This is a genomic window from Microbacterium halophytorum (assembly GCF_002970975.1).
Classification (GTDB): Bacteria; Actinomycetota; Actinomycetes; order Actinomycetales; family Microbacteriaceae; genus Microbacterium; species Microbacterium halophytorum.
Genome location: NZ_KZ672983.1, coordinates 1 through 55,890, shown reverse-complemented (window position 1 = coordinate 55,890; position 55,890 = coordinate 1). Strand labels below are relative to the sequence as shown.

The 55,890-nt window shown below is 72.3% G+C and carries 53 protein-coding genes and 1 tRNA gene (1 of these 54 only partly in view); 29 read left to right on the top strand and 25 right to left on the bottom strand.

Annotated features, from left to right (window positions below; all coding sequences use genetic code 11):
* Positions 1–180 carry the beginning of a carbohydrate ABC transporter permease gene (locus C0010_RS03260; RefSeq protein WP_105565636.1) on the bottom strand. The gene continues 726 nt to the left of window position 1, outside the view, so only the first 180 of its 906 coding nucleotides appear in the window; it begins with the start codon at positions 178–180; its stop codon lies beyond the left edge, outside the window.
* 93 nt (positions 181–273) lie between these two features.
* Here C0010_RS03260 and C0010_RS03255 point away from each other — a divergent pair, with 93 nt between their 5' ends.
* Entirely contained in the window at positions 274–1,284 is a 1,011-nt protein-coding gene (locus tag C0010_RS03255; protein WP_105565635.1) for a LacI family DNA-binding transcriptional regulator, read from the top strand.
* A gap of 265 nt (positions 1,285–1,549) precedes the next feature.
* Here the strand turns inward: C0010_RS03255 and C0010_RS03250 are convergent, their stop codons facing one another.
* Complete coding sequence (locus C0010_RS03250; protein ID WP_105565634.1) at positions 1,550–1,963, bottom strand: pyridoxamine 5'-phosphate oxidase family protein; 414 nt, start codon at positions 1,961–1,963, stop codon at positions 1,550–1,552.
* Between the two features lie 251 nt (positions 1,964–2,214).
* Between C0010_RS03250 and C0010_RS03245 the strand changes: the two genes are divergently transcribed.
* Positions 2,215–5,013 (top strand): family 43 glycosylhydrolase, encoded by a 2,799-nt coding sequence (locus C0010_RS03245; protein WP_232531702.1) that lies wholly within the window; start codon positions 2,215–2,217, stop codon positions 5,011–5,013.
* A gap of 191 nt (positions 5,014–5,204) precedes the next feature.
* Here C0010_RS03245 and C0010_RS03240 read toward each other — a convergent pair whose 3' ends face one another.
* Together C0010_RS03240 and C0010_RS03235 are read right to left on the bottom strand one after the other, a co-directional pair.
* Positions 5,205–6,914, bottom strand: coding sequence for a dihydroxyacetone kinase subunit DhaK (locus tag C0010_RS03240; protein WP_105565632.1), 1,710 nt, complete (start codon positions 6,912–6,914; stop codon positions 5,205–5,207).
* A 248-nt stretch (positions 6,915–7,162) separates the two neighbouring features.
* Positions 7,163–10,708 (bottom strand): bifunctional proline dehydrogenase/L-glutamate gamma-semialdehyde dehydrogenase, encoded by a 3,546-nt coding sequence (locus C0010_RS03235; RefSeq protein ID WP_105565631.1) that lies wholly within the window; start codon positions 10,706–10,708, stop codon positions 7,163–7,165.
* Between the two features lie 154 nt (positions 10,709–10,862).
* Between C0010_RS03235 and C0010_RS03230 the strand changes: the two genes are divergently transcribed.
* Both C0010_RS03230 and C0010_RS03225 read left to right on the top strand, forming a co-directional pair.
* Positions 10,863–11,750: a LysR family transcriptional regulator gene (locus C0010_RS03230; protein ID WP_105565630.1), complete on the top strand. Its 888-nt coding sequence runs from the start codon at positions 10,863–10,865 to the stop codon at positions 11,748–11,750.
* A gap of 103 nt (positions 11,751–11,853) precedes the next feature.
* Complete coding sequence (locus C0010_RS03225; protein ID WP_105565629.1) at positions 11,854–12,375, top strand: SecDF P1 head subdomain-containing protein; 522 nt, start codon at positions 11,854–11,856, stop codon at positions 12,373–12,375.
* 36 nt (positions 12,376–12,411) lie between these two features.
* Here the strand turns inward: C0010_RS03225 and C0010_RS03220 are convergent, their stop codons facing one another.
* From C0010_RS03220 to C0010_RS03210, 3 genes are read right to left on the bottom strand one after another with little or no spacing between them, the layout of a single operon-like run.
* Positions 12,412–13,371 (bottom strand): L-lactate dehydrogenase, encoded by a 960-nt coding sequence (locus tag C0010_RS03220; RefSeq protein ID WP_105565628.1) that lies wholly within the window; start codon positions 13,369–13,371, stop codon positions 12,412–12,414.
* Between the two features lie 43 nt (positions 13,372–13,414).
* Positions 13,415–13,918: a hypothetical protein gene (locus C0010_RS03215; RefSeq protein ID WP_158685246.1), complete on the bottom strand. Its 504-nt coding sequence runs from the start codon at positions 13,916–13,918 to the stop codon at positions 13,415–13,417.
* Entirely contained in the window at positions 13,915–14,481 is a 567-nt protein-coding gene (locus tag C0010_RS03210) for a signal peptidase I (protein ID WP_105565626.1), read from the bottom strand. Before C0010_RS03210 ends, C0010_RS03215 begins: the two co-directional genes overlap by 4 nt.
* Here C0010_RS03210 and C0010_RS15355 point away from each other — a divergent pair.
* Genes C0010_RS15355 through C0010_RS14865 form a run of 3 tightly spaced genes read left to right on the top strand, consistent with a single transcriptional unit; the run spans position 14,443 to position 15,995 of the window.
* Positions 14,443–14,832, top strand: coding sequence for a helix-turn-helix domain-containing protein (locus C0010_RS15355; RefSeq protein ID WP_324998169.1), 390 nt, complete (start codon positions 14,443–14,445; stop codon positions 14,830–14,832). The two genes, C0010_RS03210 and C0010_RS15355, sit on opposite strands and share 39 nt — an antisense overlap.
* Positions 14,820–15,818, top strand: a complete 999-nt coding sequence (locus C0010_RS03200) for a sensor histidine kinase (RefSeq protein ID WP_158685244.1) — start codon at positions 14,820–14,822, stop codon at positions 15,816–15,818. Before C0010_RS15355 ends, C0010_RS03200 begins: the two co-directional genes overlap by 13 nt.
* Positions 15,819–15,995 (top strand): hypothetical protein, encoded by a 177-nt coding sequence (locus C0010_RS14865; RefSeq protein WP_158685242.1) that lies wholly within the window; start codon positions 15,819–15,821, stop codon positions 15,993–15,995.
* Between the two features lie 165 nt (positions 15,996–16,160).
* On the opposite strand, the gene C0010_RS03195 is transcribed toward C0010_RS14865, so the two are convergent.
* Positions 16,161–16,958 carry an SDR family NAD(P)-dependent oxidoreductase gene (locus C0010_RS03195; RefSeq protein WP_198410789.1) on the bottom strand — a complete coding sequence of 266 codons (798 nt, stop codon included), beginning with the start codon at positions 16,956–16,958 and terminating at the stop codon, positions 16,161–16,163.
* A gap of 63 nt (positions 16,959–17,021) precedes the next feature.
* Here C0010_RS03195 and C0010_RS03190 point away from each other — a divergent pair, with 63 nt between their 5' ends.
* Entirely contained in the window at positions 17,022–17,594 is a 573-nt protein-coding gene (locus C0010_RS03190) for a TetR/AcrR family transcriptional regulator (protein ID WP_105565911.1), read from the top strand.
* A gap of 102 nt (positions 17,595–17,696) precedes the next feature.
* On the opposite strand, the gene C0010_RS03185 is transcribed toward C0010_RS03190, so the two are convergent.
* Both C0010_RS03185 and C0010_RS03180 read right to left on the bottom strand, forming a co-directional pair.
* Entirely contained in the window at positions 17,697–17,927 is a 231-nt protein-coding gene (locus tag C0010_RS03185) for a helix-turn-helix domain-containing protein (RefSeq protein ID WP_105565623.1), read from the bottom strand.
* Positions 17,924–18,526 (bottom strand): hypothetical protein, encoded by a 603-nt coding sequence (locus C0010_RS03180; RefSeq protein ID WP_105565622.1) that lies wholly within the window; start codon positions 18,524–18,526, stop codon positions 17,924–17,926. The genes C0010_RS03185 and C0010_RS03180 overlap by 4 nt, the downstream gene beginning before the upstream one ends.
* A 356-nt stretch (positions 18,527–18,882) precedes the next feature.
* Here C0010_RS03180 and C0010_RS03175 point away from each other — a divergent pair, with 356 nt between their 5' ends.
* From C0010_RS03175 to C0010_RS03165, 3 genes are all read left to right on the top strand, one after another.
* Entirely contained in the window at positions 18,883–21,405 is a 2,523-nt protein-coding gene (locus C0010_RS03175) for an ATP-dependent Clp protease ATP-binding subunit (RefSeq protein WP_105565621.1), read from the top strand.
* 285 nt (positions 21,406–21,690) lie between these two features.
* Positions 21,691–22,242: an RNA polymerase sigma factor gene (locus C0010_RS03170; RefSeq protein ID WP_105565620.1), complete on the top strand. Its 552-nt coding sequence runs from the start codon at positions 21,691–21,693 to the stop codon at positions 22,240–22,242.
* Positions 22,242–23,342 carry a DUF4349 domain-containing protein gene (locus tag C0010_RS03165; protein WP_105565619.1) on the top strand — a complete coding sequence of 367 codons (1,101 nt, stop codon included), beginning with the start codon at positions 22,242–22,244 and terminating at the stop codon, positions 23,340–23,342. The genes C0010_RS03170 and C0010_RS03165 overlap by 1 nt, the downstream gene beginning before the upstream one ends.
* Before the next feature lie 261 nt (positions 23,343–23,603).
* Here the strand turns inward: C0010_RS03165 and C0010_RS03160 are convergent, their stop codons facing one another.
* The 4 genes from C0010_RS03160 to C0010_RS03145 form a co-directional block, all read right to left on the bottom strand.
* The gene (locus C0010_RS03160; protein WP_105565618.1) at positions 23,604–24,368 is read right to left on the bottom strand and encodes an ABC transporter ATP-binding protein; all 765 of its coding nucleotides are present in this window, start codon (positions 24,366–24,368) and stop codon (positions 23,604–23,606) included.
* Entirely contained in the window at positions 24,365–25,183 is an 819-nt protein-coding gene (locus tag C0010_RS03155; protein ID WP_105565617.1) for an ABC transporter permease, read from the bottom strand. The genes C0010_RS03160 and C0010_RS03155 overlap by 4 nt, the downstream gene beginning before the upstream one ends.
* Positions 25,180–25,941: a molybdate ABC transporter substrate-binding protein gene (gene modA, locus C0010_RS03150; protein ID WP_105565616.1), complete on the bottom strand. Its 762-nt coding sequence runs from the start codon at positions 25,939–25,941 to the stop codon at positions 25,180–25,182. The genes C0010_RS03155 and modA overlap by 4 nt, the downstream gene beginning before the upstream one ends.
* 151 nt (positions 25,942–26,092) lie before the next feature.
* Positions 26,093–26,524 carry a TOBE domain-containing protein gene (locus tag C0010_RS03145; protein ID WP_105565615.1) on the bottom strand — a complete coding sequence of 144 codons (432 nt, stop codon included), beginning with the start codon at positions 26,522–26,524 and terminating at the stop codon, positions 26,093–26,095.
* A 380-nt stretch (positions 26,525–26,904) separates the two neighbouring features.
* On the opposite strand from C0010_RS03145, the gene C0010_RS03140 reads away from it, so the two are divergent.
* The 4 genes from C0010_RS03140 to C0010_RS03125 all read left to right on the top strand — a co-directional run bounded on the left by C0010_RS03140 (position 26,905) and on the right by C0010_RS03125 (position 29,315).
* Entirely contained in the window at positions 26,905–27,408 is a 504-nt protein-coding gene (locus C0010_RS03140; protein WP_105565614.1) for an amino-acid N-acetyltransferase, read from the top strand.
* A gap of 232 nt (positions 27,409–27,640) precedes the next feature.
* Positions 27,641–28,357: a hypothetical protein gene (locus C0010_RS03135; RefSeq protein ID WP_232531701.1), complete on the top strand. Its 717-nt coding sequence runs from the start codon at positions 27,641–27,643 to the stop codon at positions 28,355–28,357.
* Positions 28,358–28,454: 97 nt separating this feature from the next.
* The gene (locus C0010_RS03130) at positions 28,455–28,868 is read left to right on the top strand and encodes a dehydrogenase (RefSeq protein WP_408631065.1); all 414 of its coding nucleotides are present in this window, start codon (positions 28,455–28,457) and stop codon (positions 28,866–28,868) included.
* Positions 28,869–28,913: 45 nt separating this feature from the next.
* Positions 28,914–29,315 carry a heavy-metal-associated domain-containing protein gene (locus C0010_RS03125; RefSeq protein ID WP_232531700.1) on the top strand — a complete coding sequence of 134 codons (402 nt, stop codon included), beginning with the start codon at positions 28,914–28,916 and terminating at the stop codon, positions 29,313–29,315.
* 170 nt (positions 29,316–29,485) lie between these two features.
* Here the strand turns inward: C0010_RS03125 and radA are convergent, their stop codons facing one another.
* On the bottom strand, positions 29,486–30,841 hold the full coding sequence (gene radA, locus C0010_RS03120; RefSeq protein WP_105565611.1) for a DNA repair protein RadA: 1,356 nt from the start codon (positions 30,839–30,841) through the stop codon (positions 29,486–29,488).
* A gap of 216 nt (positions 30,842–31,057) precedes the next feature.
* On the opposite strand from radA, the gene C0010_RS03115 reads away from it, so the two are divergent.
* The 7 genes from C0010_RS03115 to C0010_RS03085 all read left to right on the top strand — a co-directional run bounded on the left by C0010_RS03115 (position 31,058) and on the right by C0010_RS03085 (position 39,677).
* Positions 31,058–32,695 (top strand): TIGR04028 family ABC transporter substrate-binding protein, encoded by a 1,638-nt coding sequence (locus tag C0010_RS03115; RefSeq protein WP_105565610.1) that lies wholly within the window; start codon positions 31,058–31,060, stop codon positions 32,693–32,695.
* Between the two features lie 100 nt (positions 32,696–32,795).
* Positions 32,796–33,764: an ABC transporter permease gene (locus C0010_RS03110; RefSeq protein ID WP_105565609.1), complete on the top strand. Its 969-nt coding sequence runs from the start codon at positions 32,796–32,798 to the stop codon at positions 33,762–33,764.
* 35 nt (positions 33,765–33,799) lie between these two features.
* Positions 33,800–34,600, top strand: coding sequence for an ABC transporter permease (locus tag C0010_RS03105; protein WP_408631066.1), 801 nt, complete (start codon positions 33,800–33,802; stop codon positions 34,598–34,600).
* Entirely contained in the window at positions 34,597–36,312 is a 1,716-nt protein-coding gene (locus C0010_RS03100) for a dipeptide ABC transporter ATP-binding protein (RefSeq protein ID WP_105565607.1), read from the top strand. Before C0010_RS03105 ends, C0010_RS03100 begins: the two co-directional genes overlap by 4 nt.
* A complete protein-coding gene (locus C0010_RS03095) occupies positions 36,309–36,914 on the top strand; it encodes a CMD domain protein (protein WP_105565606.1) in 606 nt (201 codons plus the stop codon). Before C0010_RS03100 ends, C0010_RS03095 begins: the two co-directional genes overlap by 4 nt.
* Positions 36,911–37,525, top strand: a complete 615-nt coding sequence (locus C0010_RS03090; RefSeq protein WP_105565605.1) for an alkylhydroperoxidase domain protein — start codon at positions 36,911–36,913, stop codon at positions 37,523–37,525. The genes C0010_RS03095 and C0010_RS03090 overlap by 4 nt, the downstream gene beginning before the upstream one ends.
* 214 nt (positions 37,526–37,739) lie before the next feature.
* The gene (locus C0010_RS03085; protein ID WP_105565909.1) at positions 37,740–39,677 is read left to right on the top strand and encodes a family 43 glycosylhydrolase; all 1,938 of its coding nucleotides are present in this window, start codon (positions 37,740–37,742) and stop codon (positions 39,675–39,677) included.
* Positions 39,678–39,755: 78 nt separating this feature from the next.
* On the opposite strand, the gene C0010_RS03080 is transcribed toward C0010_RS03085, so the two are convergent.
* Positions 39,756–41,111, bottom strand: coding sequence for an MFS transporter (locus tag C0010_RS03080; protein WP_105565604.1), 1,356 nt, complete (start codon positions 41,109–41,111; stop codon positions 39,756–39,758).
* 274 nt (positions 41,112–41,385) lie between these two features.
* Between C0010_RS03080 and C0010_RS03075 the strand changes: the two genes are divergently transcribed.
* Positions 41,386–41,476 (top strand) — tRNA-Ser (locus tag C0010_RS03075).
* 54 nt (positions 41,477–41,530) lie between these two features.
* Here the strand turns inward: C0010_RS03075 and C0010_RS03070 are convergent.
* The 4 genes from C0010_RS03070 to C0010_RS03055 all read right to left on the bottom strand — a co-directional run bounded on the left by C0010_RS03070 (position 41,531) and on the right by C0010_RS03055 (position 45,089).
* Positions 41,531–42,328 carry an alpha/beta hydrolase gene (locus tag C0010_RS03070; RefSeq protein WP_105565603.1) on the bottom strand — a complete coding sequence of 266 codons (798 nt, stop codon included), beginning with the start codon at positions 42,326–42,328 and terminating at the stop codon, positions 41,531–41,533.
* Positions 42,328–42,852: a quercetin 2,3-dioxygenase gene (locus C0010_RS03065; protein ID WP_158685241.1), complete on the bottom strand. Its 525-nt coding sequence runs from the start codon at positions 42,850–42,852 to the stop codon at positions 42,328–42,330. The genes C0010_RS03070 and C0010_RS03065 overlap by 1 nt, the downstream gene beginning before the upstream one ends.
* Positions 42,853–43,017: 165 nt before the next feature.
* Positions 43,018–43,842, bottom strand: coding sequence for a phosphoenolpyruvate hydrolase family protein (locus C0010_RS03060; protein ID WP_105565601.1), 825 nt, complete (start codon positions 43,840–43,842; stop codon positions 43,018–43,020).
* Between the two features lie 11 nt (positions 43,843–43,853).
* Entirely contained in the window at positions 43,854–45,089 is a 1,236-nt protein-coding gene (locus tag C0010_RS03055; RefSeq protein ID WP_105565600.1) for a Tm-1-like ATP-binding domain-containing protein, read from the bottom strand.
* Positions 45,090–45,199: 110 nt separating this feature from the next.
* Between C0010_RS03055 and C0010_RS03050 the strand changes: the two genes are divergently transcribed.
* The gene (locus tag C0010_RS03050; RefSeq protein ID WP_158685239.1) at positions 45,200–46,600 is read left to right on the top strand and encodes an aminotransferase-like domain-containing protein; all 1,401 of its coding nucleotides are present in this window, start codon (positions 45,200–45,202) and stop codon (positions 46,598–46,600) included.
* Between the two features lie 77 nt (positions 46,601–46,677).
* Here the strand turns inward: C0010_RS03050 and C0010_RS03045 are convergent, their stop codons facing one another.
* A complete protein-coding gene (locus C0010_RS03045; RefSeq protein ID WP_105565598.1) occupies positions 46,678–47,421 on the bottom strand; it encodes a DsbA family oxidoreductase in 744 nt (247 codons plus the stop codon).
* Between the two features lie 148 nt (positions 47,422–47,569).
* Here C0010_RS03045 and C0010_RS03040 point away from each other — a divergent pair, with 148 nt between their 5' ends.
* The 3 genes from C0010_RS03040 (at position 47,570) to C0010_RS03030 (ending at position 50,508) form a co-directional block, all read left to right on the top strand.
* On the top strand, positions 47,570–47,905 hold the full coding sequence (locus C0010_RS03040) for an ArsR/SmtB family transcription factor (RefSeq protein WP_105565597.1): 336 nt from the start codon (positions 47,570–47,572) through the stop codon (positions 47,903–47,905).
* 124 nt (positions 47,906–48,029) lie between these two features.
* Complete coding sequence (locus tag C0010_RS03035; RefSeq protein WP_105565596.1) at positions 48,030–48,998, top strand: SRPBCC family protein; 969 nt, start codon at positions 48,030–48,032, stop codon at positions 48,996–48,998.
* A gap of 127 nt (positions 48,999–49,125) precedes the next feature.
* Positions 49,126–50,508 carry an LLM class flavin-dependent oxidoreductase gene (locus tag C0010_RS03030; RefSeq protein WP_105565595.1) on the top strand — a complete coding sequence of 461 codons (1,383 nt, stop codon included), beginning with the start codon at positions 49,126–49,128 and terminating at the stop codon, positions 50,506–50,508.
* Between the two features lie 447 nt (positions 50,509–50,955).
* Here the strand turns inward: C0010_RS03030 and C0010_RS03025 are convergent, their stop codons facing one another.
* From C0010_RS03025 to C0010_RS03015, 3 genes are all read right to left on the bottom strand, one after another.
* Positions 50,956–51,582 carry an arsenate reductase/protein-tyrosine-phosphatase family protein gene (locus tag C0010_RS03025; RefSeq protein WP_105565594.1) on the bottom strand — a complete coding sequence of 209 codons (627 nt, stop codon included), beginning with the start codon at positions 51,580–51,582 and terminating at the stop codon, positions 50,956–50,958.
* Positions 51,583–51,595: 13 nt separating this feature from the next.
* Complete coding sequence (locus tag C0010_RS03020; protein WP_105565593.1) at positions 51,596–51,994, bottom strand: arsenate reductase ArsC; 399 nt, start codon at positions 51,992–51,994, stop codon at positions 51,596–51,598.
* 73 nt (positions 51,995–52,067) lie between these two features.
* The gene (locus tag C0010_RS03015; RefSeq protein ID WP_105565592.1) at positions 52,068–53,357 is read right to left on the bottom strand and encodes an NAD(P)-binding domain-containing protein; all 1,290 of its coding nucleotides are present in this window, start codon (positions 53,355–53,357) and stop codon (positions 52,068–52,070) included.
* Between the two features lie 83 nt (positions 53,358–53,440).
* On the opposite strand from C0010_RS03015, the gene C0010_RS03010 reads away from it, so the two are divergent.
* Together C0010_RS03010 and arsB are read left to right on the top strand one after the other, a co-directional pair.
* Positions 53,441–53,791, top strand: a complete 351-nt coding sequence (locus tag C0010_RS03010) for an ArsR/SmtB family transcription factor (protein ID WP_105565591.1) — start codon at positions 53,441–53,443, stop codon at positions 53,789–53,791.
* A 91-nt stretch (positions 53,792–53,882) separates the two neighbouring features.
* Positions 53,883–54,950 (top strand): ACR3 family arsenite efflux transporter, encoded by a 1,068-nt coding sequence (arsB, locus tag C0010_RS03005; protein WP_105565590.1) that lies wholly within the window; start codon positions 53,883–53,885, stop codon positions 54,948–54,950.
* Positions 54,951–55,106: 156 nt separating this feature from the next.
* Here the strand turns inward: arsB and C0010_RS03000 are convergent, their stop codons facing one another.
* A complete protein-coding gene (locus C0010_RS03000; RefSeq protein ID WP_105565589.1) occupies positions 55,107–55,628 on the bottom strand; it encodes a COG4315 family predicted lipoprotein in 522 nt (173 codons plus the stop codon).
* Between the last annotated feature and the right edge of the window lie 262 nt (positions 55,629–55,890).

Genomic DNA, 55,890 nt, shown 5'->3' with positions numbered 1-55,890 from the left:
GACGAAGCTCGTGCCGCCGACGAGCTGCGTGTGGAAGAAGCTGAGCCAGATCGCGTAGATGATCGGTGCGATGAAGACGAGCGCGAACACGATGGCGAACGGGCCGAGGAACGCCCACCCGGTCCACCTCCCGCGGGGCCTGGCCCGTCGTGCCGGGGCGGCCAGTGACGTCGATGTCATCCGTGTCCTTCGCTTCGCTGCTTGGATGTTTACGCAAACATCGCACGCTAGAGTACAACGGAGCAGGAGAATCCACAACGACAGCGAGCCCAGATGCCCCCTTCGCCGCGCAGCCGCCGCGTTTCGATGGCCGATGTCGCCGCGCACGCCGGGGTGTCGGCGCAGACGGTGTCGCGCGTCGCCAACGGAACGGGCGATGTGGTCGAGGCGACCCGCGCCCGCGTCATCCGCTCGATGGACGAACTCGGCTACCGCCCGAACAGCGCCGCGCGGGCGCTCAAGCTGGGGTCGTTCCGCACGATCGGGGTGCTCTCGCAGACGCTGTCGACGATCGGTGATGTGCGCACGATCGAGGCGATCTCGCTGAACGCCGCCGAGGAGGGGTACGCGACGACCCTGATCCCGGTGCACGCCACGAAGCTCGCGGAGGTCGACAGGGTGTTCTCGCGCGTGCAGGAGCTCGCGGTCGACGCCCTCATCCTGAACCTCGAGTCGCCGCACCTGGCGCACGCGGAGGCGATGCTCCCGCCCGGGGTTCCCGTGGTCTACATGGACCCGGATGTCGAGGGCCAGGTCGTCATCGACACCGATCAGGAGGGCGGCGCGCGCACCGCGACGGAGCACCTGCTCGGGCTCGGGCACGAAGTGGTGTGGCACCTGGCGGGGCCTGCCGAGTCGCGGCCGGGCGCCCGGCGCATCGCGGGGTGGCGGGCCGGGCTGGCCGACGCCGGCGTGGAGGCGCCGCCGGTCATCCACGGCGACTGGAGCGTCTGGTCGGGCTACGAGCTCGGGCGCGAGCTGGCCGCGCGGCCGGATGTCACGGCCGTGTTCTGCGCGAACGACCAGATGGCGCTCGGGCTGTACCGCGCGCTCGGTGAGGCCGGCCGGTCGGTGCCGGGCGACGTGAGCGTGATCGGCTTCGACGACACGGCGGACGCCCGCGGATACGCGCCCGCCCTCACGAGCGTGCACCACGATTTCGGCGAGGTCGGCCGGCTCTGCGTCGCCGCGGCGCTGGCCCTCGCCCGCGGCGAGCACCCCGACCCCCTGGCGGTCGTGCGCACCGAGCTGCGCGTGCGCGACAGCACGGCCGCACCGCGGTAGCCGCCGGCCCGCGGTAGCCGGCGGGCCCGCACGTGTCGCGGTCGCAACTGCTGCCCATCCGGGTCGGATGTGGGGGGCAACGGTTGCGACCTCGGCCGCTGGCCCCCGATCGGGGTCGCAGTTGTTGCCCATCCGGGGCGGTTGCCCGGTCGGGGCGGTTGAGGGGGCGACAGGTGCGACTGTGGGCGTCAGCCGCCGTTCGAGGTTGCCGTTGTTGCCCACTCGGCACGGCTGCGGGGGCGACGAGTGCGACTTCGGGCGGCGCCTAGCCGGCGACCTTCGGCATGTTCCAGGCGTGCCAGCTCGTGATCCGGATGAGGACGCTCTGGCTGTCGCGCTCGCGGTCGGCGTACGGGCGGCCCGTGTAGTGCTCGGCGATGCGGTCGATGTCGACCATCCCCTCGTCCTCGCGGAACTCGACGACCTCGCCGGAGACGGACACGTGCGAGTACCAGTCGTCGGTGGCGAAGATCGTCAGCGCGACGTGCGGGTCCGCGCGCATGTGCTTCATCCGGGCGCGCGTGGCGTCGAGGTTGAGCAGGATGTGCTGGTCGTCGACGAGCTCGTACCAGGTGGCGGCGGTGCTCAGCTCGCCGTTCGGGCGGATCGTCGCGACGACGCACTTGTTCGGCTGGCGCAGCGCATCGAGGTACTCGGCGGGCAGGGGCGTGCGGGGCATGGGGTCTCCTTCTCGCGGGGTGGTCGGCTCCAGCCTATGAGTGCTGCGGGAGGGGAGGACGGGGCGATCACAACGCAGTCGATTCGCGTGGTCCGCCGCGTGTGCGGGGAGTTTCTGGCTCCGCGGCGTCGGATCGACTGCGTTGTGTCCGCCGTCCGCCCGACCCTTGCCAATCCGGACTCGGTCCGATTGACTGATGTTTGCGCAAACACGGGCGGCTCGACGAAGAGCCGCCCCACGAAGGAGTGACGGTGAGAACAGCGATGAGTGCTGCGGCCGGGGGAATCCTCGCGGCCGCTCTGGTGGCGTCGGCGGTCGTGCCGGCGAGTGCGGAAGTGCCATCCGGCGACCCGACGACGTACGAGTCGTTCCCCGCGGTCGCCGACCCCGGCGACCGGCACGAGGACTACTTCGAGCCGCTCTGGCTCGACGACAACGGCAACCACATCCAGGCCCACGGCGGCCAGATCGTCGAGACGGAGGAGGACGGCGAGACCGTCTACTACTGGTACGGCGAGGACCGCTCGAACGGCTATTTCAACAGCCCCGGCGTGCACGCGTATCGCTCGACGGACGCGATGAACTGGACGGACGAGGGCCTCGTGCTGCGCTCCGTGCAGAACGCCGACGAGCTCGCGGGGGACTACTTCGACGCGCTCTACGACACCGTCGATGACGCCGGCCAACCGCGCACCGAGCGCATCGCGGAGCTGAACTACCACCTCAACAGCAACGAGCTCGCCGACTACACGACGATCTTCGAGCGCCCGAAGGTGCTCTACAACCAGCAGACCGACAAGTGGGTGCTGTGGTGGCACTCCGACGGACGCACGACGCCCGGTGGCAGCACGTACGCGCGCTCCATGGCCGGCGTCGCGGTCTCCGACAGCCCGACCGGCCCGTTCGAGCTGACGGGCGTGTACCGGATGCCGAACCGCACGGACTACAAGGCGTGCACGCAGGCGGCGGTGCCGGGCCAGGCCCGCGACATGACGGTGCATCAGGAGCCCGACGGGTCGGCGTACATCGTGTACTCGTCGGAGGAGAACCGCTCGCTGTACATCGCGCGGCTGAACGACGATTACACGAACGTCACGCACACGACCGATACGGACATGGCGAACGCGCACCAGTTCTCCGCCAACGGCGAGTACCCGTACCTGTTCGCGGACGGCACGGCCGAGGCGCCCGTGCGCGGCGAGGACTTCCAGATCGTGAAGGAGTGCGGCATGCTCGAGGCTCCCGCCGTCTTCACGCACGGCGATCGCTACTACGTGGCGGCATCCGGAGCGACCGGATGGGCGCCGAACCCGCAGACCTATCACACCTCGGACAGCCTGATGGGCCCGTGGATCCGCGGTGTCGAGGCGGATGACGAGCACGAGAACGTCGCGTACGACGCGATCCCCGAAGGCGGCGATGGCCTGCTGTCCGTCGGCGACAGCCGGGGCACGACCTTCGGCTCGCAGTCGACCGATGTGTTCGACCTGGGCGGCGGCCGCCACGTGTACATGGGCGACCGCTGGAACCGCGGCGAGGCCGATTCGACCTACGTGTGGCTGCCGATCACGATCGGCGAGAACGGCGTCGCGCAGATGCGCAACCCGGCCGTCGAGGACCCGGAGCGCTGGGGCACCGGATGGGACGCGTCGTACTGGGACGACAAGGGCGCGGGCGACGGCGTGTGGAGCGTGGTCGACGACCGGCTGCCCGCGCAGGTCGCCCCCGGCGAGGACTTCGGTGCCCAACTGCCGGCGACCGTTCCGGTCGACGTCGACGGGGCCGCGGGCGAGGTCGAGGTGACGTGGAGCGCGACGCGCTTCGACACCCTCGGAGAGCACACCATCACGGGAACGCTCGCGAGCGACGACACCTTCGGCGAGGGCCGCACGTTCACGCGCACGATCGAGGCCCACATCGACGGCATCGAGAACCTGGCGCCGTCATCAGACGTCACGGCATCGAGCAGGCAGGAGCTCGCCCCGACGCTCACCGACGGGGACGTGACCGGCAAGGGGTGGGACGACTGGGTCGCCGGTGGCGCGCATCCGCTGTCGAGCACGCTCGAGTTCTCGTGGACCCTGCCGCAGGACGTCGACAGCGTCGTCGTGAACACGTACCAGGACGGCCCGGATGCGACGTGGCCGGCGCGCATCGATGCCGAGTACCGCGACCTGACCGGGCAGTGGGTCGACACCGAGATCGGCGTCGACCTCGCGCAGGATCCGGCGGCGGGCCCGCCGGTCGCGGAGCTCGACCTGGCGGGTCTGCCCGCGACGACGGGCGTGCGCCTGGGGCTCACGACCGAGACGGTGACGTGGCAGTCGATCTCCGAGGTGCAGATCTGGGGCGCGGCGAGCGGCGCCGATGTGTGCAGCGCCGATGGCACCGTGCTCACGGCGTCGTTCCATCAGACGGACTGGGAGGTGATGCCGGCCGAGTTCGCGTGCGATCGCGACGGAGCCACGGCCTGGTCGACGTGGGACGGGGAGGACCTGCATGACCGGGCCGTGCTGACCGTCGAGCCGCAGGAAGCGCACACCCTCGACCGCGTCGCATTCACCAACGTCGAGGGCACGATCGAGTCGGTCGGCATCGAGTACCGCGATGCCGCGGGACAGTGGCATCCGACGACGGCACAGGGCGTCGCGCCCGCCGCCAACGGGGCGCTCACGACGATCGCGTTCGACGCGGTGGAGGCATCCGCGGTGCGCCTCACCTTCGAGACGCCTGGCTCGTACCTGAAGATCCCGTCGCTCGGCATCGGCTCGGGCGGCGCCGAGCCATCGACGGTCGAGGCGGCCGCGCAGCTGCGCTGCGTCGGCGCGAAGGCCCACCTCGTGGTCACGGCGACGAACACGGGCGGCGCCGAGGCCGACCTGCGCGTGGAGACGGAGTACGGCGCGCGGACCCTGTCGGGCGTCGCCCCGGGCGCCTCCGAGTCGACGACGTTCCACACCCGCGCGTCGGAGCCGGCGCCGGGCGAGGCGACGGTGTCGACGGCGGGCGCGCGGGCGACGGCGGCCTACGAGGCGACGGCTTGCGGCTGACCCCACACCCCGCCGCCGTCGCGGATGACGCGCTATGGATCGCACGGAAAGCGCGGATTCTGATACGGCGGCGGTGGGGGCCGGGTGCCCCTAGGCAAGCCTGCTCCGAAAGGAGTCGCCGAGGTCGCAGATGACGCGCTCCGGATTGCCCGGAGGGCGCGGATTCTGAGACGGCGGCGGTGGGCGGGGGGTTAGGCCGCGCAGTCTGCGAGCAGCTCCGCGGCCGTCGCACGCAGCTGCACCGCTTCATCCGGGGCGAGGCTCTCGGCGATCGCCGCGAGCAGGATGACGACGCCGACGGCGCCGGCATCCGGATGATCGAGGTGGTCGGCCGCCACGTAGCTGGCGCGGCCGCGTCGGGCGGACATGTCGCGGGTCGCCCGCGCGCCGTCGGCCGCTGCCGCGACGAGGGCGTCGACCGTCGTCGCGCCGCTCTCCGCCGCAGCGTGGAGGGGGTCGACGAGCGTGCGGTCGCCCGGGAACGCGCCGCCGACGCGGCGGATGCGCTCTTCGCCGTTCCGGATGCCCGCGAGCAGCGTGGCAGCCGGATCGCCCCCGCGGGCGACGGCCGCGTCGATCGACGAGACGAGCAGCCCGATGAGCGGGCCGCTGGACCCGCCGACGTGGTCGAGGAACGCGGTTGAGAGGGCGGCGAGTCCCGCGCGCTCCGCGGATCCGCCCGGCTCCGCGGCGAGACGCTCGGCCGTGCGGCACGCGTTGCGCAGGTTGTCGCCGAAGTCGCCGTCGCCCGCGCGCTGGTCGAGGGCCGTCAGTGTGTCGAAGGCATCGTCGACCGACGCCGAGAGCCGGGCCAGGAGCGGGTCTGCGCTCGCCGCATCCGGTGCGTGGTCTGACGCGGCGGCGTCGGGGCGGGCCGGGCGCCGATAGGGCGTGAGGGCGGGGAAGCCGGACGTCCCCGTCTCGGTGAGCCACAGCGCGAGGCGCTCGTCGTCGCTGCGCGTGATCGTGACGGAGAAGCCGTGCATGTCGAGTGAGGACACGAACGTGCCGACGGCCATGCTGTCGATCATGATGCCCGCGGCCTCGAGCGCGTCACCCGTGAGCGCTGCGAGGGCATCGAGCTCCAGGGGCGTGGTCGCGCCGAGCCCGTTGACGACGACGATGGCCCGGCCGGGCCTGTCGGGCAGGGCGGCGAGGATGCGGGCGACCATGTCGGGGACGAGCTGCTCCGCGGGCCGGATCGGCACGACATCCGGTGCCGCCTCACCGTGGATGCCGATGCCGAGCGCCATCTCGCCGGGCGCGAGGTCGAAGGCGGGGAGGCCGGAGGCGACGGATGTCAGCGGCCGCGTCGCGGCGGCCAGGCTTCGCGACTCGGCGGCGGCGCGGTTGCCGAGGGCCTCGAGCGCGTCGAGGTCGGCGCCGGTGTCGGCCAGGGCGCCGAGCAGCTTCTCGACGACGAACGTCGCTCCGGTGCCGCGGCGCCCGACGCCGGAGCCGTCCGTGGCGATGTCGTCGTCGACGATCACGCGGCGGGCGGGGATGCCCTCCTGCTCCAGGCGCTCGGCGGCGATCGCGAAGTTGATGACGTCGCCCGTGTAGTTCTTCACGATGTGCAGCACGCCGCCGGGCTTCGCGGCGGCGCGGCTCGCCTCGAACACCTGGCGGTTGTGCGGGCTCGCGAACACGCGTCCCGGCACGGCCGCGTCGAGCCCGCCCCGACCGACGAAGCCGACGTGCAGCGGCTCGTGCCCCGCCCCGCCGCCCGAGACGAGCGCGACGCGGCGCCCCGAGGCGGGGTCGGCGGCCGTGACGAAGAGCGGCTCCTCGTGCAGCTCGAGCCCCGGCGTGGTCGCGCAGTGGCCCCGGAGGGCCGTCAGTACGAGGTCGTCCTCGGGCAGGAAGAGGGGGCTCGTCGGCGTCGTCGCGGTGGTGCTCACGGTGCCGACGATACGGGAGGACGCCCCCGCGCCGACAGGCCTGACTCCGGATGAACGAGCCTGGTCGCTCGCGGCCGAGAAACCGCCGCGGTCGCAAATGATGCGGGTGATTTCGCTGGTGAGGCGCGTTTTCTGCGACGGCGGCGAGTGTGTGGTCTGGCGCGGAGTCGCGGCGGGAGCGGGGTGCCGAGGCACGCGGCGCGGTGACGGCCCGCGTGGGGCCGGCACCGCGCCGGATCGGCCGCGCGTCAGCGTGCGACGAGGTCGCTGGCGCCGCCCGCGACGACCGGGACGTCGTAGCGGCGCGGGGTGCCGAAGCGGTGCGCCGTGATCGAGACGGCCTGCTCTCGCAGGAACGGGAGCATCTCGACGCGGCCGGCCGAGGTCACGTCGCCGTCGTAGATCGCGACGTTGGGGGAGCCTCCGGTCGCCTCGATGATCACCGCGGCGTCGCCGCCCACGAGCCGGATGCGCGCGCCGGTCTGAGCGAACGATGCGGCGCGCTGCGCCCAGGCCGCGGCGCCCTCGACGCGCACCTCCGCACCCGTCGACACGATGAACGACGCGACCTCGCGCGGCAGGGCCTGCGGGGCCGACACGTCGATCGGCGCCCCCGTGCGGGCCGCCGCGGCGACGACCCGGATGAGCTGCGCGAGCCCGTCACCCTCGTACCGAACCGTGACGGCGGTCGGCACGTAGCGGAGCACGTTCTGCTCGAGCTCGAGCGCCTGCATGTCGCGGGCGAGGCCGAACTCGCCGCGCCACGCGACCCGGTCGGTCGCGAGCGCACCCGCGAGCCAATCCCGGTCGTCGCCGGGGACGGCGTCGAGCGCCCTGCGCGCGATGTCGTCGCCCGCCGCGCTCCCGCCGCTCGCGGCGTTGGGGCCGCCCTGGTCCTCCGGACCGAGCCCGGCGCTCGAGCTGCCGGACACGGGCGCGTCGCGCCACGTGCCGAGGCCGAACAGGTAGCTCGGGCCGCCCGCCTTGGTGCCGGCGCCGACTGCCGACTTCTTCCAGCCGCCGAACGGCTGGCGCTGCACGATCGCGCCCGTGATCACGCGATTGACGTAGGCGTTGCCCGCCTGGATCGACCCGAGCCACTGCTGGATCTCGGCCTCGTCGAGCGAGTGGAGGCCGCTCGTCAGGCCGTAGTCGACGGCGTTCACGATCCGGACGGCCTCCTCGAGCGTGTCCGCCTCGATGATGCCGGCGACGGGCCCGAAGTACTCCGTCATGTGGAACTCGCTGCCGGGCTTCACGCCCTCGCGCAGGCCCGGCGACCACAGCGCGCCCGAGTCGTCGAGGCGGCGCGGTTCGAGCAGCCATCGCTGGCCGGGCTCGAGTTGCGTGAGACCGCGCAGCAGCTTGCCCTCGGCGGGCGCGATCACCGGCCCGATCCGGGAGCCCTCGTTCCAGGGCATGCCGACCTCGTAGCCGCCGATCGCGTCGAGGAGCTGCCGGCGGAAGCGGTCGCTGCGCGCGACCGAGCCGACGAGCACGATCAGCGACGCCGCCGAGCACTTCTGCCCTGCGTGGCCGAACGCCGAGTACGCGACGTCCTTCGCGGCGAGGTCGAAGTCGGCGCTCGGCGTGACGATGATCGCGTTCTTGCCGCTGGTCTCGGCCAGCAGCGGCAGGTCGGGTCGGAACGAGCGGAACAGCTCCGCGGTCTCGTAGGCGCCCGTCAGGATGGCCTGGTCGACATCCGGATGCGCGATCAGCTTCGCGCCGAGCGCGCGGTCGTCGAGGCTGACGAGCCGCAGCAGCTCGCGGGGAACCCCCGCGCGCCAGAGGGCCTCGGCGACGACGGCGCCAGTCCGGGCCGACTGGCTCGCCGGCTTGAAGACGACGGAGGAACCGGCCGCGAGGGCCGCCAGTGCGCCACCGGCGGGGATCGCGGCGGGGAAGTTCCACGGCGGGATGACGGCGGTCACCTGCGACGGCACGTACTCGGCGCCGTCGACCTCGGCGAGCAGCTCGGCGCTGCGGGCGTAGAAGTGCGCGAAGTCGATCGCCTCGCTCACCTCGGGGTCGCCCTGCTCGATGACCTTCCCGCACTCGGCACCCATCACCTCGAGCAGGTCGGCGCGGCTGCGCTCGAGCTCGTCGCCCGCGCGGTGCAGCGTCTCGACGCGCTCCGCGAGCGGCAGGGCGCGCCATGCCTCGGCGGCCGAGAGCGCCCCTGCGACGACAGCGTCGAGCTCCTCCGGCGTGTGTACGGCGGCCTCCTCGAGCGCCGCGATGCCGAGCCGCGAGCCCTGCATCCGCGACCGGATACCGGCGGCCCAGTCGCGGTTCGCACCGACGGCGGGGTCGGTGTCGGGTGCCCCGTGGAACTCGCCGCGCGGGCCGGCGGGCGCCGGCTTCGCGCGGTCCATCACACGGTTCGGCGCGGGGACAGCGCTCGGCATCATCTCGATCGAGGTGAGGAAGCGCTCCTTCTCGCGCTCGAACAGCTCCTCGCTGGCGTCGAGCTCGAACACGGCCGACATGAAGTTCTCGCTGCTCGCGCCCTCCTCGAGGCGCCGGATGAGGTACGCGATCGCGACGTCGAACTCGCCGGGGTGCACGACGGGCGTGTACAGGAGGAGCTCGCCCACGTCGCGGCGCACGACGGCGGCCTGCTGGGTGGCCATGCCGAGCAGCATCTCGAACTCGATGTCACTTCCGACGCCGAGCGGGATGCCCCGCTGCTCGGCGAGGAGCTTCGCGAGCGCCACGTCGAAGAGGTTGTGGCCCGCGACGCCGATGTTCACGTTGCGCACGCGCTCGGGCGTGAGCGCGTAGTCGAGCACCTGCTTGTAGCCGGCGTCGGTGTGCTGCTTCGACGGCCACGTCGCCATCGGCCAGCCGTGCGTTTCGGCGTCGACCTCCTCCATCGGCAGGTTGGCGCCCTTGACGACGCGCACCTTGACCGGCTGACCGCCGTTCGCGACGCGCTCGGCCGCCCACTCCTGGATCCGGATCATCGCCTCGAGGCAGTCGGGCAGGTACGCCTGCAGCACGATGCCGGCGCGGACGTCGCGGAACTCCTCGCGGTCGAGCACGCGCTGGAAGACGTCGATCGTGAGGTCGAGATCCTTGTACTCCTCCATGTCGAGGTTGAGGAAGGTGTCGTGCTCGAGCGCCGCGCGGTACACGGGCGCGAGCGCCTCGACCGCGTCGGCGACGGCCTCCTCGTGCGCCCACAGGCTGTGCGGGGCGACGGTCGATGACACCTTGATCGATACGTAGTCGACGTCGTCGCGCTCGATGAGCCGGATGGTGCCGGCCACGCGCTTGGCGGCCTCCCGCTCGCCGAGGATCGCCTCGCCGAGCAGGTTGACGTTCAGCCGCGTGCCGTCGCCGCCGATCTTCGCGAGCGCGGAGCCGAGCTTCGCGTCGCTCGCGTCGACGATCAGGTGGCGCACCATGCCGCGCAGCACCCGGCGCGCGATCGGCACGACGATGTGCGGGAATGTCGTCGCCATCGAGCCGCCGAGCCGGATGAGGGCCCGCAGCGGTGCGGGGAGGAAGCCGGGCGCCTCGCGCGAGACGAGCGCGAAGTTGCGGGCGGCGACGTGAACGTCCTCCGGATGCACGACGCCGTCGACGAAACCGACAGCGAAGTCGAGGCCCCTGGGGTCGCTCAGCATGCCGGCGAGGTTGCGGCCGGCGGCATCCGGCTTCTCGCCCCTGGCCTCGACGAGCCACGCGCGCACCTGCGCGATCGCGCGATCGGCGAGGTCGCGGTCGATGCCGTGCGGTGCGGCCGGGCCCGTGCCCGGGGTCTGGGCGGGAGCCTGTGCAGTCATGGGATGCACCCCTTCGTGTTCGTGCGCCTCGGGGCCCGATTCGGGCTGAGGGCGCGGAAATGCGGCGTTCGTCGACGCATCATCTATCGTGCGCGCGCGAGACCATTCGGTAAAGCGAGTAGTTTCGACGTATACCTTTCGGTAGTCTCGAACAATGGCGACCGGATGGAGCACCCACCGCCTGCAGTTGCTGCGGGAGCTGCAGCTGCGGGGAACGATCACGGCCGTCGCGACCGCCCTCAGCTACGCGCCGTCGACCGTTTCGCAGCAGCTCGGGCAGCTCGAGCGGGAGGTCGGGGCCGCGCTTCTGGAGGCCGAGGGGCGGCGCGTGCGGCTGACGGCGGCCGGCGTGATCGTCGCGGAGCACGCCGCGGCGGTGCTGGCACTGGAGGAACGGGCGCGGGCGCGGCTCGACGCGGGCGCCGTCGTCGGGCGGGCCCGCGTCGCCGTGCTGCCGACGGTCGCGCACGCGATGCTCGCGCGCACGCTCGACGCGCTCGCCGAGGCGCACCCCGGCATCCGGGTCGACGTCGTCGTGCTGCCGCCGGAGGAGGGGCTCTTCGAGGTCGAGGCGCGCGGCTTCGACCTCGCGATCGCCGAGCAGTACCCCGGCTTCACGCGCGAGCTGCGCCCCGGCCTCGACCGCGTGGTGCTGGGCTCCGACCCCATCCGGCTCGCCGTCGCGCCCGGCTCGCCCGTGCGCTCGCTGGCGGACGCGCGCGACCAGCCGTGGGTGATGGAACCCGCGGGGACGGCCGTGCGCGCGTGGACGGTCGAGCGGTGCAGGGAGGCGGGCTTCGAGCCGGACATCCGGTTCACGACGGAGGACCTCGTGGCGCAGGCCCGGCTGATCTCGTCGGGCCACGCCGTCGGCCTGCTCCCCGACCAGCTGCGCGCGGGCGAGGACGCGCCGATGCGCGCGATCGCCCTGCCGGGTGCGCCCGTGCGGGAGATCTTCACGGCGGCCCGCGAAGCGGCCGTCGACGCCCCCGTGATCGTCGCCGTGCGCGAAGCCCTGCGCGCGGCGTTCGACGCGGGGTGAGCGGGGTGCGGCCGCGGCGATGCGGCACGGCGGGTCTCGCCGCGCGCCACCGCCCGGCGCCCGGCGCCTGGCACGGCGCCGGCGCGCTCGATAGCGTGGTGCTGTGAAGCACCGCGCACTGTCCGCAGGCCTCCTCGTCGCGCTCGCCGCCGGCACCGCCGGATGCTCCCTGCTCCCGGGCGGCGCCCCGGATGACGAGGCGGCTCTCGCAACGCCCGTCACGCTGGCGGCCGTGACCGAGATCATCGCCGGTGAATGCCCGTCAGGGGAAGACAACGCGATCGACACGTCGTGGCCGGGCGAGGACGGCGCGGCCGAATGCACCGTCCTCAGCAGCGACGAGCGGATCAATATCGTCGATGTGACCGTGCGTCTGGTACCGCTGGGCGAATCGGACCCGGCACAGGAGGCGATCGTGCTGGAGCTCGGCGAGGCCGCGAGCGGAATGGTCGAAGACCTCACGGCCTCGATCGCCGAGAATCAGCCTCCGCAGAATCAGATGGCGATCGTCGTCGACGGCGAGGTCGTGTCGCGGCCCGCCGTGATGGAGCCGATCAGCGGTCCCGAGATCCAGATCACGGGCGGCGGCTCGATGGAGGAGCTCTTCGCCGAGCTCACAGAGTAGGCCGCGCGGCCACGGCGGCGCGCCCTCGTGCGGGGCTCAGGCCGTGCCGCGCACCGCGTTCGCGCTCTCCGCGAGGGCACGCGCGGAAGCACCGAGGCGGGTCTGCTCGTCGCCGGAGAGGCGGAAACCGCGCAGCGGCACGGCTCCGGACGCGTTCACGAGCGAGGGAACGGAGAGCGCGACGCCGTCGATGCCGTGCTCGCCACCGAGCACCGTCGATACGGGGAGGACCGCGTTCTCGTCGCGCAGCACCGCCTCGGCGATGCGCGCCGACGACATGCCGATCGCATAGTTCGTCGCACCCTTGCCCTCGATGATCGCGTAGGCGGCCGTGCGGACCTCCTCCGCGATGCCTGCGAGGTCATCCCGTGTGAAGCTCTGGCCGTCGGCCCCGCGCCATTCCTCGACGGGCACGGGGCCGATCGTCGCGGTCGACCAGACCGGGAAGCCGGTGTCGCCGTGCTCGCCGATGACCTCCGCGTGCACCGAGCGGGAGCTGACGCCGGCGCGCTCCGCGAGCGCCCAGCGCAGGCGCGAGCTGTCGAGCACGCAGCCCGACGCGAACAGGCGCGCGGGGTCTGCGCCCGTCTGCTCGACGGCGAGCGCCGTCAGCACGTCGCACGGATTCGTCACCATGATGACGATGGCGTCGGGCGAGACGCGGACGAGGTCGGGCACGAGCGTGCGCATGATCCGGGCGTTGGTGCCGATCAGCTCGAGCCGCGTCTGTCCGGGCTTCTGCGCGGCGCCCGCCGTGACGACGACGACGTGCGAGCCGGCGGTGCGCTCGATGTCGCCCGTGCCCATGACGGTGCCAGCGCCCGCGAACATCGCGCCGTGCGAGAGATCGAGGCCCTCGGCACGCGCCCGCGCCTCGTCGACGTCGTAGAGGACGATCTCGCGGGACGTGCCCCGGATGAGCATGGCGTACGCGGTCGCGGCGCCCACCGCACCCGCCCCGACGACGGTGACCTTGGTGTTCTGGTTCGCACTCACGGCTCTCATCCTCACAGGTGGGTCCGTGCGGGGGAAGAGCAGCCTACGGTGCCGTGCAGGTGCCGTAGCCGAGTCCGATCCAGTCGAACTCGATCGTCCAGTCATAGGTCACCGTGTCGGAGACCCAGCCGCCGGGGGCGACAGCGGCGACGCTCACCTCGCCGGCGTAGCCCATGCTCCAACCACCCGTGATACCCCACGCGACCGCCCGCGTGTCGGCGGGAACCACGACGGGGTCGCCGCTCGAGAGGAGCGGAAAGCCCTCTGGGGTCGCCCCGGAGTCCCAGGCCGACACAGCGTCGTCCGTGCTGAGCGTGATGACGAACTCCGCGATGTCCACGCCGCCCGTGCCAGGGCTGAGCCAGAGCCGGTTGGGGGCGCCGTTGCGCCCTTCGCAGCTCGTTGCGGGCGCAGCGACCGTGCCGGCCGTGACGGAGGACGTCGCCCTCTCGGAGTCGACCCACGACGCGTCGGTCGGGGCAGTCGACGCGACGGTCGCAACGGCCGTGAGCAACGCGACGGCTCCCACGATCATCCGCGTGTTCATCGCCGGTCCGCTCTCGGCCGGGGCCACAGCCCCCACACGACGAGGCCTGTCGCCGCGATGGCGATCGGGCCGAGCACGCGCGCGTCACCGATCGCCGCGATCGCCGGTGCCACCCCTGGCACAGAGAAGAGGACCCGCCCGACCTCGGTCGCCTCGTACGGCGAAGGGTCGTTCGCGGCATTGGCATCGCCGCGCAGCGTGAGCGCGCGCGCATCAGAGCCAGCGACGGGATCGTTGGCGACGACGCGGTGGGTGACAGGCAGTTGGTCGTCGCCGCGTTCGACCGTGACGACGTCGCCGACGGCCGCGTTCTCGGCGGCGATCGGCATCACGAGCGCGGCCGACCCCGTCGGGATCGTCGGCTCCATGGATCCGGTGCTGAACAGCATCACCCGGAACCCGAAGAACGCCCCGAGCACGGCCAGCAGGACGCAGAGGGTGCCGACGGCGGCCGCGATCCACAGCAGGATGTCCCCGGCGATGCGCAGCGCGCGACGGGAGCCTGTGCGCGGCGCAGCGCCGCGGTGCCGGATGGGTGCGAGGGGCGCTGTCGCGGTGGTCATGATCGTCCTTCCGTGAGCCCTGGTCGTGCGGTGGGGAAGTGCCCGTCCGCTGGCGCGGGGATCGGCCCGCCGGGTCGGACCCGGCGGGCCGACGGGCTACAGCGCGTCGGTCGATGTGCCGGGACGGAGGTCGCCGGGCTGACCAGGGCCCAGTTCTCCGTGCTCCGGCTCGTCGCAGAGGGCATGTCGAACGCCGCCGTCGCGGCGCGGCTGCACATCTCGGAGCGCTCGGTCGAGAGCCACCTGCTCTCGATCTATCGGCGCCTCGGCATCGCAGCCGATGGGCGCAACAGGCGGGTGAGCGCCGTGCTCACGTTCCTCGAGCAGACGGGGCGCACGTGGCACAGGTGAGCGCCGGGCGCGGTCCCGTCGCACGGGGCGACGCGGGCCGTCGGCCGCGTGCGCAGGCCGTGCGGCGCGGCAGGGCGCGGATCGCTGCGCTCGTCGCGGCGGTGAACGTCGCCGCGTTCTCAGCGCTCGTCGCCGAGCAGGCGACGGAGTGGAGCAGCCAGTGGGAGGCAGCGGCACTCGTCTGGTGGGTGGGCGGCGTCACGCTCGTCATCGGTGTCGTCCTCGTCGCACTCATCGCGATCGTGCTCATCCTCATCCGGTCGTGGGCGGTTCGCACGATCGTGGCCGTCGCACTCGCGGCGGTTCAGGCGCTCGTGCGCGCCGTCGTCCTGATGCCGGCGATCACGGCCGGTGACGCGGAGCGCAGTTCTGCGGCTGTCTGGGCGACGGGGGCGACCGGCTACGCGACCGCCTGCGCGACGGCGTTCCTCGTGGCGGCCCTGATAGAGCGCGAGGATCGTGAGCGCTCCCGTCGCCAAGGCGAAGAGGCGAAGGCGAGAGCGGCGATCGATGACCTCGAGCGCGAAGAGCTCCGGGTGCGCCGCGAGGTCGCCGACCGCCTGCACGGCGCCGTGCAGTTCCGCCTCGCCGCAGTCGCGGCCGGCCTCGATCAGGCGGCCGACCGGATGCCGCCGGATGCCGCCGATTGGGCGCCGCGCCTTCGCGACTGGGCGTTCGACCTGGACGAGCTGCGCGAGGAGCACGTCCGCTCGCTCAGCCACACGCTGTTCCCCTCGGGGGCGGACCTCGGCGCGTACGAGGCCATCCGCGCCCTGCTCGACCGTCTGCCGACGACCATCTCGTCGTCGGTCGTGCTCGGGCAGGGGATGAAGGAGCTGCTCCACCGGCACCGTTCGCCGCTCCCTCTGCTCGACCGGCTCGTGTGCGTGTACACCGTGGAAGAGGCCGCGACGAACGCGCTCAAGCACGGCGGGGCGGACCGCCTCACGGTTCGGATCGATGCGAAGCAGAGCGGCGACAGGTGAGTGCTCGACCTGGCGGTCGACGACAACGGGCGCGGGCTCGGCGACGCCGCGCCCGATCTGTCCGGGCTCGCCAGGCACCGGGCGCGCGCGGAGGCGCGCGGCGGGTCGCTCGCGCTGGAGCCGGGGGACGAGGGGGCGCGGCTGCACCTCGTGCTCCCGTTCGATCTGCAGGAGTAGCCGCCGTGCTGTGCGGATCGCCGCGGCCGCCTCAGGCGCGGGCCACCCTGTTCCGCCCGCCCGGATGCCGGGCTCCGCGCGGGCTCGAGGCCTCGGCGCGGAACTCGCCATCCGGGCGGGGACCGCGGCGGCGCGAGCGAGCGGCGCCCCGGGGGCGGGCGTCGCCTACGCCGCCGACCAACCGCCGTCCGACGGCAGGATCACGCCGTTGAGGTTGGTGCCGTCGTCGCTGAGCAGGTAGCTGATCGAGGAGGCGAGCTGCGACGCCTGCGCGATCGACGGGATGAGCGCCATCCCTCGCTGCACCCGAGCGGCGCCGAGCTCCGACGCGAAGGTGCCCTCGATGTTCGTCGCGACGCCGCCGGGTGCGACCGCATTGATGCGAAGGCCGCTGTTCGCGTACATGAAGGCGCTGCTCTTCGTGAGCCCGACGACGGCGTGCTTCGACGCCGTGTAGGCGGCGCCGGCGGCCGAGCCGCGGAGGCCGGCCTCGCTGGCGACGTTCACGATCGCGCCCGTGCCTCGTTCGAGCATCCGGGGCAGGACCGCCTGCATGAGCAGGAACGTGCCCGTGAGATTGACGCCGAGCACGCGGTCCCAGAGGGCGCGGTCGACCTCGTGGGTCGGCTGCATCCTGTCCATGATCCCGGCGATGTTGGCCAGCCCGTCGATCGTCGCGCCCGCCGCGTCGACGATGCCGGCGACGCCCTCCTCGTCGGTGATGTCGGCGACGATCGGGTGGAAGCGCTCGCCGAGCTCGGCGGCGACGTCGTCGAGCCGCTCCCGGCTCACGTCGACGCCGACGACGCGGCCGCCTTCGCGCACGATGCGGCTGGCGGTCGCGCGGCCGATGCCGCTGCCCGCGCCCGTGACGATGAGGTTCTTGCCGTCGAAGCGGCCCTCGGTGATCTTCTCGGTCCACTCCTGGAGCTGGGGACCCTGGGCTGCTGCTGCGTCGCTCATGACGTGCTTCCTCTCGTGCATCGGAAAGACCGGACAACTTCGTCCGGTAGTAGGGTAGTGCCCATGGGGGACGAAAGGGAAGAGGTTCCGCGCGCCAATCGCGGGCCCGCCGCCGCTGCCGACAACCGCCGCGCGCTCATCGCCGCGGCGCGCGAGGTCTTCGCCGAGAGCGGCTACTCCGTCGCGTTCAGCGTGATCGCGCGACGAGCGGGCGTCGGCCAGGGCAGCCTGTACCGTCATTTCCCGACGAAGCTCGCGCTCGCCACGGCGGTGTTCGAGGACGACATCGACGAGATGGAGCGCATCGCGGGCGCGCCCGATTCCACCTTCGACGACCTGCTCGACCGCGTCGTCTCGCAGGCCGCCGTGTCGGCGGCGCTCGTCGAGGCGCTGTCCGCGGAGCGCGACCAGGCCGAGGTCGCCGGGCTGGGCAGTCACCTGCTCGAGGTCGTCGACCGGATGCTCGCGCGCGACATCGCCGATGGGCGGGTCGCCGAGGGCGTCACCGGGTACGACGCCTTCCTCACCGTCTCGATGCTCGCGCGCGTGATCGCGGGGGCGCCGCCCGAGCAGCGCGACGACGTCGCGGAGCGCACCCGGCGCATCGTGGCCGACGGCTTCCGCCCGCGCGGCTGACGCCGGGGCATCGCACCGCGCCGTCCGTCCGCGTCGCAACGAACGCACTCTGCGGGCGATTCTCTGAGCGGAATCTGTCACCGCGGCGATGGAGTCATCGGGTTACCCGCGGTCGCGCACGAGCAGTTCGCCGATCTCGCAGTCGAGCGCATCGCAGATCGCGACGAGGGTCGAGAACCGGATGGCCTTGGCTCTGTCGTTCTTGAGCACCGAGAGGTTCACGATGCTGACGCCGACCCGTTCCGCGAGGGCGGTGAGCGTCATGCCGCGGTCGGCCAGCAGGGCGTCGAGGCGGCAGTGGACGCCGGAGATGTCGGCTTCGGCCGGGGTCACACCAGGCCCTCCGTGTCCTTCTGCAGGCGCCGCCCCGCGCCGAGGACGAACGCGATCGCGATCAGCAGCACCGGCAGGACGATCAGTGTGACGGGGTCGATGCGGGTGGCGAAGCCGAGGCCGAGCTGCTCGGAGATGCCGGCGGACGCCGCCGTCCCCAGCTGGAGCGAGACGCCCTGTCCGACCAGAAGGGCGAACGCGGCCGTCATGAGCAGCGCGGGCATCCGCCGGGCGAACGCGACGCGGCGCGCGACTTGGATGAGGAAGAGTGCGACGAGCACGTAGAACGCCGCCCAGCCGAGGCCGGCGAACACCTCGGAGGCGATGAGGAACGCCCGGGTGCCGGGGTCGACGTTCTGCACCGTGACGTCGATGGCGGACGCCGTGGCGCCCTCGGCGAGCTCCGGTACGGGCGTGTCCGGAAGGCTCAGGCTTGCGGCGACGGGGCCGGAGCCGGACAGCTCGACGACGCGTATCGCGGCGCGCACGAGGCCGTAGGCCGCGAGGGCGATGAAGGCGGTCGCGATGATCCAGAGGGCGATCTGGTCGCTCCTCCGGATCGTCGCGACATCCGGTGACTGCCACTTGCTGGTTCCCACGGGTCTTCCTCTCGGTCAGGTGCTGAACATCCGGATGCCCTCCGCTTCGGCGGCCCCCTGCTTCCGGTTTCACGAAAAACGATAACAACGAATATCGATAAGTCAAGTGTGATCGGAACACAACGCCGTCAATCCGCGCGGCCCGGTCGCCGGATGTTGCGCGATCGCGGGCCCGCGGCCGCCCGGCGGATCCGGATCGACTGCGCTGTGTTCGTCGTGCGACCGCGCCGGCCCGTCATCCGGGATATGCCCACGGCGAACACGGCGCCGCGGCCCGCCATGCCTGGTTACCGTTGAAGCACGGCGCGAGGTGTATGTGGCACCTGGCGCGCAAGGCCTGGCGCCGAAGGAGTGACATGTTCGAGAGATTCACCGACCGTGCCCGTCGTGTGGTTGTGCTCGCCCAAGAAGAGGCGAAGATGCTCAACCACAACTACATCGGGACCGAGCACATCCTGCTCGGCCTCATCCATGAGGGCGAGGGCGTCGCCGCGAAGGCGCTCGAATCGCTCGGCGTCTCGCTCGACGCCGTGCGCGAGCGCGTGCAGGACATCATCGGCCAGGGCCAGCAGCAGCCGACGGGGCACATCCCGTTCACGCCGCGCGCGAAGAAGGTCCTCGAGCTCTCGCTGCGCGAGGCGCTGCAGCTCGGCCACAACTACATCGGCACGGAGCACATCCTGCTCGGCCTGATCCGCGAGGGTGAGGGCGTCGCCGCCCAGGTGCTCGTGCAGCTCGGCGCCGACCTGAACAAGGTGCGCCAGCAGGTCATCCAGCTGCTGTCGGGCTACCAGGGCAAGGAGCCCGTCACGTCCGGCGCCCCGCAGGAGCAGGGCCAGCAGGGGCAGGGCGGCTCGCAGGTGCTCGACCAGTTCGGCCGCAACCTGACGCAGGCCGCACATGACAACAAGCTCGACCCGGTGATCGGGCGCGAGAAGGAGATCGAGCGCGTCATGCAGATCCTGTCGCGCCGCTCCAAGAACAACCCCGTGCTGATCGGCGAGCCGGGCGTCGGCAAGACCGCCGTCGTCGAGGGCCTCGCGCAGGCCATCGTCAAGGGCGACGTGCCCGAGACGCTGAAGGACAAGCAGGTCTACTCGCTCGACCTCGGCTCGCTCATCGCGGGTTCCCGCTACCGCGGCGACTTCGAGGAGCGTCTGAAGAAGGTCACCAAGGAGATCCGCACGCGGGGCGACATCATCGTCTTCATCGACGAGATCCACACCCTCGTCGGTGCGGGGGCCGCGGAGGGCGCGATCGACGCCGCCAACATCCTGAAGCCGCTGCTCGCCCGCGGCGAGCTGCAGACGATCGGCGCGACGACGCTCGACGAGTACCGCAAGCACTTCGAGAAGGACGCGGCCCTCGAGCGCCGCTTCCAGCAGATCCAGGTCGCAGAGCCGGCGCTGCCGCACGCGATCAACATCCTCAAGGGCCTGCGCGACCACTACGAGGCGTTCCACAAGGTGCAGATCACGGACGGCGCGATCGTCGCCGCCGCGAACCTCTCGGACCGCTACGTCCAGGACCGCTTCCTGCCGGACAAGGCGATCGACCTCCTCGACGAGGCCGGTGCTCGCCTGCGCCTGTCGATCCTGTCGTCGCCGCCCGAGCTGCGCGAGTTCGACGAGAAGATCGCCGATGTGCGCGAGCGCAAGGAGGCGGCGAGCGAGGAGCAGGACTTCGAGAAGGCGGCGTCCCTGCGTGACGAGGAGAAGAAGCTCCTCGGCGAGCGCCTGCGCCTCGAGAAGCAGTGGCGCGCCGGTGACATCTCGTCGACCGCCGTGGTAGACGAGGGGCTGATCGCCGAGGTGCTGGCGCAGGCCACGGGCATCCCGGTCTTCAAGCTGACGGAGGAGGAGACCAGCCGCCTCGTCTTCATGGAGAAGGCGCTGCACGAGCGCGTCATCGGTCAGGAGGAGGCGATCAGCGCCCTCTCGAAGACCATCCGCCGCCAGCGTGCGGGCCTCAAGGACCCGAAGCGCCCGTCCGGATCGTTCATCTTCGCCGGCCCGACCGGCGTCGGCAAGACGGAGCTCGCCAAGGCGCTCGCCGAGTTCCTCTTCGACGATGAGAACGCGCTCATCTCGCTCGACATGTCGGAGTTCGGCGAGAAGCACACGGTGTCGCGCCTGTTCGGCGCCCCTCCCGGGTTCGTCGGCTTCGAGGAGGGCGGCCAGCTCACCGAGAAGGTGCGCCGCAAGCCGTTCTCGGTCGTGCTCTTCGACGAGATCGAGAAGGCGCACCCCGACATCTTCAACTCGCTGCTGCAGATCCTCGAGGAGGGTCGCCTGACCGACGGCCAGGGCCGCATCATCGACTTCAAGAACACCGTCATCATCATGACGACCAACCTCGGCTCGTCGGCGATCGCCGGCGGCCCGGTCGGGTTCCAGATCGAAGGCAACGCCCAGACGTCGTACGAGCGGATGAAGGGCAAGGTCGACGAGGAGCTCAAGCGGCACTTCAAGCCGGAATTCCTGAACCGCGTCGACGACGTGATTGTGTTCCCGCAGCTGTCGAAGCCGGAGCTCATCCAGATCGTCGACCTGTTCGTGAAGCGCCTGAACGACCGCCTGCTCGACCGCGACATGACGGTCGAGCTGTCGGAGGCCGCCAAGGAGCGCCTCATCGAGATCGGCTTCGACCCGGCGCTGGGTGCCCGGCCGCTGCGCCGCGCGATGCAGCACGAGATCGAGGACCAGCTCTCCGAGCGCATCCTCTCGGGCACGCTCGACGCCGGCCACCACGTCAAGGTCGATGCCGTCGACGGCGCGTTCACGTTCGACAGCGCGCCGCGCGAGGGCCACGTCGCAGTCGGAGTGCACGCCAACGGCGGCATCTCGGCATCGCCCGAGATCGCCGCGCTCGGCGAGTAAGCCGCACCGGCGCGAGCGCCCCGCCTCCTTCTGGGAGGCGGGGCGCTCGGCGTTTCGGACGGGCCCGCGGCCGCGCGCGCTCGGATCCAGCGCGGCGGCAGGAAGAGCCCGCTCATGTGCCGCCGACTGCGGGTTGAGCGCCGCCGGCGAACCCACAGCTGGCGGCACCTGAGCGGTGCCGATGCCGGCGGCGACACGGCCCTCGAGGGAATCCGGAACCGAACTGAGACGATCGGCCGCTTCCCGACACCTGCAGGGTGAGAGACGATGACCTTGAGGTGGCTCATGACCGACAACACGAGCGATGCCGCGCTGATCGATGCGGCCGCCGCGGGCAGCGAGATCGCGTTCCGCGAGCTGTTCCGCGCCTACGCGACGCCCGTGTTCCGGGTCGCGCACGCCCTGCTCGACGACCGCGGCGACGCCGAGGACGCGGTGCAGGAGACGTTCGTGGTCGCGTGGCGCAAGCTCGACGGGTTCGCCCTCGCGGGCGAATCGGCGCTGCCGTGGCTCGCGACGATCTGCCGCAACGTCGCCGCGAACCGCATCAGGGTTCGTCGGCGCGAGCGCGAACGCACGGGCGGCGAGGTCGATGAGCGACAGCCGGACACGGTCGACGTCGAGCAGCAGGTGGTCGATCGCGCCCTCGCCGAGAGGATCGGGCGCGAGGTGGACCGGATGTCGCCCGACGACCGGCGCATCTTCGGGCTGTGCGTCGCCGAGGGGTATGCGTACGCGGCGGCGGCCGAGGAGCTCGGCCTCACGCACGGCGCCGTCAGGAATCGTCTCTCCCGGATCAGAACGCGGCTGCGTTCCGTCGTGAAGGAGGAGGCGTGATGAGCGCGCATGAGAACGGTGCGGGTGAGCAGGAGCTGCCCGAGCTCCCGGATGAGGCCGTCGAACGCATCGAACGCGGGGTGTTCGCGCAGATCGCGCGCGAGCGCGGCGAGAAGCAGCGGCAGGCGAGGGCGCGGCGCCGGCGCTGGACCAGGGCCGGCTACGGCCTCGCGGCGGCAGGCATCGTCGCGGTGGTTGCCGTGCCGTTCGCGGTCTCGAGCCTCGGCGGTGGGGCGGACGATGCGGCGGCGCCCGAGTCGGCGCCGTACGACCAGGCCGCGACCGAGGAGGTCGACGGCGACGCCGGCGGATCCGGGGCCGACGACGGCGCGATGGTCGAGGACGCGCAGGCGAGCGACGAGGCAGGGGCAGAGTCGGATTCGTCGGCCGCGGTGGGGGAGGACGCAGGCGACCGCATGGTCATCCGGAACGCCTACGCGAACCTGCTCGTCGACGACGTGCGCGCGGCGGGCAAGGGGCTCACGGAGCTGGCGGAGGAGCACGACGGCTACGTGCAGGAGCTCGGCGAGTCGAGTCAGGAAGGGGTGGACGGGGCCGACCCGACCGAGGTGGTCTCCGGTTGGGCGACGCTGCGGATCCCAGCCGACGACCTCGACGGCGTGCGCGCCGAACTCGCCGAGCTCGGCGACGTGACGAGCATGCAGGTCAGCGAGTCGGATGTGACGAGCCAGGCGATCGACCTGGAGGCGCGCATCGATACGGCGCGGGCATCCGTGGACCGACTCACGGAGCTGATGGCGAAGGCCGGGTCGGTCGGCGACCTGCTCGAGGCGGAGACCGCGCTCAGCGAGCGCCAGGCGCAGCTCGAGTCGTACGAACGAGAGCTGGAGCATCTCGACGACCAGGTCGCGATGTCGACGCTCAGCGTCGAACTGCGGCTCCGCGACGCGGCGGAGGGCGCCGACCCGGCTGGTTTCTTCGACGGCCTCGTCGCCGGATGGAACGGCCTGGTCGCGTTCTTCGACGGCGTGATCGTCGCGGTCGGCTGGCTCATCCCGTGGGCCGCCGTCGTGGCGGTGCTCGCCCTGTTCGTATGGGCGATCGTGCGGCTGCGCCGGCGCCGCCGCGCGGCGGACTGACGGGGTCGGCCGCGGGGTGCGGCGGCCCCGGGGTCCCGCCGCGGTGTCAGATTCCGTGCTGTGGGGGCGGGGGAGAGCGCGTTCGTTGCGACCGCGGCGGATGGGGGTCGTGGTCGCCGGGGGTGGAGGTCGTCGGGTTCTCGCCGCGGTGTCAGATTCCGTGCTGTCGGGGCGCGGGAGAGCGCGTTGGTTGCGACCGCGGCGATTGCTCGGGTCTCGGGGCGGAGGGGCGTCGGGCGGGCCCGTGTGCGTGCGTGCGGGTCAGCGCGGCGCCGAGTCCGCGACGGCTCGGGCGAACGACGTGGTCGGCGCCGCGAGGACCTCGTCGATGGGGCCCTGCTGCGTCATCCGGCCGTGCTCGATGATCGCGACGCGGCCGGCGAGCGAGAGCGCGTCGGCGGCGCTGTGCGAGACGACGATCGTCGTGGTGCCCCGGACCTGTTCCCGGACGACGTCGCGCAGCCGAGCCGCCGCCTCGACGTCGAGGGAGGAGAACGGTTCATCGAGGAGCAGCAGGCGCGGGCGCGCGGCCAGCGCCCTGGCGAGCGCGACCCGCTGCCGCTGGCCGCCGGAGAGCCGGTCGGGCCGGCGGTCGCCGAGCCCCGCGAGCCCGATGCGGTCGAGCCAGGCCCCGGCCTCGCGGCGGGCTTCGTCGCGGCGGGCGTGCGCACCGTTCGCGCGCACGGCGAACGCGATGTTCTCGGCGGCCGTCATGTGCGGGAACAGGAGCGCGTTCTGACCGAGCAGGCCGACCCCGCGCTGAGGCGGCGGCATGTGTGCGCCCGGCGCGGCGAGCGTGCGGCCGCCGAGTGCGATCTCGCCGTCATCGATCCGGATGAGGCCGGCGAGCGACTCGACGAGCGTCGTCTTGCCGGCGCCGCTCGGGCCCATGACGGCGAGCGTCTCACCCGCGGCCACGTCGATCTCGACATCGAGACCGGCGTGCGCGACGGCGACCCGTGCGCGGAGCGCGCTGCCGTGCGCGCCGCCGTGGGCCGGAGCCGCGGGTGCGTGCGCCGCGCTCATCGCACCGCCCCCGGGCGCCAGGCGCGCACCGCCAGCAGCACGACGACGGCGGTCGCGAGCAGCAGCAGCGACAGGGCGACGGCGGTGTCGCGGCCCGTGCCCGCGCCGTTGAACGCCGTGTAGATCGCGAGCGGCATCGTCTGGGTCGTGCCCGGCGCGTTGCCGGCGAACAGCGCCGTCGCGCCGAACTCGCCGATCGCGCGGGCGAAGCACAGGATGACGCCCGTCACGATCCCCGGCGCCGCGAGCGGCAGCGTGATGCGCCACAGCACGCGCCAGCGGCGCGCCCCGAGCGTCGACGCCGTGCGTTCGTACGCGCTGCCGGTCGACCGGATGGCGCCCTCGGCCGAGAGCACGAGGAACGGAAGGGCGACGAACGCCTGCGCGATGATGACGGCGGTGAACGAGAAGGGGAGCGTGACGCCCCAGGCGCCGTCGATCATCCGGCCGAGCGGGCTCGTGCGGCCGAACAGGAACAGCAGCGCGACGCCGCCGACCATCGGCGGCAGCACGAGCGGCACGGCGACGACGGCGCGCAGCAGGGCGGAGGCGCGCGGGCCCGAGCGCGCGATCAGCAGGGCGAGCGGCAGGCCGAGCACGACGCACAGAGCCGTCGCGGCGAGGCCGCTGAGCAGCGAGAGGCGGAGCGCGTCGAGCGCGGCGGGCGACGTGATGTCGGCCCACAGCGTCGGCCAGGACGCGCGCGCGACGAGCGAGAGGAGAGGCAGCACGAGCAGCAGCACCGCCAGCACCGCCGGCGCGATCAGGGCGAACGGGGGCGTGGCGCCTCGGTCGGGGCGGGCGGGGGCCGTCATGGAGCCCCGAACCCGAACTCGGCGAGCACGGCGGCGCCGTCGTCGCCCAGAACGAACTCGGCGAACGCCTCGCCTGCGTCGCTCGCACCGTCCACGGCCGCGATCGGGTAGCGGTTCACGACGTCGGCGGCGCCATCCGGAACGATGCTCTCCACGTCGTCGTCACCGATGACGTCGGTCGCGTAGACGAGCCCGGCATCGGCCTCGCCCGCCGCGACCTTCGCCAGCACGCTCGTGACGTTCTGCTCGAGGCTGGCGGCCTCGACCTCGACGCCCTGGCTCTCGAGCAGCGTCGCCGACGCGGCGCCGCACGGCACCTCGGGCGCGCACACCACGGTGGTCGCGCTCGCGAGGTCAGCGAGTTCGTCGATGCCTGCCGGGTTGCCTGCGGGCACGGCGATCACGAGGGTGTTCGTCGCGAAGAGGCTCGGTTCGGCGACGAGGCCCGCGTCGATGGCGTCCTGCATGCTGCGCTCGTCGGCCGTGGCGAGCACGTCGGCGGGCGCGCCCTCGGTGAGCTGAGTGACGAGCGTGCTCGACCCGTCCGCGACCAGCGAGATCGTCGTGCCGGGGTTGCGCTCCTCGAAATCGGCGGCGAGGTCGCCGAACGCCGCGCTCAGCGACGCCGCCGCATAGACGGTCGCCTCGCCCGCGATCTCGGAGCCGCCCGCGTCACCGGAACCGGCGGTCGTCTGCTGGGCAGAGCACCCGGCGAGGAGGAGCACGGCGGCACCGGTGACGAGTGCCCTGGCCCTCACGCGGGAGCCCCCGTGCCGCTCGGGAGCGCGGCCGCGGGTGCCGCCGCGCGGCGGCCGACGCGCGTGGAGAGGCTGGCCCCGGGCTGCTCGGGAGCGGTCGCGGGGCGCTCTGCCGAGCCCGGCGGCTCTCCGGCGGCGCTCGCCCGGGCCCTCACGCGAGAGCCCCCGCCGACGACTGGCCGCCCGTGCTCGCCGGCCGCGGCGTCTCGACGATGAGGTTGGTCGCCTTCACGACGGCGACCGCGAGCGATCCGGGCTCGAGCGCGAGCTCCCGCACGGCCTCGGCCGACATCAGCGAGACGAAGCGGTGCGGGCCCGCCTGCAGATCGACCTGGGCCATCACGCCGTCGACCTGCACCCGCGTGACGAGCCCCGTGAAGCGATTGCGCGCGCTCGAGCCGACTCCGGTCGGGTCGGCCGGCGCCCCTGCGAGGCGCTGCGCGTGTGCGGCCACGGCGTCGCCGGGAACGCGGGCGGGGCTCTCGCCCGTGACCGGCAGCGTGCCGGCGTCGATCCAGCGGCGCACGGTGTCGTCGCTCACCCCGAGCAGCCGCGCGGCCTCGGCGATCCTGTAGGAGGTCATGGCCACAGTCTAGGGAAGGATCTCCGCGTCTGCGGTGATGTCACGCGGATGCAGTACGCAGATGCGGGAATATGGTCGCCATGGCAGGCGCGCCGATGGAGAGGAACGAGCGTCGCCCCTGGGTCGGCAGCGGAGGGCGGCGCCTGCGACCGGCAACGTCGTCTCTGGATGGGAGGCGCAGTTGATGCCACTGGGGCGGCCGTGGAGGGGCGGCGCCTGCGACGGGCAACGTCGTCGCTGGAGGGGAAGCGCAGCTGCTGCCCCTGGGCCGGCCGCGGAGGGGCGGCGTTAGCGGCCCGTGGCGCTGAGGGCGCCGCCGGCGCCGCCGTCGCCCACCCGTTTCGGGCATCCGGTCAGGCGGGCGGCGTAGCCTGGGCCCGATGGCAGAGATCACCGTGCGCCCCGCAGTCGCCGCCGACATGGCGGCGGTCTATGAGCTGCTTCAGCCGTACGTCATGCGCCGCATCCTGCTCGGCAAGGACCTCGTCGTGCTCTACGAGTCGACGCAGGAGTTCGTCGTGGCGGTCGACGAGGGCGGCACCGTCATCGGATGCGGCGCGCTGCACGTGATGTGGGAAGACCTCGGCGAGGTCCGCACGCTGCTCGTCGCCGACGAGTGGCTGCGCCACGGCGTCGGCCGCCGCCTCGTCGAGGCCCTCGAGGAGGCCGCCCGCGAGCTCGGCCTGCGCCGCCTGTTCTGCCTCACCTTCGAGACGGGCTTCTTCGAGCGGCGCGGATTCACCGAGATCGGCGAGCAGGTCGTCTCGCCCGACGTGTACTCGCAGCTCGTCCGCAGCCGTGACGAGGGCATCGCGGAGTTCCTCGACCTCGCACACGTCAAGCCGAACACGCTCGGCAACACCCGGATGCTCAAGGAGCTCTGAGCGCGGAACCGGCTCACGAGGCCTGTTCCCGCCGCACCCCGATCACCGCCCCCGTCGCATTCTCCGCGCCGGGGACCGGATTCTTCGCGCGGAATCCGTCACCGCGTCGGAGGGGAGCGGTGGCGAGGGGCGACCGCGGGGGAACGCCGCGATGCATGCCTCGCGACGCCCGGATGCCCGGCGCGCCGGAGCAGTGGGCCCCCTCCCAGAGCGGGCGGCTTAGCCTGGGGGCGTGAACGCCCGCCGCCATTCGCCCGCCGTGTACCGCCGGCGTCGGCTCATGGTGCTCGTGCTGGCGCTTCTCGTGATCGGCGGCATCGCCTGGCTGCTCATCGCCCAGCCGTGGACGGCCTTCGGCGGCGGGGCCGACGATCCCGCACCCACCGGCGAGACCACGACCGAGACGCCGGAGCCGACGGCGAGCGGCGCTCCGGACGACGGCGAAGGGTCGGACTCCGCCGAAGGGGACTCCGAGGGCGAGCCGGGCGGAGACTCGGGCGACGCCGACGCGGACGAGGCGAAGGACGCCGACGCGGAGCCCGAGGCCTGTGAGGCGAATGCGGTCGAGGTCACGGCCGTCACGGACAAGGGGGAGTACGGCGCGGACGAGAAGCCCGAGCTGTCCATGACCCTGAAGAACACCGGCGACGTCGACTGCACGATGAACGTCGGCACGACCAAGCAGGTGTTCACGGTGCTCAGCGGCGGGGACGTCTGGTGGCGCTCGACGGACTGCCAGAAGGAGCCCAGCGACATGGTCGTCACGCTGAAGGCGGGCCAGGAGGTCTCGAGCGCCGAGCCGATCGTCTGGGATCGCACGCGCTCCGGCGTGGACTCGTGCGGCGAGGAGCAGCGCCCGGCGGCCGCGGCCGGCGGCGCGTCGTACCACCTGCGGGTCGCCGTGGGGAACATCGAGTCGGAGTCGAGCCGCCAGTTCATCCTGCGCTGACGCCGGGGCCGCGCATCCGGCGTTCACACGACCCGGATCGAACCGTGGTCCGCGTCGGGCTCCCGCTCCCGCGCGGGCGCGCTCGCGTAGGCTGGGGGTGATGGGCAAGAAGCGGAAGAAGGCCCCGACGCTGACCGAGCAGGACGCCCGCTCGGAAGCGCTCGCGCAGGCGCTCGAGAAGCAGGACATGGCCGCCGTCGCGCTCGCGCTGCGCAACGGGAACACGATCGTCCCCCTGATGAAGCCGGGCGCGCGGGACAACCCCCTCGACTCCGGGGAGGTGTGGACGTTCCGCGACCCCAAGACGGGCCAGGTCGCGCTGCTGCTGTTCAGCGACGCCCGCAACAAGCCCGAGAACCTGCCGCCGACGATCGGGGTCTATTCGCCCGATTGGCTGAAGGCCTTCCTCTCGAAGCACGTCGACGAGATCACCACGGTGTTCCTCGACATCGCGGGCCCGCACCCGATGCAGGCGCCCCCGGCGGACCTGCTCGCGGCGCTCGAGATCTGAGCGCCGACGCTCGACTGGCATACCCCTAGGGGGTATATAGTGACCATGGCGCCGGATGACCCGGCGCGCGAATACGACAAGAGGGAGTACGGCATGGCGATTGAGCGGATCGACCTGGGCCTCAAGGACGTCTCGGCCTCCGGCGACGGCTGCTGCGGGGGCGGCGGGAGCTGTGGCTGCGGCAGCGCGGACGCCGGCTCGGGCCACGGGCACGGCGCGAACCCGGCCGCGACGACCGTCACGGCCGTGCGCGTGGACGGCATGACCTGCGGGCACTGCGTGAGCTCCGTGACCGAAGAGGTCGGCAAGATCGCCGGCGTCTCGTCGGTCTCGGTCGACCTCGTCGCCGACGGCTTCTCGACAGTCACGGTGCGCAGCACGGGCCCCGTCAGCGCCGACGACCTCGCCACCGCGATCGACGAAGCCGGCTACGCTCTCGTCTCCTGACTCCCGTCCCGGGCGTTGACGCCGCGGGGAGGGCGCGTCAGCATCGAGGTATGGAAACCGTGCTGATCGCGATGGCGTGCGCCGCCGGCCTCATCGTGCCGCTCGGCCTGGTGGGCGCGCGGAGCCAGAGACGCAGAATGCGCCGGAGGCGCTGAGCGCCGGCGGCGCGCTCAGAACGGCGCGGGCTCCTCGCCGCGCTGGGGCCGGGGCGACTCCGCACGCGCCGCCCGCAGCGCGTCGCCGAGCGTCGCGGCGTCGGCGTCGATGATGCGGCGGTACCCGAGGCGGGAGGCCTCGGTGCGGCGCTGTGCCGACTGCGTCACGGGGCGCACCTGGCCCGCCAGGCTGAGCTCGCCGACGGCGGCGAGGTGCCCGCCGACCTTCCAGTCCTTGATCGCGCCCGCCACCGCGACCGCGATCGCGAGGTCGGCCGCCGGCTCGGTGAACCGGATGCCGCCGACCGTCGAGACGTACACGTCGAGCTTGCTCGTCTCGATCCCCGCGCGCTTCTCGAGCACGGCGAGCACCATCGCGACGCGCGACGCGTCGACGCCGTGCACGATGCGCCGAGGGTTCGGCGCCTGCGTCGGGATCGCGAGCGCCTGCACCTCGACGGGGAGTGCCCTGCGCCCCTCCATCGAGATGCCGACGCACGTGCCGCTCGCCGGCACGCCCGCCGACAGGAACATCGCGCTCGGGTCGGGCACCTCGGCGATGCCGTCGCCCGTCATCTCGAAGCAGCCGACCTCGTCGGTCGGCCCGAAGCGGTTCTTGAGCGCCCGCACGAAGCGGAGCGCCGTCTGCCGATCGCCCTCGAAGTGGCACACGACGTCGACGAGGTGCTCGAGCACGCGCGGGCCCGCGACCTGGCCGTCCTTCGTGACGTGCCCGACGATGATCATCGGGATGTCGCGCTCCTTCGCGACCCGGATGAGCGTGCTCGCCACCTCCCGCACCTGGCCGGGCATGCCTGCCGCGCCGTCGGACTCGGCGGACGCTACGGTCTGGACGGAGTCGACGATCACGAGCTCCGGCTGCACCGAATCGATGTGGCCGAGGATCGTCCCGAGGTCGGTCTCGCTGGCGAGGAACAGCTCGTCGTGCAGGGCACCGGTGCGCTCCGCGCGCAGGCGCACCTGCGCCGGCGACTCCTCGGCGCTCGCGTAGAGCACGCGCCGCCCGCTCGCCGCCGAGCGCGCCGCCACCTCGAGCAGCAGGGTCGACTTGCCGACGCCCGGCTCGCCCGAGAGGAGAACGGCCGCTCCCGGCACGATGCCGCCGCCGAGAACGCGGTCGAACTCGCCGATGCCGCTCTTCCGCCGCGGGGCCTCCTGCGACCGGATCTGGGTGATCGGCGCGGCGGCGGACGTCGGGATCATCGAGCGCACGCGCCGCTGCGGCGCTTGCTGGCCGGCCTCCGCGACGGTGCCCCAGCTCTGGCACTCGCCGCAGCGCCCGACCCACTTCGGCGTCGTCCACCCGCATTCGGAGCAGACGTACGCGACGGACGCCCTTTTCGTTGCCATGCGCACCAGCGTAGGCGGCACCACCGACATCCGGATTCGGCCGCCCCGGCGTCACATTCGGCGCGCCGGGGAATACGCGCACCCCTCGAATGCGCTTTCCCGCCTGTACGCGCGTCACACGGTTACGCCCGGTGAAGCCCCGTGCGCCCCGAGCCCCGATCGTGTGCTGTGCTGTATACCGCGCGGTCACCGCCGCGCCCGAACAAGGAGTAAGCCATGACCCGTCTCAGCCGCACAGCGCTCGCGATCACCTCGACGGCGGTCGCCGTCTCGATGCTCGCCGGTTGCGGCGGCGGAGGGGGCGAGGGCTCGGGCGCCGCGGGCGACAACACGCTCACCTACCTCGAGCCGCAGACCTGGAACACGCTGTACCCGCCGTCGGGCGGCTTCTACCCGAACGGCGGCGTGATCAACAACATCACCGATCGCCTCGTCTACCAGAACCCCTCCACGCTCGAGTTCGAGCCGTGGATCGCGACGGACTGGGAGCAGAACGACGACGCCACCGAGTACACGTTCACGCTGCGGGAAGGCGTGACGTACTCCGACGGCTCGCCGCTCGACGCCGAGAACGTCGTGAAGAACTTCGACCTGTTCGGCCTCGGCGACACCGACAGGGCGCTGCCGGTGTCGGAGGCGATCAACAACTACGACCACGGCGAGGTCGTCGATGAGAACACCGTGAAGTTCTTCTTCTCGGCGCCGGCGCCCGGGTTCCTGCAGGCGACGTCGACCATCAACTCCGGCCTGCTCTCGAACGACACCCTCGACCGCGACAGCCAGGGCTTCGGGCCGGGCAGCGCGACCGAGATCGTCGGCAGCGGGCCGTTCGTCGTCGCCGACGAGCAGGTCGGAACCGAGCTGACGCTGGAGGCGCGCGACGACTACGACTGGGCCCCGCCCTCGCTCGAGCACCAGGGCGCGGCCGCCATCGACGGCGTGCAGTTCATCGTCACGGCCGAGGACAGCGTCCGCGTCGGCTCGGTCACGTCGGGCCAGGCCGACATCGCTCGCCAGATCGCGGCACCGGACGAGCCCCAGTTCGAGGCGGAGGGCGTGGAGCTGCTCGCCGCGCCCACCAACGGCGTCACCAACAGCCTCAGCCTCCGGATCGGTCACACGCCGTTCGACGACATCCGGGTGCGTCAGGCACTGATCGCCGGCATCGACCGCGAGGAGATCGTCGACCAGCTCTTCACCGACAGCTACCCGCTCGCGACGGGCATCCTCGCGTCGACGGCCCTCGGCTACACCGACACGAGCGAGTACTACGAGTACGACCCGGACGAGGCGGCTCGGCTCCTCGACGAGGCCGGCTGGGAGCTCGGCAGCGACGGCATCCGGGTCAAGGACGGGGAGAAGCTGCACGTCACCTTCAACGAGGCGCTGCCGCAGCCGCGCTCGAAGGAGGTCGTGACCCTGATCCAGGAGCAGCTCGGCGAGCTCGGCTTCGAGATCGAACTGTTCGCCGGCGACCAGGCGGCCCAGGACGAGGCGCGGCTCGACGCCGACACGATCCAGGTGTACCACTCGATGGTCGGCCGCAGCGACTACGACGTCCTGAAGAGCCAGCTCTCCGGCGAGAACCGCAACGCGCTCCTGAACCTCGACGTCGCCAGCGGCGAGTACGTCGACGAGGAGCTCGAGTCGCTCCTGGATCGGATCGCGTCTGTCCCCACGCCCGAGGCGCGCCAGGAGGCGTCCGCGGCGGCTCAGCAGCACATCGCCGAGAACGCGTACGCGCTGCCGCTGTTCGAGGAGCCGCAGGTGTTCGGGCTGCGCAGCGGCGTGCAGGGCTTCGCGACCGAGTCGATCGGCCGGCCGTCGTTCTACCAGGTCACGCTCGGCGAGTGAGCCGGTCGGGCGTCGGGGCCCGGGGCGCGGCGCACGCCGCGGGCCCGGGCATCGGCGTCCCCGCGGGGCCCGCTCCGCGTCGGACGGAACAGGGAGAGCTATGACGACATACGTGCTGAGAAGGGTGGGGCAGGCGCTCCTGGTGCTGCTCCTCGCCTACACGGCGGCGTACCTGCTGCTGGCCGCGCTGCCGGGCGACGCCGTGATGGCGCGGTACGGCAACCCGGATCTGGGCCTCACGCCCGCGCAGATCGACGAGATCCGCGCGTCGTACGGGGCCGACCGGCCCCTCATCGTGCGCTACTTCGACTCGCTCGGGGCGTTCCTCACGGGCGACCTGGGCTTCTCGGTGCAGTCGGGCGCCGCCGTCGGCGACCTGATCGCCGAGGCGCTGCCGTCGTCGCTCGCGCTCGCGATCCCCGGGCTGATCCTCGCCGTCTTCCTCGCCGTCACGATCGCGTTCACCGCGACCTACGGCAAGGGGCGCTGGCTGCGGCGGGTGTTCGAGAACATCCCGCCCGTGATGGTGTCGCTGCCCGTGTTCTGGGTCGGCATCATCCTGGTGCAGATCTTCTCGTTCCAGCTCGGCCTCGTGCCCGTGATCGGCGGAACGCCGATCCAGCAGCTGATCCTGCCCGTCATCACCCTCTCGGTGCCGATCGCGGCGCCGCTGGCCCAGGTCCTGATCCGGAGCATCGAGGAGGTGCGAGAGATGCCGTTCGTCGCCGTCGTGCGCTCCCGCGGCGCCAGCACCTCGTGGCTGCTGTGGCGAAACGTCGCCCGCAACGCGCTGCTGCCGACGCTGACGATGGCGGGCCTGCTGTTCGGCGAGCTCGTGGGTGGCGCCGTCGTGACCGAGAGCGTGTTCGCGCGCTTCGGAATCGGCCAGCTGACGGCGCAGGCCGTCGCGAACCGCGACACCCCCGTGCTGCTCGCGGTGGTCGTGATCGCGACCGTCGCGTTCGTGACGATCAACCTCATCGTCGACCTGCTCTATCCCGTGCTCGATGCGCGGCTGCGCCGCGCATCCGGGCGCACGCGCCCCGCCGCTGAGGGGGTGTCCGCGTGACCGTCGTCGCCGCCCCGCGCCGCACCCGCGCGTTCCTGCGCGCCCTGGTCCGGCCGGGCACGCTCATCCCCGTCGTCATCCTCCTGCTCGCGCTCGCATGGGCCGTCGCGCCGGGCGTGTTCACCTCCCTCAGCCCCACCGAATCGACGGGGCAGGCGCTCACGGGCCCGAGCGCCGGGCACTGGTTCGGCGTCGACGCGACCGGTCGCGACGTGTACTCACGCGTCGTCCACGGTGCGTCGCACTCGATCACGGCCGCGCTCGTCGCGGTCCTGGTCGGCCTCGTCGCCGGCACCGCGATCGGCGTGACGGCCGGCGCTACGGGCGGCGCGGTCGAGGAGGCGCTCATGCGCGTCGTCGACGTGCTGCTCGCGATCCCCGCGCTGCTGCTCTCGCTCAGCGTCGTGATCCTGCTCGGCTTCGGCACGACCAACGCCGCGATCGCGGTGGGAGTCACGTCGATCGCGACCTTCGCGAGGCTCGCGCGCTCGCAGGTCGTCAGCGTGCGGGTGAGCGAGTACGTCGAGGCGGCGTACGGCTCCGGCGGCACGTTCTTCGGCGTGCTGTGGCGCCACATCCTGCCGAACTCGCTCACGCCCGTGATCGCGCTCGCCGCACTCCAGCTGGGCTCGGCGATCCTGCAGATCTCGACGCTCGGCTTCCTCGGCTACGGGGCACCGCCGCCGACGCCCGAGTGGGGCCTGCTGATCGCGGAGGGGCGCGACTACGTCGCGACCGCGTGGTGGCTGACCGTGCTGCCCGGCCTCGTCGTCGTGGCCGTCGTGCTCGCGACGAACCGACTCAGCCAGGTGATCCGAGGGGAGAAGGGCCTGTGAGCGAATCGCTCCTCAGCATCCGGGATCTGGCGGTGGCGTACCGCACCGACCGCGGCGACGTCGACGCCGTGCGCGGGGTCTCGTTCGACGTCGCGCCCGGCGAGGTCACGGCGCTCGTCGGCGAGTCGGGGTCGGGCAAGTCGACGGTCGCGCAGTCGGTCATCGGCCTGCTCGCGGGCAACGGCCGCGTCACGGCGGGCAGCATCACCCTCGACGAGCGGCGGGGCGGTGCGACGGAGCTCGTCGGGCTCGGCGAGAAGCGCTGGCGCGAGCTGCGCGGGCGCTGCATCGCGCTGATCCCGCAGGATCCGGGCAACTCCCTCAACCCCGTCAAGACGATCGGCGCGAGCGTCGCGGAGGGCCTGCGGATCCATGGCTGGCGCGACCGCGACGAGCTGCGCGCGAAGGTCGTCGACCTGCTCGATCGCGTCGGAATCGACAGCCCGGATGTCCGGGCGAAGCAGTACCCGCACGAGCTGTCGGGCGGCATGCGACAGCGCGTGCTGATCGCCGCGGCCATCGCGCTCGAGCCCGAGCTGATCGTCGCGGACGAGCCCACCAGCGCTCTCGACGTGACGGTGCAGCGCACCGTGCTCGACCTGCTCGACGACCTGCGCCGCGAGAGCGGAACCGGCCTGCTGTTCATCACCCACGACCTCGCCGTCGCGGCCGACCGTGCGCGCGACGTCGTCGTGATGCAGGGCGGGCGAGTGCAGGAGGCGGGGCCGGCGGCCGAGGTGCTCGCGCATCCGAGCGCCGAGTACACGCGCACGCTGCTCGCGGACGCACCGTCGCTCGCGCGCGTCGTCGAACGGCCGAAGGCGACGGCCGCCCCGGATGCGGAGGGGCCCGGTGCCGAGGCGGGCGCCGCCGCCCGCGCGCAGCGCGCCGGCTCGCCCCTCGTCGAGGTCTCGGGCCTCCGCCAGGAGTTCGCCCACGGCGCCGGCCGCGGCCCGCTCGTGGCCGTCGACGACGTGTCGTTCACGGTGGCGCGCGGCACGACGCACGCGCTCGTGGGGGAGTCGGGATCCGGCAAGACCACGACGGGCCGTTCGATCGCGGGTTTCAACCGCCCGACGGCGGGGAGCATCCGGATCGCCGGCACGGAGGTCACGGGGCTGAAGGGGCGCGAGGCGCGGGCGCTGCGGCGGAACGTGCAGCTGGTCTACCAGAACCCGTACGGGTCGCTCGACCCCCGGCAGACGATCGGCTCGGTGCTCGCCGAGCCGCTGCGCAACTTCCGGATCGGCGACGCGTCGGAGCGCGCCGACCGGGTCGCGCGCAGCCTCGAGCTCGTCGCTCTCTCGCCCGACCACGCCGCGCGCCGGCCGCGCGAGCTCTCGGGCGGGCAGCGCCAGCGCGTCGCGATCGCGCGCGCCCTCATCGTCGAGCCGGAGCTGGTCGTGCTCGACGAGGCCGTCTCGGCGCTCGACGTGACGGTGCAGGCGCAGATCCTGCGGCTGCTCGCGCGGCTGCAGGGCGAGCTCGGCCTGACGTACGTCTTCATCTCGCACGACCTCGCCGTCGTGCGGCAGATCGCGGACAGCGTCTCGGTGCTGCAGAGGGGCGCACAGGTCGAGCACGGCGCGACGGCCGCCGTCTTCGATCATCCGGAGCACGACTACACGCGACGGCTCATCGACGCGATCCCTGGCGCCGCCCTGCGCGGCGCGGATACGATCGCCCCGACCACACGAGAAGGAGACGAATGAGCGACCAGGGCGCCGACATCATCGGCCTGCTCGCCGGCATCGCGCCGGGGAGCTCCATCGACCGGCTGCGCGATCAGCGGCCGCAGGCGCGCGAGAACGCGCAGCTCAGCTTCGAGGCGCTGTTCGAGCCGCGGGAACCGGGCACGTTCGCGCTCGCGGAGCGCTACGCCGTCGGCGCGTTCGTCGCGCAGCTGCACGGCTTCGCGACGGCGACGGCCTTCTACCTCGACCTGCTGGGCGACGAGGACGAAGCGCTCGTCGACCCCGTGCGGGCCGCGGCTCGTTCGGCGCAGGGCTCGGGGCCGGCGGGCGCGTACCGCGAACCGGCGGTTGCCGCCGAGAGCACGCCTGGCCCCGTCTGGCGCGCACCGGAGGGGCTCGAGCCCCGGCTCGGCGCGGCGCTCGCACACGCGCACATGCTCGTGTTCCGCCCCCGCGAGGCGAGCCCCGACGACCTGCGCGCGCTCGCCGCGGTCGGGTGGAGCGCCGACGACATCGTCAGCCTCTCCCAGCTGGTGTCGTTCCTCGCCTTCCAGCTGCGCGCCGCCTGGGGGCTGCGCGTGCTCTCGCAGAACCCCGCGCAGGAAGGAGCGGCCGCATGAGCGCCGTCATCACCGACTTCCCCGAGCTGCACCGCCCGGAGGGCTTCACGCGGGAGGGCCTCGGCTGGGCGCCGTGGCTCGAGCCAGTCGCCGAGGCCGACCTGACGGCCGAGCAGATCGACGCGCTCATCAAACCCGAGCGCGCGAAGATGCCGTACTTCCGGCTGCTGGCGCGCGACCCCGAGGCGCTGCGCCGCCGCACGCTGACCGACCTGGACATCTTCTTCAACGTCACGGGCGGCGTCGGTCGTGCCGAGCGCGAGCTCGCGGCGACGGCGGCATCGCGCCGGAACGGCTGCGTCTACTGCGCCTCGGTGCACTCCGCCGCGGCCGCCCGCGAGTCGGGCCGCGTCGAAGACGTGCAGCGCCTGCTGGACGAGGGCGTCGGCGCCGACCTCGGTGACGAGGCGTGGAACGCCGTCGTGGCGGCCTCCGTCGCGCTGACGGACACGCCCCTCGGCTTCGACGAGGGCGACATCGCGCGGCTCCGGGCGGCCGGCTACGACGACGCCGAGATCATCGACGTGATCAACGGCGCGTCGTTCTTCAACTGGGCGAACCGCCTGATGCTCTCGCTCGGCGAGCCCGAGGTGCCCGCGCGGCTCCGGTAGATCCCGCGCACACGCATGCCGCCGCACCCCGCTCCCGCGCGGGGTGCGGCCCCCGCCAGGACGTCGCGGTGTCAGTATCCGCGCCTTGGATCGCTCGCAGAGCGCGTCGACTGCGACTCGGGCATCGTGCTGTCGTGCTGGGCCCTCCGGCTGCTCGTCCGAGACGGTCGAGCGACAGGCCGGTGTTGGTCTACAACGTTGTAAAGTGTCGAGCATGCCTTCCCTCGCGCTGCCCGAACCGTCGACCGTCGAGCTGCTCGCCTACAGCCGCATCCCGACGACCTCCGACGAGGCCAACAACGCCGACGTCGCGCTGAGCCTGCACCTCGCGCTCGCCGCGGGCGGCGGCTGGGAGCCGCTGAACGGCGGCTACGGCATCTTCTTCGCGAAGGTCGCGGGCGCCGTCCCGGATGACGGCCCGGACGAGGCGCTCATCCGGAGCCTGCGCGACCCCTACCTGTTCGCGCTCGCCGACGGCGGCTACGGCATCGTCGCGACGCGCGTCGCCCGCGGCGGGGCCTCCGACGGCACGCAGGCGTCTCAGGTGCTGTTCGCGCGCTCGGCCGACCTGCTGGCGTACGAGGAAGTCGGCATGGTCGACCTGGGCGTGACAGACGGCGTGAACCGCCCGGTCGCCGCGTGGGACGCCGCGACCCGGTGCTACCTGGTGGGGTGGACGAACGACGCGGGGGAGCCGCAGCGTACGACCTTCGCCGACCTGGCCGATGCGAGCACGCGCGGCGAGGTCGGCCAGGGCGAGGTTGCCGGCGCCGGGCGCGCCACCGGAGCCGGTGTGCCCGACTTCGCCAGCGGCAACGTGGTCCGCGTGCCCGGGGCCGTCGCCGATGCGCTGCGCGTGCGCTTCGGCGCGATCGCGAACACGTCGGTCGCGCCCCTCGACACGGTCGCGGTGGAGCGCGGCGCCGCGCTGACCGTCGCCGACCTGCCCGCGCGCGCGACCCTCGGCTACACCGACGGCTCGACGGCGACCCGCGCGATCGCGTGGAACGCCGCCGACGTCGCCGCGATCGACACATCGGTGCCGGGGCAGCACACGGTCACGGGCACCGTGAAGCAGCCGGCGTACCCGACGCCGTTCGCCGACGAGCGCGCCGACCCGTCGGTGTTCCGCTACGAGTCGGGCGACTGCACGCGGTTCCTGATGATCGCGACGGAAGACCTGAACATGAACCCGGTCGATCCCGCGTGCGGGCCGCACATGCCCATCCGGATCGCCGACCGCATCGACGACCTGTCGGACGCAGCGATCGCGGCCGGCCGCAGCGTCGAGATCGACCTGCTCACTGCGGGGGACCTCGACGCGGCGGGGAACGCGATGACGGGGTGCTTCTGGGCGCCCGAATTCCACGTCATCGATGGCCGGCTCTCAATCCTGTTCATGCCCTGCTATGACGGTGCCGACGGCAGCCCGGACATGTGGACGGGCCGCGCCAGCATCATCCAGCTGAAGCAGGATGCGTCGGGTGCCGACCTCGACCCGGCTGCGCCGGAGAACTGGACGCGTGCGGAGCCGGTCCTGCGCGCCGACGGGGGCATCCTGAACCCGATCGAGAGGATCTCCCTCGACATGACCTTCTTCCAGGACTCGGGGCGCTCCTACTACGCGTGGCAGATGCTCGGCGCGATCTACCTCGCCGAGGTCGACCCCGCGGAGCCGACCCGGCTTCTCACGGACCCCGTGCGGATCATCGCACCCGAGTACGCCTGGGACAACACGATCGCCGAGGGGCCGAACGTGCTCGAGCGAGACGGGAAGCTCCTCATGCTCTACTCGGGCTCGACCGTCGGTGACACGTACACGACGGGGCTCGCGACCGCGCCCGCCGGCATCGGGGCCGACCTCTCCGACCCGGAGACCTGGGCCAAGCTGAACTACCCGCTCCAGAAATCGGGGAAGTTCAACGGCGAGTGGCAGCTGGGTACCGGGCACGGCATGTGGTCGCACGACGAAGACGGCAACCTGCTCTGCGTCTTCCATGCCCGCACCGACCACCTCGGCCTCACGGGGCGCGACATGTTCGTGCGCCGCGTGCACTTCGCCGCCGACGGCATGCCGGTTCTCGACCAGGAGGCCGACGACGAGGTCGCGCCCGGGAACCGGGTCGTGCGCGTGAGGGTCAGGGTCGCGTAGGCCGCCTGCGGCGCCGCACGGAGCCCCGAGCGGCGCGCGCCCCGATCGCTCAGCGAGCGCTTGCGAAGCGGCCGCCGATCACGCCTCGGCCTGCTCCTTCGCGGGGTTCCGGATGCCCGCGAGCGAGACGAGGCCGCCCGCGGCCATCAGCGCGGCGACGACGAGCGCGCAGCGGTAGAAGCCGTCGAGGTCGAGCGTGCCGCCGACGATCGTGCCGATCGCCGCGACCGCGACGAGCCCCGCAACGCGCGAGATCGCGTTGTTCACGGCGCTCGCGATGCCGCTGCGCTCGGGCTCGATTGAGCCGAGGATCGCGGCGGTCAGCGGCGCGACCATGATCGACAGCCCGAGGCCGAATACGATCATGCCCGGCAGGACCTGCCACCAGTAGGAGAAGTCCTCGCGCACGGCGAGGAACATCACGGAACCCGCCGCCATGATGAGCGGGCCGGCAGCCATGAACGCGCGGGGCCCGTGCTTGCCCGCCAGCGCGCCCATCCGGGAGCTGAGCAGGATCATCAAGATCGTGAGCGGCAGGCTCGCGAGGCCGGCGAGCGTCGCCGACAGGCCGGCGCCCTCCTGCAGGTACACCGCGATCACGAAGCCGTTCAGCGCGAGGCCCGCGTAGACGAACGTCGTGGTGATGTTCCCGACCCAGAAGTTCCGCACGCGGAACAGGTCCAGCGGCAGGATCGGCGAGGCGACGCCCCGCTGCCGGATGAGGAACACGGCGAACAGCACGGCACCGCCGACCAGCGAGATCGGGATCGCCGGGTGAGCCCAGCCGAGGCGGGGCTGCTCGATGAGCCCGAACACGAACGCGCCGAGCCCGAGCGTGCACAGCGTCGCGCTGAGCACGTCGATGTGCGCGTCCGGGCGGCGCGGCGGGTCGGAGTAGCCGCGCATCAGCCACATCGCGACCGCGATCGGCAGCACGTTGATGAGGAAGGCGAGCCGCCAGCTCGCGAGGTCGATCAGGAGGCCGCCGATGAGCGGGCCAGCGACCATGGCGCCGGTCGTGAGCGACGTCCAGGTGCCGATCGCCTTCGCCTGCGCGGCGCCGGAGAAGGTCGACGTGATCATCGCGAGCGAGCTCGGCACGAGGAACGCGCCCGCAGCGCCCTGCAGCGCGCGGGCGACGACGAGGATGACCGGATCGGGCGCGACGGCGATCACGACGGACGCGACACCGAAACCGATCAGCCCGATCCGCATGACGAGGCCGCGCCCGTAGGCGTCGCTGATCGAGCCGGCGACGAGCATCAGCGCGCCGAGCGTGATGAGGTAGCCGTCGACGACCCACTGCTGCGTCGCGAGGCCGCCGCCGAGCTCCCGATCGATCGCGGGCAGCGCGACGTTGACGACCGTGCCGTCGAGGAACGACACGAACGATGCGAGGATCGCGATCCAGAGGATGCGGGTGGAGGAGGCCACGCGGCAAGCGTACGCCGGGGTGGGGACAGCCGGTCGGGAAGCGCTGCGCCGACCCCGCCCGAGCGCCCGGCGACGCGTCGGCGGTTTCCTGGACGCCCCCTGTGGCGGCGGGCGGCGGGCGGCCGCGCGCGCACGGCTCCCGGTCGGTGCGGCGCTCGTGAATCCCCAGGCCAACTGGGAGAAAGGCGCGGGTGCGGCGGCGCGACGCGCCCGGGCGCCGCCGTCGGCCGGCCTCGATTCGCGCTCCGGGTGGCCGATGCGTAAACTTGATCCCGGTGACGTGTCCGAGCGGCCGAAGGTGCAACACTCGAAATGTTGTGTACGGTAACCCCGTACCGTGGGTTCAAATCCCACCGTCACCGCCAGCAGAAAACCCCCGGGTGACCGGGGGTTTTCTTGTTCCTGCGCGGCCCTTCGCGTCAGCCGGTGACGTTCCTCGCGAACGCGATCGCGGGCTCCATCACGGCGTCGAGCGACGCGAGCCCCTGCCACATGTGGCCCGCGCCTGGCACGACCTGCAGCTCGGCGTGCGCGCCTTCGCGGCGCAGCGCCGCCACCAACAGCTCGCTCTGGCTCAGGTCGACGGCCTCGTCCGCGTCTCCGTGCGCGACGTGGAACGGCGGAGCATCCGGGTGCACGAGGCGCGCGGGGCTCGCGAGCGCCGCGGCATCCGGCATGTCGTCGATCACGCCGCCGATGAGCTGCTCCTCGCGGGTCGGCCGCTCGTCGCCGGGCCCCGGCTTGCGGAACGCGATCAGGTCGGTCGGCGGGTACCAGGCGACGACGCCCCGCACACCGAGCTGGCGGTCAATCCCCGCGAGCGAGGCGAGGTGGCCGCCGGCCGATTCGCCCCACACGACCATCCGCGAGGCGTCGATGCCGTGCTCGCCGCCGGATGCCCGCAGCCAGTCGAGCGCGGCGCGCACGTCGTCGAGCTGGGCCGGGAAGAGGGCCTCACCCGTGAGTCGGTAGTCGACCGATGCGACGGCGAAGCCCGCGCTCGTGAGGCGCCCGAACGTCTCGGCGTCGGAGAACTTCGGCACGAACATCCGGCGGCTGCCGACGCGCCAGCCTCCACCGTGGAGGAAGACGATCACCGGTGCGAGCGCCTCCGCCTCCGCCCCTCCCGCGCGAGCGTCGGGCAGGTGCAGGTCGAGCGACAGGGGGCGGTAGCCGGGCGGCGACGAGAAGACGACGTCGCGGACGACCTCGGTCATCAGTCCCAGAGCTCGAATCCGTCGATGAAGTTGACGTCGTGCTCCGCGCCCTTCGCCGCCATCAGGGCGAACTCGGGCACGTGGATGTTCTCGGGCGTCGGGGAGCCGGCGACGTCGGTCGGCTTGCCGACGGCGCGGAAGAAGTCGGTGAACCCGGCGCTCGTGACGCCGAAGATGCGGCTGGGCTTGGTCATCCGGTACGAGTGCACGGCGCCGCGCGGCACGTAGCCGAAGCCGCCCGGCTGGAGGAGGCGCGTTTCGCGGAAGCCGGCGCGGTCGTCGATCCAGAGCTGGATCTCGCCCTCGACGACGAAGAACGTCTCGTGCGTCTTCGCGTGGAAGTGCGGCGGCACGGGGCGACCGGCCGGGCCGTCGCTGAAGAACGCGTCGAACTCGTCGGACGTCTCGGGGCTCGTCGCCAACAGCGTGAACAGCTGGTCGAACATGACGATCTTGTCGCCGTCTGCCTCGTCGAGCATGTACGGGGCCGGGGTGCCCGGAAGGGCGGAGACGATGTCGCTCACGGCGACCTCCTTGTCGCGGGTTTTCCAAAGCGGCGGGCGCCGCGCGGATGAGCCCAGCATGCCGTAAGTCCGTGCGCGACGCACAACGCTATCTCCCAGTGATCGGGTGATCCGGTTGCGCCTCCTGAGGGGCGGCGCGCTCCGGCGCGCCGCCCCTCAGGAGCTTCACGCGAACGTGATGGCCTTGAAGCTCTCCGTCTGCGCGCGGATGCCCGTCTCGGTGGGGAGGCGCTCGATGGAGCTGGCCCCGAAGAAGCCGACGACGCCGTCCGTGTGCGAGAGCACGTACTGGGCGTCGGCCGGCTCCGCGATCGGGCCGCCGTGGCACAGGACGAGGATGTCGGGGTTGACCGCGACGGCCGCGTCGCGCATCGCCTGCACGCGCTCGACCGACTCGTCCAGCGTGAGTGCCGTGCTCGCGCCGATCGAGCCCTTCGTCGTGAGCCCCATGTGGGGCACGAGGACGTCGGCTCCGGCCTCGGCCATGGCGGTGGCCTGCTCCGGATCGAACACGTAGGGGCTCGTGAGCAGGTCGCGCTCATGCGCCTGGCGGATCATGTCGACCTCGAGGTCGAACCCCATGCCCGTCTCCTCGAGGTTGGCGCGGAACGTGCCGTCGATGAGCCCGACCGTCGGGAAGTTCTGCACGCCCGCGAACCCCGCGCTCTTGACGTCGTCGAGGAAGCGCCCCATGACGCGGAACGGGTCCGTGCCGTTCACGCCGGCGAGCACGGGGGTGTCCTTCACGACGGGGAGCACCTCGTTCGCCATGTCCATGACGATCGCGTTCGCGTCGCCGTACGCCAACAGGCCGGCGAGCGAGCCGCGCCCCGCCATCCGGTAGCGGCCCGAGTTGTAGATGATGAGCAGGTCGATGCCGCCCGCCTCCGCGGACTTCGCGGAGATGCCGGTGCCCGCACCGCCTCCGATGATGGGGCGGCCCGCGGCGACGGCGTCCTTCAGGCGACGCAGCGCTGTTGTGCGATCCATGGTGTGCTTCCTCACTCCTCGTTGGGGTCCTGTGCGGAGATCAGGGCGTGCAGCCGGCGCGCGGCGTCCCGCCCGAATCCCCGATCGTTGATGTGCCGGTCGTCTTCGATGACGTCGACGCGCGAACCGGCCAGCGCACCGCGCACCGCGTCGAACAGGGCGGCGTTCGCCGCGGGGTCGTGGAACGGAGCGCCCTCCGCGTCGATGCCGCTCAACCCGCCCTGCGGGATCACGAGGGCGGTACTGCCGCGGGCGCCCGAGAGCTTCTCGCCGATGCGGCGGCCGAGCTCGGCGTTCTCCTCCCGTGTCGTGCGCATCAGGGTCACGGTCGGGTTGTGCACGACGAACTCGCGCTCGTCGAAGCGGGCGGGCACGAGCTCGCGCGGGCCGAAGTTGACCATGTCGAGCGCGCCGAGCGAGACGACCTGCGGCAGCCCGGCCCCGCCAGCGGCCGTCAGCCGATCGGGTCCCGCCGAGAGCACGCCGCCGACCAGGTCGTCCGCGAGCTCCGTGGTCGTCAGATCGAGCACGCCGGCGAGCAAGCCGTCGCCCGCGAGCTTCTCCATGGCGCGCCCGCCCGCGCCCGTCGCGTGGAAGACGAGCGGCTCGTATCCCAGCGCGACGAGCTCGTCGCGCGCCTCGTCGACGGCGGGCGTCGTCAGCCCGAACATCGACAGGCCGACGAGCGGCAGATGGTCCGAGCCGCTGCGCGAACGGCGCGTGCGGTGGGCATCCGCCATCGCCGAGATCGCGGCCGCGGCGTTGTCGAAGACCTGCTCGGAGATCGAGTTGATGCCGGCGACGTCGACGACGGAGTACATCAGCGTGACGTCGGATTCCCCGACGTACGGGGAGACGTCTCCGGATGCCATGGTCGACACGAGCAGCTTCGGCACCCCGACGGGCAGCGCCTGCATCGCGCGGGATGCGACGGACGATCCGCCGGATCCGCCGACCGCGAGCACCCCGTCGACGTCGCCGGCCTCGTACATCCGGATGAGCGTCGCCTTCGCGCCGTCGGCCATCGCGTCCATGGCGGCGCCGCGGTCGTTCGCGTCGCGCAGCCGCTGCAGGTCGTGGCCTGCGGCCGCCGCGACGTCGTCGGGCGGGACGTCCGCTGCCGCGTCGGAGAACGGGCCGACATCGATCGTGACGACCTCCGCTCCGCGTGCGCACACGCGCTCGGCCAGCCAGGCGTACTCGCTGCCCTTCGTGTCCATTGTGCCGATCAGCACGACTGCTGTCATGGCCGCTCCTCTTCGTCGAGACGTGTGTGTGGGGAAATCCTCAGCCCAGCATGCGGGCACGGCTCGTGCGGCGTGTGGTCCAATTGAGGAGGATTGGATCAAGGGGAGCGATGGACATGGAGCAGGCGGCCGCGAGCCGCGTCGCCCGGATGCTCGGCGCGTGGCGATCGGGCGGGGCGGCGTCGGCGAGCGCGCTCCGGCAGGAGCTCGCCGGCCTGATCGAGGGCGCCCATCTCGCGCCGGGCCAGCCGATGCCCGCCCAGAGGGCGCTCGCGGAGGCGCTGGGGGTCGCCCGAGGCACCGTCGCGCGCGCATATGCGGGGCTCGCCGCGACCGGCCATGTCTCCGCGCGCCAGGGCGCCGGCACGTTCGTGCGCTTCGGCCGCCGCGGCGCGGGCGGGGCGCACGGGAGGCTCGCATCGTTCGACGAGGAGCCTCCCGGCGTCGCGATCGACCTCTCGTCGGGCGCCCTCCCCGGCAGCGCGGTCGTGGCGGAGAGCATGCCCGAGATCGGTCGCCTGCTGCACGAGCACCACCTCGCGGGCGATGGCTACCACCCGGCGGGGCTCCCCGAGCTGCGGGCCGCGATAGCGGCGATGATCTCGCGGACCGGGCTCGCCACCCGCAGCGACGAGGTGCTCGTCACGGCGGGCTCGCAACAGGCCGTGCGGCTGATCGCGGCGGCCTTCGCCGGCCCCGGCAGCCTCGTGGCGGTCGAGGACCCCACCTACCGCGGAGCGCTCGAAGCGTTCGCCGACGGCGGTGCGCGCCTGCGGGGCGTTCCCATGTCGCCGAGCGGCGTCGACCCGGATCAGCTCGCGAGGGCGGCGGACAACGCGGAACTGGTCTATCTGCAGGCGGCGCTGCACAACCCCACGGGTGTGCACACGAGCGGCCGCCGTCGCAGCGAGATCGCCGCGGCTCTGAGCGAGCACCGCGCGATGATCGTCGACGACCAGTCCAGCGCGGACCTGTCGTGGACGCGCTCCGGCAGGCTGCCGGGGATGGAACGGCACGTCGATCCGGATCGGCTGCTCCTCGTCGGCACCCTGTCGAAGCTGTTCTGGGGCGGGATCAGGGTGGGTTGGATCCGCGGGTCGCAGGCGACGGTCTCGCGCCTGACGGACATGCGTCGCGGCCTCGACCTCTCCGGCTCCGTGCTCGACCAGCTCTCCGCCGTCCTGCTCCTGCCGAGGGCCGAGTCCCAACAGCGGGCGCGGCGGGAGTGGCTCGCCACGCAGTTCTCGGCCGCGACGGCCGCGGTCCGTTCCGAGCTGCCCGCGTGGCAGTGGTGGCTGCCGGCCGGCGGCTCGGGATTCTGGGTCGACACCGGAACGGATGCGGTCGCGCTGGCGCAGCGAGCGCTCGCGCGCGGCGTGCGGATGACGGCGGGGCCCGCGTTCTCCCCGCACGAGGGCTTCGGCACGTTCCTGCGCCTGCCGGTGTGGCATCCCGACGGGCAGTTCGCGGAGGCGATGGCGGTCGTCGCCGACCTCGTCCGCGGGCGCTAGCCGCACGGCGGCGGCCGTGTCGGACCGCCGGATCAGCGGGCCCGCTGGCCGGGTCGTTCAGGCGATCGCCGCGTCGATCAGACGGCGCAGCCGTCAGGCCCGCAGGTGTCGCCGTCCGCCGACGCGGGCGTGAGGTTCTGCAGCGTCGGCTTCGGGTTCAGCTCGTCGTACACCTGCGTGAGCGCCTGCTCGAACACCTCGGCCGGCTGCGCGCCCGAGACGCCGTAGCGACCGTCGAGCACGTAGAACGGCACGCCCTGGATGCCGAGCCGGCGCGCCTCCGCGACGTCGTCGCGAACCGCGTCGGCGTGCGCCTCCGGGTCGGCGATGACGCGGTCGGCCGCCTGGGTCGACAGGCCCGCCGCGACGACCGCCGCCTTGAGGGCATCGGCATCGCCGACGTCGAGACCGTCCTGGAAGTAGCCGGTGAACAGGGCGTCGACGACCTGTTCCTGCACGCCTTCGGCGGCCGCGGCCTGGATCATCCGGTGCGCCGTGAAGGTGTTCACCGGCACGACCGAGTCGTGATCGAACGCGAAGCCGAGCTCCGCGGCCTGCGCGTCGAGGTGTCGGTGGCCGGCCTCGAGGCGGGCGGGGTCGAAGCCCTTCGCCGCAAGGTACTCGGCCTGGGACTGCGTCGTGCGCTCCGGGGCATCCGGGTTCAGCTGGAACGAGTGGAACCGCACGTCGACGGCTTCGCCGAACGGCAGGGCGTCGATGACCGAACTGATGCGCTTCTCGCCCACGACGCAGAACGGGCAGGCGACATCGAGCCAGACGTCGATGCCGAGGCGGGCGGGAGCGGTGGTGGTGTCGGTCATGGTGGGTGCAACCGGGGGAGCGGCCGGGTATTCCCCTGGCGTCGTCGGGTACCCCGCCCTGAACCGGTGCTCGGGGCAAAGGGCGCGACCTCGACGGGAATGACCCAGGGGGTTGACATCGCGTCGGCCGGGGGTAATCTACAACCAAATGGTTGTACAACTCGCGCTCTCCGACGACGAGGTGGACCGGACGTTCCGGGCCCTCGCCGACGCGACGCGCCGCGACATCGTCCGCCGCACCCTCGCGGGTGAGGAGACGGTCTCGCGGCTCGCCGCAACCTACGACATGTCCTTCGCGGCCGTGCAGAAGCACGTCGCAGTGCTCGAGGGGGCTGGCCTCGTGACGAAGACCCCGCGCGGACGCGAGCGCATCGTGCGCGGTGAGCCCGCGCGCATCCGGCAGGCGCAGCTGCTCCTCGACCAGTACGAGAAGATCGCCCGCGCCCGCATCGAACGCCTCGACGTGCTGCTCGCCGAGGAATGACCCAGCGGCCGCGTCGCCGCGGCCGCGCGACCGGTCTTGACGGCCCGCCCGTCGAGACGTCAACTGGAAACGCCGACGCCGTACACCCCGTTGCGCCGGCGCCACTCACAACGGAAGGCACATCATGCCCGTCACCAACGTCGAGAAAGACCTCGACGCGCTCACGATGACGATCGTCGCCGACTTCGCGGTGCCGGTCGAGCGCCTCTGGAACGCGTACGCCGACCCGCGGCAGATCGAGAAGTTCTGGGGTCCGCCCGAGTACCCGGCGACCTTCACGCGCCACGACGTCGCCGTCGGCGGCGAATCGCACTACGTCATGACCGGCCCCGATGGCGACGTCAGCGCCGGGTACTGGCACTTCCTCGCCGTCGACGAGGGCCGCTCGTTCACGGTGCGCGACGGCTTCTCGACCGAGGACGGGGAGCCGAACGCGGACATGCCCTCGATGGAGATGACCTTCACCTTCGAATCGACGCCGAACGGATCGCGGCTGACCGGCGTGACGACCTTCCCCTCGCTCGAGGAGCTCGAGCAGCTCATCGCGATGGGCATGGAGGAGGGCACCCGCGCCGCGATGGGGCAGATCGACGACGTGCTCGCCGACCTCGCCTCGTTCGCCGCCGGTCGCGGCACCGAGACGCAGATCCTCAGCGACACGCAGGTGCGCGTCTCGCGCATCATCCGCGGCAGCGTCGAGGAGGTCTGGCGCGCGCATCACGATGCCGACCTCATCCGGCGCTGGATGCTCGGCCCCGACGGCTGGGTCATGCCCGTGGTCGAGCCCACGGCGGCGGTCGGTGAGTCGTACCGCTTCGAGTGGGAGCGCTCCGGCGGCGGGGACCGCTTCGGCTTCACGGGCGAGGTGCTCGCGTCGAACCCGCCGCACTACGAGGCCGCGACGGAGCAGATGATCGGCGTCGAAGGCTCCACCCGCAACGAGCTCACGCTCACCGCGGTGCCGGAGGGAACGCTGATCTCCACCGTCATCACCTACCCGTCGGCGGAGGTCCGCGACACGGTGCTCGAGACGGGCATGGCCGACGGCATGGAGTCGAGCTACGCGCGGCTCGAGGCGGAGGTGCTGGCGTAGAGCGCGCGCGAGGTGCCGGATGCCGGGGCTCGGCCCACGGCGTCCGGCACCTCTCCGCGTGCCGCGGTGTGTCGCCGTGTGACGCCGCGCGTTGTGCGCCCGGGGCCCCGGGGCGTTGTATCTGTGCATGACTCGACAGATCCGCTTCAACGCCTTCGATATGAACTGCGTCGCCCACCAGTCATCGGGCATGTGGCGCCACCCGCGGGACCGCTCGCGCGAGTACAACACGCTGAAGTACTGGACCGATCTCGCGAAACTGCTCGAGAGCGGCGGTTTCGACGGCCTGTTCATCGCGGACGTGCTCGGCACCTACGACGTGTACGGCGGCACGAACGAGGCCGCCCTGCGCAACGGCGCGCAGGTGCCCGTGAACGACCCGATCCTCCTCACGACCGCGATGGCGGCCGTCACGGAGCACCTCGGTTTCGGCATCACCGCGGGCACGGCGTTCGAGCACCCCTACCCCTTCGCGCGCCGGCTGACCTCGCTCGACCACCTCACGAACGGCCGCATCGGCTGGAACGTCGTGACGGGGTACCTGCCGAGCGCCGCCCGCAACATGGGCAGCGACGACCAGCTCGAGCACGACAGGCGGTACGACCACGCCGACGAGTACCTCGAGGTCCTCTACAAGCTGTGGGAGGGGTCGTGGGAGGACGACGCGGTCGTCGCCGACGCCGAGACGGGCGTCTTCACCGACCCCGCGAAGGTGCACCCGATCGAGCACCACGGCGAGTGGTTCGACGTGCCGGGGATCCACATCTCCGAGCCGTCGCCGCAGCGCACGCCCGTGATCTACCAGGCGGGCGCGTCGCCGCGCGGCGTGGCGTTCGCCGGTGAGAACGCCGAGGCGATCTTCGTCGCCGCGCCGTCGCCGGAGGTGCTGGCGAACACCGTCCGGCGCATCAGGGACGGGCTCGAGGCCGCGGGGCGCGGTCGCGGGGACGCGAAGATCTACACCCTCGTCACGATCATCACGGGCGCGACGGAGGAGGACGCCCGCGCGAAGGAGGCGGAGTACCGCAGATACGCCTCGACGGAGGGCGCCCTCGTGTTCACCTCGGGGTGGATGGGCGTCGACCTGTCGACCTACGACTGGGACGAACCGCTCGGCAACGTGGAGTCGAACGCGATCCGGTCCACCCTCCAGCACCTGCAGGAGGAGGCGGACCTCGGCCGCGAGTGGACGGTCGGCGACCTCGCCCGCAAGAACGCGATCGGCGGGCTCGGGCCGACGCTCGTCGGGTCGGGGGAGCGCATCGCCGACGAGCTGCAGCGCTGGGTCGCAGAGACCGACGTCGACGGCTTCAACCTCGCGTACGCCGTCGCGCACGAGACGTGGGAGGACATCATCGAGCACGTCATCCCGGTTCTGCGCGAGCGGGGCGCCTACCCGACCGAGTACGCGCCGGGCACGCTCCGCGAGAAGCTGCACGGGGCGGGCGCCCGCGTCAAGGACACCCACCGGGCCGCCCGCTACCGCGTCGGCGCGCACACCCCGGCCTGAACGCCGCCCGCGCACACGGGAGGGGCCGCACCAGCCGGTGCGGCCCCTCCCGTGCTGTGTCGGCCCTCGGCCTTACAGGTCCTCGCCCTCGGCCTGCGAGGGGCGGTCGAACCAGTACGGGCGGCCGATGAAGTCGAGAGCGTCGATGTCCTCGTCGATGAGGTTGGTGGTAAGCGACATGATGTCCTCCTTCGTGATGTCTCCAGACTGCGCCCGTTCGGGGCATCCGGATGCAGGAGAATCGCGATAAGAATCGATGATCTTGCGCCAGATCGAAGGATTCGTGTCTCGTGCGCCGACGAGGCCTCAAAAGCTGAGTCGGCAAGCGCATTCCAAGTTCGGTGGCAAGGGAGTTTCGGTGAGGGGCGCCGGGCGATCGTGCCGGGGTGCCCGCACGATGACGCCCGCGGTGCCTCGGAGCGGAGGCGCCGCGGGCGCGAACGTGCGTCAGGACGGCGTGATCTCGCTGACGAGCCTCTCGACGCGGGCCCGGATGTCGTCGCGCACGCGGCGCACGCCGTCGAGGTCGAGGTCGGCCGGGTCGTCGAGGTCCCAGTCCTCGTAGCGCTTGCCGGGGTACAGCGGGCAGGCGTCGCCGCAGCCCATCGTGATGACGGCGTCGGCCGCGCGTACGACGTCATCCGTGAGGGGCTTCGGGTACTCCTGCGTCAGGTCGAGGCCGAGCTCGGTGAGAGCCTCGCGCACGTTCGGCAGGATGAACTCGCCCGGCTGCGAACCGGCGGAGCGCACGTGCACGCTGTCGCCGGCGATCATCGTCGTCAGGGCGGCCGCCATCTGCGAGCGACCGGAGTTCTGCACGCACACGAACAGCACCTCGGGGTGCGGCTTCGCGACGAGGCCCTTCGACTGCGCGAGCGCCGTGAGCCGCTCGTGGGCGAAGTGCTCGCTGAGCGGAGGCAGCAGGTCGGTCACGCGCGCCGTGCGGCCGAGTGCCGCGTACGACTCGAACACGACGCGCTCCACGGTCTCGGCACTGACGATGCCCTCGAAGCGGGCGGCGAGCCGCTCCGTCGCGCGGTTCAGGACGGCGTTCGGGTCGAGCAGGCTGGTCATGGCGTCCTCCTCGTCACGTGAGCTCGGCGACGAGGGCCTCGACGCGGGCGCGGATGTCGTCGCGGATCGGGCGGACCGCCTCGATGCCCTGGCCGGCCGGGTCGTCGAGCTGCCAGTCCTCGTAGCGCTTGCCGGGGAAGATCGGGCACGCGTCGCCGCAGCCCATCGTGATCACGACGTCCGATTCGCGCACGGCGTCGGTCGTGAGCAGCTTCGGCGAGTTGTTCCGGATGTCGATGCCGGCCTCGCTCATCGCCTCGACGGCGACGGGGTTGATCTGGTCCTTCGGCTCGCTGCCGGCCGAGAGCACCTCGACGCGGTCGCCCGCGAGGTGCGTCAGCCATCCGGCGGCCATCTGCGAGCGGCCGGCGTTGTGCACGCAGACGAACAGGACAGTGGGCTTGTCGGTCATGTCTCTCCCTGGGGTCGGGCGCAAGGGTACGGGGTCGGGGGTTCCGGTGGGCGAACGGGGCGTGAACGGGCGGTCAGCAGCATCCTCCGCCGACGTCGCAGACGCCCGTCGCCGGCAGCGCGAGCTCGACGCGGCCCGCGGCGGCCGCATCGCCCGCGATCCACGCGACGACGCTGCGCACCTGTTCGTAGCCCGTGCGCAGCAGGAACGTCGGCGCGCGGCCGTAGCTCTTCATGCCGACGATGTAGAAGCCGGGCTCGGGGTGCGACAGCTCGCGGTAGCCGTGGGGCTCGACGGTGCCGCACGAATGCTCGTTCGGATCGATCAGCGGCGCGAGCCGCTTCGGCGCCTCCACGACGTCGTCGAGCTCGACCCGCAGCTCGCGCAGCATCGACAGGTCCGGGCGGAAACCGGTCGCCGAGACGATGAGGTCCGTCTCGTGCGCCGCGCCGCGCGTGCTCGTCATCCGCACGCCGTCGCCCGTCGGGTCGAGCGCGGCGATCTCGAACGAGTCGACCACGGCGACCCGGCCCGTCGCGACGAGGCCCTCGAGCCGCGAGCCGAGCGCGCCGCGGCCCTCGAGCTCGTCGTCGGCCGTCGTGACGCGCTTCGCGGAGCTGCTCCGGATGAGCCAGGTGGCCCGCGTGCCCGGCTCCAGCCGGGCGAGGGTCGCGAGGGCGATCAGGGTGCCCGCCGCCGAGTGGCCGGCGCCGACGACGGTCGTGTGTCGACCAGCGAAGCGGTCTCGGTCGCGGCCCAGGACATCCGGGAGCGCCGGCAGGACGCGGTCGGCGACGGCGTCGAGCCCGAGCGGGGCGAGGCCGCTCGACCCGAGGGCGCTGGGGTTCGCCCAGGTGCCCGACGCGTCGACGACGGCTCGCGACGCGACGTCCGCGGAAGTGCCGTCGGGGCGCGTCACCCGCAGCGCGAGGGGAGCGTCGGCCCTGCCTGCCGTGCGGGTGCGGTCCATGCCCTCGCGGGTCACCGCGGCGACCTCCGTGCCGTATCGGATGCGGCCCGCGATCGCGGGGTGGGCGGCGAGCGGCTCGAGGTAGTCGGAGACGAGCGCGGCCCCGGTCGGGACCACGTGAGCCGGCGGTTCCCGCCACCCGGTCTCGGTCAGGAGCTCGCGCGCGGCGTCATCGACGAGGTGCTCCCACGGGGAGAACAGCCGGGTGTGGCCCCACTCGCGCACGGCGGCGGCCGGCGTCGCGCCCCGCTCGAACACGTCGAAGGCGACGCCGCGCCGCGCGAGGTGCGCCGCGGCCGCGAGGCCGACGGGGCCGGCGCCGATGACCGCGACGGGCAGGGTGTCGAGGCGAGGGCTCGTACGCACGCGGGGCGTGAGATCGAGGAGGGTCATCCGGGTTCCTTGCATCGAGGGTTATCGATGTCTTCATCGTGCCCCGTCTATCGAAACTTGTCAATATTGACTAGTATCGATGTATGACCATCGACCTGCCCGTCGTCGACATCTCGACCACCGTCGCGTGCTGCGAGCCGCTCGTGCGCGAGCCCCTGAGGGCGGACGAGGCGGAGGATCTCGCCAAGACGATGAAGGCGCTCGCCGACCCGACGCGGCTCCGGCTGCTGTCGATCGTGGCAGCGACGGCCGCGCACGAGGCGTGCGTCTGTGACCTGACCGAACCCGTCGGCCTGAGCCAGCCGACCGTCTCGCACCACCTGAAGATCCTCACCGATGCGGGCTTCCTCGCCAGGAGCAAACGGGGCACCTGGGCGTACTACGCGCTCGTGCCCGGCGCGCTCGAGCGCGTCGCCGACGTGCTGACACCCTGACCCGCGGCGGCCGCCGACGCGCCGCACCCGACCGACGGCCGACGCGACGCATCCGACCCCACGGCCCCCGATCATCCGGAGAACCCACCCCATGACCACGACCGCGCCCGCCAAGCTCTCGACGCTCGACAAGTGGCTGCCCCTGTGGATCGGCCTCGCGATGGTCGCGGGCATCGCCCTCGGGCAGTTCGTCCCCGGGCTGTCGGGCCTCCTCGCCGCCATGGAGGTCGGCGGCATCTCGCTGCCGATCGGCCTGGGCCTGCTCGTGATGATGTACCCCGTGCTCGCGAAGGTGCGCTACGACAAGGTGGCCGCCGTCACGGGCGACAAGAAGCTGCTCGTCTCGTCTCTCGTGCTGAACTGGCTCGTCGGGCCCGCCGTGATGTTCGCGCTGGCGTGGCTGATGGTGCCCGACCTGCCGGAGTACCGCACGGGCCTCATCATCGTCGGGCTCGCCCGGTGCATCGCGATGGTCGTGATCTGGAGCGACCTCGCCTGCGGCGACCGCGAGGCGACGGCCGTGCTCGTGGCGATCAACTCGGTATTCCAGGTCGTCGCGTTCTCGTTCCTCGGGTGGTTCTACCTGACGGTGCTCCCCGGCTGGCTCGGGCTCGACACCCAGGGCCTCGACGTGTCGGTGTGGCAGATCGCACTCAACGTGCTGGTGTTCCTCGGGATCCCGCTCCTGGCGGGCTTCGCGTCGCGGTACATCGGCGAGCGCGTGCGCGGCCGCGAGTGGTACGAGACCGCCTTCGTTCCGGCCATCGGGCCGTGGGCGCTCTACGGCCTGCTGTTCACGATCGTGCTGCTGTTCGCGCTGCAGGGCGAGCAGATCATGTCGCACCCGTTCGACGTCGTCCGGATCGCCCTGCCCCTGCTGGCGTACTTCGCCGTCATGTGGTTCGCCGGTATCGGGCTCGGCAGGGCGCTCGGCCTCGGCTACGCGCGCTCGGCGACCCTGGCCTTCACGGCGGCCGGCAACAACTTCGAGCTCGCGATCGCCGTGGCGATCGGCACGTTCGGCGCGACGAGCGGCGAGGCGCTCGCGGGCGCCGTCGGCCCGCTCGTCGAGGTGCCGGTGCTCGTAGCCCTCGTCTACGTGTCGCGCTGGGCCGCCCGCGCCTGGTTCCACGAGGACCCGTTCGCCGTCGCGCGGTGACCCGCGCCCCGCTGGGCGCGCCGCGGGTGCGCGGAGCAGTCGATGCGCGCCCGCGGGCCGACCACGGGTGGTTCCGACGGAGTGTGCCGTGCCCCCGGAGCGCCGGTCGCTCGTGCCAGGCGGCGGCGCGGCGGGTTCCGTCGCGTCCGGCCGCCCTCACTCCCTGATCGGCTCGCCTGCGGGCGTGAGCACCCACCAGACGTCGTTCACCGCCTGCCCTGCGGTGTCACCGGCGCCCGCGTCGCCCGCGAAGTAGTACAGCGGCCAGCCGTTCAGCGCGACCTGCATCGCGCCGTCCGGGCCCTCGAACGTCGTCACCTCGCCGGTGACGCCTTCGAGGGCGACGTCGTCGGAGCCGGCCGTGACGGGCGGCCAGTTGTCCAGGCACTGCCCGGCGCAGGTGCTGGCGCCGGCGCCCTGCTCGTCGTCGTCGAACATGTAGACGGTGAGGCCCTCGCCATCGACGACGATCTCGCCGAGCTCGCTCGACGCGACGGCCAGCGCTGCGGCGCCGTCCATCGGGGCCTCCTCGGCGGGCGCTTCTTCCGCGGGTGCTTCGTCGGCGGGGGCGCCGTAGCCGCCGGGCGAACCGGATGTCGATCCGCCGGAGCATGCGGACAGGCCGAGCGCGAGAGCGAGCCCGGCGACGGCGACGGCGGAGCGTGTGAGCGCGGACATGGTGTGCCTCCTGGTGGTCTGGAACGGTGTCATCCGGAACACGAGACCCAGCCCCGCGGGGTTCAGCGCATCCCGCCCCCGACCCCGCCCGGCGGCCGCCGGCCTCTCTGCCGCGGTATCAAGTCTCGCGTTCTCCGTCGGATGTCAAGCTGTGTGGAGTCACTCGGTTCAGATTGTGACTGCTTCTTTGTTGGGTAGGTTGATGCCGACGTGGTCGGCGGGTGATGGCGTGACCGGCCGGCTCCGGAACCGTTCGGGGTGG

Bases quoted from the DNA above. Each gene is read 5' to 3' on its own strand.
- C0010_RS03255 (WP_105565635.1), top strand. From the start codon at position 274: ATGCCCCCTTCGCCGCGCAGCCGCCGCGTTTCGATGGCCGATGTCGCC.
- C0010_RS03250 (WP_105565634.1), bottom strand. From the start codon at position 1,963: ATGCCCCGCACGCCCCTGCCCGCCGAGTACCTCGATGCGCTGCGCCAG.
- C0010_RS03235 (WP_105565631.1), bottom strand. From the start codon at position 10,708: ATGACTGCACAGGCTCCCGCCCAGACCCCGGGCACGGGCCCGGCCGCA.
- C0010_RS03230 (WP_105565630.1), top strand. From the start codon at position 10,863: ATGGCGACCGGATGGAGCACCCACCGCCTGCAGTTGCTGCGGGAGCTG.
- C0010_RS03215 (WP_158685246.1), bottom strand. From the start codon at position 13,918: ATGAACACGCGGATGATCGTGGGAGCCGTCGCGTTGCTCACGGCCGTT.
- C0010_RS03210 (WP_105565626.1), bottom strand. From the start codon at position 14,481: ATGACCACCGCGACAGCGCCCCTCGCACCCATCCGGCACCGCGGCGCT.
- C0010_RS03195 (WP_198410789.1), bottom strand. From the start codon at position 16,958: ATGAGCGACGCAGCAGCAGCCCAGGGTCCCCAGCTCCAGGAGTGGACC.
- C0010_RS03190 (WP_105565911.1), top strand. From the start codon at position 17,022: ATGGGGGACGAAAGGGAAGAGGTTCCGCGCGCCAATCGCGGGCCCGCC.
- C0010_RS03175 (WP_105565621.1), top strand. From the start codon at position 18,883: ATGTTCGAGAGATTCACCGACCGTGCCCGTCGTGTGGTTGTGCTCGCC.
- C0010_RS03170 (WP_105565620.1), top strand. From the start codon at position 21,691: ATGACCGACAACACGAGCGATGCCGCGCTGATCGATGCGGCCGCCGCG.
- C0010_RS03165 (WP_105565619.1), top strand. From the start codon at position 22,242: ATGAGCGCGCATGAGAACGGTGCGGGTGAGCAGGAGCTGCCCGAGCTC.
- C0010_RS03160 (WP_105565618.1), bottom strand. From the start codon at position 24,368: ATGAGCGCGGCGCACGCACCCGCGGCTCCGGCCCACGGCGGCGCGCAC.
- C0010_RS03155 (WP_105565617.1), bottom strand. From the start codon at position 25,183: ATGACGGCCCCCGCCCGCCCCGACCGAGGCGCCACGCCCCCGTTCGCC.
- C0010_RS03145 (WP_105565615.1), bottom strand. From the start codon at position 26,524: ATGACCTCCTACAGGATCGCCGAGGCCGCGCGGCTGCTCGGGGTGAGC.
- C0010_RS03140 (WP_105565614.1), top strand. From the start codon at position 26,905: ATGGCAGAGATCACCGTGCGCCCCGCAGTCGCCGCCGACATGGCGGCG.
- C0010_RS03125 (WP_232531700.1), top strand. From the start codon at position 28,914: ATGGCGCCGGATGACCCGGCGCGCGAATACGACAAGAGGGAGTACGGC.
- radA (WP_105565611.1), bottom strand. From the start codon at position 30,841: ATGGCAACGAAAAGGGCGTCCGTCGCGTACGTCTGCTCCGAATGCGGG.
- C0010_RS03115 (WP_105565610.1), top strand. From the start codon at position 31,058: ATGACCCGTCTCAGCCGCACAGCGCTCGCGATCACCTCGACGGCGGTC.
- C0010_RS03110 (WP_105565609.1), top strand. From the start codon at position 32,796: ATGACGACATACGTGCTGAGAAGGGTGGGGCAGGCGCTCCTGGTGCTG.
- C0010_RS03095 (WP_105565606.1), top strand. From the start codon at position 36,309: ATGAGCGACCAGGGCGCCGACATCATCGGCCTGCTCGCCGGCATCGCG.
- C0010_RS03090 (WP_105565605.1), top strand. From the start codon at position 36,911: ATGAGCGCCGTCATCACCGACTTCCCCGAGCTGCACCGCCCGGAGGGC.
- C0010_RS03085 (WP_105565909.1), top strand. From the start codon at position 37,740: ATGCCTTCCCTCGCGCTGCCCGAACCGTCGACCGTCGAGCTGCTCGCC.
- C0010_RS03070 (WP_105565603.1), bottom strand. From the start codon at position 42,328: ATGACCGAGGTCGTCCGCGACGTCGTCTTCTCGTCGCCGCCCGGCTAC.
- C0010_RS03060 (WP_105565601.1), bottom strand. From the start codon at position 43,842: ATGGATCGCACAACAGCGCTGCGTCGCCTGAAGGACGCCGTCGCCGCG.
- C0010_RS03055 (WP_105565600.1), bottom strand. From the start codon at position 45,089: ATGACAGCAGTCGTGCTGATCGGCACAATGGACACGAAGGGCAGCGAG.
- C0010_RS03050 (WP_158685239.1), top strand. From the start codon at position 45,200: ATGGACATGGAGCAGGCGGCCGCGAGCCGCGTCGCCCGGATGCTCGGC.
- C0010_RS03045 (WP_105565598.1), bottom strand. From the start codon at position 47,421: ATGACCGACACCACCACCGCTCCCGCCCGCCTCGGCATCGACGTCTGG.
- C0010_RS03040 (WP_105565597.1), top strand. From the start codon at position 47,570: ATGGTTGTACAACTCGCGCTCTCCGACGACGAGGTGGACCGGACGTTC.
- C0010_RS03035 (WP_105565596.1), top strand. From the start codon at position 48,030: ATGCCCGTCACCAACGTCGAGAAAGACCTCGACGCGCTCACGATGACG.
- C0010_RS03030 (WP_105565595.1), top strand. From the start codon at position 49,126: ATGACTCGACAGATCCGCTTCAACGCCTTCGATATGAACTGCGTCGCC.
- C0010_RS03025 (WP_105565594.1), bottom strand. From the start codon at position 51,582: ATGACCAGCCTGCTCGACCCGAACGCCGTCCTGAACCGCGCGACGGAG.
- C0010_RS03020 (WP_105565593.1), bottom strand. From the start codon at position 51,994: ATGACCGACAAGCCCACTGTCCTGTTCGTCTGCGTGCACAACGCCGGC.
- C0010_RS03015 (WP_105565592.1), bottom strand. From the start codon at position 53,357: ATGACCCTCCTCGATCTCACGCCCCGCGTGCGTACGAGCCCTCGCCTC.
- C0010_RS03010 (WP_105565591.1), top strand. From the start codon at position 53,441: ATGACCATCGACCTGCCCGTCGTCGACATCTCGACCACCGTCGCGTGC.
- arsB (WP_105565590.1), top strand. From the start codon at position 53,883: ATGACCACGACCGCGCCCGCCAAGCTCTCGACGCTCGACAAGTGGCTG.
- C0010_RS03000 (WP_105565589.1), bottom strand. From the start codon at position 55,628: ATGTCCGCGCTCACACGCTCCGCCGTCGCCGTCGCCGGGCTCGCTCTC.